Raw genomic sequence first — 45816 nt, 5'->3', positions numbered from 1 at the left:
GGAAAGGTTCGTGTTGCAGTTTGTCCTGAATGTGGGTATCTTGAATTTTATTTGGAAGACACTTTCAAGCTGAAGAATTAGACAACTTTCTGTTTGTAGGGATGACATGAAAAATGAAGTTTAAGGAATAGAGCTTTACCTTGTTTGCCTATACAAATTATAGGGCAATTCAAGGTTATCACAGGCTCGAAACCCTAGATTTTAAGGGAAAAGGTGCGTTCTACCATTCCCTTATGCAATAGGGGGTGAGTATGTTTTTCGTTGAACAACCGAGCCATACAGAGGCAGTGGCACTTATTGAAAAATTAATAGATGTATAAATTTTGGAGGTATGATTATGTCCGATATGTTAGATGTTATGAAATCAAGAAGAAGTATTAAGAAATATAAGTCCGCTCCTGTGGCTGACGAACTTCTTGACAAAATTGTTGAAGCCGGTCTTTATGCCGCAAACGGCAGAGGTAATCAAAATTCAATTATTATCAAAGTGACAGACAAAAAAGTTCGTGATGAATTGTCTGCTCTCAATTGCAAAATCGGAGGTTGGAAGCCTGATTTTGACCCGTTCTATAATGCTCCTGCCGTTCTTGTTGTACTTGATAAAAAAGACAGTTCAACCTGTGTTTATGACGGCAGTCTTGTAATGGGAAATATGATGCTTGAGGCTCACGCTTTGGGTCTTGGCAGTTGCTGGATTCACCGTGCCAAGGAAGAATTCGAAACCGAGCAAGGCAAACAACTCCTTCAAAAACTCGGCATCACGGAGGAATATGTCGGCGTCGGTCATTGCATAGTCGGTTATCCTGACGGCGAAGCACCAAAAACACCGGACAGAAAGCCTAATAGAGTTTACAGTATTTGAGGAATATAAATGAATAACTTGTTATTGAAAAACAAATTTATAAACGACCAAAGGAATTCTGCTCTTGAAATATTGCGTATTATATCAATGTTGATGATTGTTTTTCATCATTTTGCTTATCATGGCAATTTTCAATGGGAAACAAATTTTATAACTATTCCGCACTTATGGTATAATTTTATTGTTTTATGGGGAAAACTCGGTGTAAATCTTTTTGTTTTAATTTCTGGATATTTTTTAATTAATGATAAAGATTCTTCCATACATATTAAAAAAACTCTTAAGTTTTTAGGTCAAGTTGTTTTTTATTCGGTATTGATTTATTTTTTGTTTGTGATTTTTAAGGGGGAATCTCTTAATGTTGAATCCGTAATAAAAGCGTTTTTTCCAATTACATTTCAAAATTGGTGGTTTGCAAGTACATACTTTTTGTTGTTTTTAATTCATCCGTTTTTAAATATAGGACTTATTGCTCTTGATAAAAAATCATATCAAAAATTTATAATTCTGTTTGTTTTTATTTGGTCTGTTCTTTTAACTATTACATCTAAAACATATCAAGTTAATGATTTTGTTTGGTTTGTTTTATTATATGCCGTTGCCGGATATGCACGACTTTATGGTTTTAATAAAAAAATATTGAGTAAGCATTATTTTATACTTGCTTTTATAATTATGTTTATAACATATTTAGCAACGAATTATATAACTTTTTTAGGAACAAAAAATGTAATTGATAAAGGATATGAACTGTATTTTTCAGATATGCAGAAAACGACAACGCTTTTTTCAGCAGTATGTTTATTTATGGCTTTTGTAAAAATGAAACCGTTTTATAATAAAGAGGTAAATATTATTTCATCAGCTACATTTGGTGTGTATTTATTGCATGATAGTAATTACACAAGGACATTTTTATGGACTGATTTGTTTAAAAATAGTAACTATCAGGGAACAGTTATGCTCATTCCATATTCAATTTTTGTTGTTTTTTTTGTATATGTTGTTTGTGTTATTATTGATTTGATTAGACAATATACTGTTGAAAAAGTATATATGTTGTTTGTTAATAAAATTTCAAAACCAATTAAGTCAATCTTTAATAAGGTATTTGTTCTTATAGAAAACTTATTTTTTTAGCGTTAATGTAAAACTCCTTGATTTGTAAAATCGGGGAGTTTTTGTTGTATATGGCGGTTTCATATTGTATAATCAGATTGTAAAGAAAAATTTGCAATTTTACTTAGATTTTACAAACCTTGTGTTTTTGATTTTACTTTTACTTTGTAATATTAAGGTAAAGAAAGGCGGAATAATTATGATTTACTGTATAGAAGATGACAACGGCATCAGAGATTTGATTGTGTACACTCTTACCGCCTCGGGATTTGAAGCGAAAGGATTTGCAAATTCAACCGAATTTTGGTCTGCTGTTAAGGAAGGCACTCCGAATTTGATTTTGCTTGATATTATGCTTCCGAATGAGGACGGTATCAGTATTCTCAAAAAAATCCGTTCCGACAACAGAACGGCAGACATTCCGGTTATTATGGAAACGGCAAAGGAAACCGAGTACGACAAGGTCGTTGCCCTTGATTTGGGTGCTGACGATTATCTCACAAAACCTTTTGGTATGATGGAGATGGTGTCGAGAGTGAGGGCTGTTTTGCGTCGTACCTCAAAGGAAGATAAAAAGCAGGATTTGATACTTAACGATTTGAAAATCGACACAGCTAAACATATTGTTTATGCCAACGACGAGGAAATCAATTTGACCCTAAAGGAATATGACTTGCTCAAACTGTTTATGGAAAATATCGGCAGAGCATTTACTCGTGATCAACTTTTGAGCAGCGTTTGGGGCACGGAATATGTCGGCGAAACAAGAACGGTCGATGTGCATATCGGCACGCTTCGTACCAAACTCGGAAAATGCGGAGATTACATAAAAACCGTTCGTGGTGTCGGTTACAGAATGGAGGATAAATTATGACAAAAAAGATTTTTCGCTCTATTTGTTCTGTTGCGGTTTGTATCACTCTTGCGGTGCTTGCCATAATTTTGGGCGTGCTTTACAATTATTATTCCGATATTCAAAGGCAACGCCTCGACACGCAGGCAGAATATGTTGCAAGTGCGGTTGAACTTGACGGTATGAAATACCTCAAAAAAATTGATGACAAAACCTATCGTATGACTTGGATTGCAAAGGACGGCAAGGTGCTTTTTGATAACGAAGCAAACACCGATGAAATGGGTAATCACCTTGAGCGTTTGGAAGTAAAACAAGCTATATTGACAGGCAAGGGAAGTGCAGACAGATATTCTGAAACCCTTACGGAACATCTTTATTATACCGCCGTTCGCTTGGAGGACGGCAGCGTAATTCGACTTTCCGTCAACGAGCTTTCGTGGTGGGCGCTTCTGCTTGCAATGCTCCAACCGATTATAATCGTGTTCTTGGTTGCGGTGCTTGTTTCTCTCTATTTTGCATACAGACTTTCAAAGAAAATTGTTGAACCTCTAAATCAAATAGACCTTGACAAACCTGATGAAGCAAAGGTGTACGAAGAACTTGCTCCGCTTCTTCAAAAGGTTAAAGTTCAGAAAAAACAGATTAAAAATCAACAGCTTGAACTTGAAAAGAAACGAAACGAATTTGAAGCGGCGACCGAAAATATGTCCGAGGGAATTATTCTTCTTAATTCCGACGGCGTGATTATCAGCATAAACAAAACCGCTTCCCGACTTCTCGGCATAAGCAGTTATTGTGTCGGCAAAGATTTGCTCTTGTTCAGCAGCGGTGTTGAGGTTCAGGAACTTCTCCGCAAGGCTGAAAACGGTAAACACAGCGAAATTATCCTTGACATCGATGATGTGAGCTATCATTTCAGCGCAACTCCGATTATGTCGGGCGACAAGGTAACAGGTGTTGCACTTATTATCTTTGACTTTACCGAAATGGAAAAGGCAGAGGAGGTTCGCAGAGAGTTCACGGCAAATGTATCTCACGAGCTTCGCACTCCGCTTCAAACAATCGCAGGCAGTGCCGAACTTCTTTCAAACGGTATGGTTGCCGAAAAAGATGTTCCGCAGTTTTCGCAGAAGATTTACAAAGAAGCAAAGCGACTTATCACTCTTGTTGAGGATATTATCAAACTTTCTCATCTTGACGAAGAAAATTCGGACATTATTTCCGAAAAAGTCGACCTTTATGATGTGTCAAAAATGACAGTTACAAACCTTACTCCTGTTGCTGAAAAGGCAGGTGTTGACCTTGCTGTAAAGGGTGAACCGTCAATCATCACAGGCAAATCACAGCTTCTTACAAGTATCGTGTATAACCTTTGCGATAATGCTATCAAATACAATCGTCCGGGCGGCAGAGTTGAAGTTGAGGTCAAGAATTGCGTCGATTGTGTAAAACTTTCTGTAAGCGATACGGGAATCGGTATTCCTCTTGACCAGCAGTCAAGAATATTCGAAAGGTTTTATCGTGTTGATAAAAGCCGTTCAAAAGAGGTTGGCGGAACAGGTCTCGGCTTGTCAATAGTCAAGCACGCCGCCAAACTTCACAATGCCGAAATCGAACTTCGAAGCTTGGTAGGCAAAGGAACAACAATAATTCTCACTTTTCCAAAATAAATCTTAAAATGATATATCGTAGGGGCGAACTGTGTTCGCCTCTTTTACATTTTACATTGATTTTACATAACCTTGATAATAGATTTGATGTAAATTTGATATTCTCAAACCGTAAAATAATAATTTTAAAAATCAAGGAGCAATTATGAGTATATTTGACGCATTGAAAATGGTGGGTGGGCTTTGCCTTTTCCTCTTTGGTATGAACACAATGGGTGAAGCTCTTGAAAGAAGGGCAGGCAACAAATTGCGTGGTATTCTTGCAAAAATGACAACCAACAAGTTTGCGGGATTTCTCACGGGTTGTGCCGTAACTGCGGTTATTCAGAGTTCTTCGGCAACTACCGTTATGGTGGTAGGCTTTGTAAATTCGGGACTTATGAATCTCCGTCAGGCTATCAATGTAATTATGGGTGCAAATGTAGGAACAACAGTCACAAGCTGGATTTTGTCGTTGTCGGGTATCAGCAGTGAAAATGTGTGGGTGAGCCTCTTGAAGCCGTCATCATTCACTCCTGTTCTTGCACTTGTGGGCATAATTCTTTATATGTTCTCCAAGAAAAGCGAAAAGAAGGACAGCGGTATTGTTCTCCTCGGTTTTGCAACTCTTATGTTCGGTATGGAGGCAATGTCGGGTGCTGTAAGCGGTCTTTCTGAAGTTCCTGAATTTCAGCAAATGTTCGTTATGTTTAAGAATCCGTTTTTGGGCGTTTTGGTCGGTGCTGTTCTCACAGGTATAATTCAATCAAGTTCTGCATCGGTTGGCATTTTGCAGGCTCTTGCCGTTACAGGTCAGGTTTCCCTCGGTGCGGCAATTCCAATCATTATGGGACAAAATATCGGCACTTGCGTAACTGCTCTTATTTCATCGGTCGGTGCAAATAAGAACGCAAAACGTACCGCCTTTGTTCACCTTATGTTCAATGTCATCGGTTCAATATTTATGCTCGTGCTGTTCTCGGTTTGGAAGTATGGCTTTGAACCTGCGGTTCTCGACACTCCTGCATCTGCATTCAGCATTGCCGTGGTTCACACAATATTCAATGTTTTGTGTGTTGCACTTCTTATGCCAAATGCAAAACTTCTCGAAAAACTTGCACTCAAATTCATCAAGGACGATGAAGAACCTGAAGAGGTTGAAATTCTTGATTCTCGACTTCTTGCAACTCCGACTCTTGCACTCCAGCAGTGTTACAGTGTTGCAATAAAAATGGCAAATTGCTCCGAGCGTGCAATTGAAAAAAGTATAACTTGCATAACAAATTATACCGAGGCGGACGCTGAACGCATAAGAAAAGACGAGGCAAAGTGCGACAGATACGAAGACGAAATCGGAACTTATCTTGTAAATTTGAGCTCCCAAAAAATGGGCGATGAGGAAAGTGAGCAGGCGGCGGCACTCCTCAAAATGATAGGCGACCTTGAACGAATTTCCGACCATGCGGTTAATGTTCTCAATTCAACCGAGGAACTTCGTCAAAAAGGCTACACTCTCACAGAAGATGCTGTTAAGGAACTTGACATTCTCACAGGTGCAACAAAGGAAATTCTTGATATAACATTTAAGGCGTTAAAAAACACCGATACCGAGATTGCAAAGAGGGTTCAGCCTCTTGAACAGGTCATTGATATAATCAAGGAAAAAATGCGTACTCATCATATTCGCCGTATGCAACAAGGTTTGTGCACAATTGAGGCAGGCTTTGTGTGGTCTGATTTGCTCACGGATTTGGAGCGTGTGTCTGACCATTGCTCAAATATTGCAGGCTGTTTGATTGACGCTTCAATGCACAATCTCTCAATCCACGAAACACAGCGTATCGCCGAGGACTTGTCAGGTGACTATGGCAAATTGTTCAAGGATTACAGCAAAAAATACAGCTTCTCAAATATATAATAAATCTATTAAGGCTCCTCTTACTCGTAAGGGGAGCTGTCTGCATCTTGTATGCAGACTGAGGGAATAATAGAATTTAATGTTTTATTGTCCGTTTTTTGGTACTGCACATTTAAGAGCTGTTGACATAAATATCAAATCGGGAGTATTATTAGCATAAACAATAAACCAAGATGAATTTATATAAATATACCAAATGAGGAGAGTTGAAAATGTATTGTATTAATTGCGGAACAAAACTTCCTGACGGTGCAAAATTCTGTTTTGAGTGTGGTTCGCCTGTAAATGTTGCGCCTGTTGAAAATGGCGAAAATTATATTGACACATCGACTGTAGATGAAATTCAAAATGCAGAACAGGAAGATTGGATAACTCCTACTTTTGTTAATGACTTATCGACAAAGGGCAAGGGTAATCCTAAAATATATAGAAGTTTTAGATTTCAAGACCGCAGAAGTAACGACACTTTTTTGTTTGTGACACCTTTTGATATAAGACAGTCAATAGATGTGATTTACAGTGCTTTTAAGAGGTGCGGAGATGTAAAAAGCGTAAACCCTGAGCGTGGATATATTAAAGCACAATTGGTTGAATCGAGCCTCGGTAAGATTATTTTTGAAACATATATCACACCGATAGAAGACGGAAACGGGTGTAAGGTAAGAATCGTTATACAATCAATGTGGGGTTCAAGGCAACTTTTGCCTCCTAAAACTTCAGACAATGTATATGACAGATTTTTAAGAGAACTGTTTACAATAGAACCTAATGTTAATTTCGGCGTCAGCTTGGCAAACAAAGCACCTTATGTCATTGCAGTCAATCAAATCGGCAGTAATATCGAAATGCAAACCGATTCGATAATTGAGCAAATTCCTAATGTCGGAGGAATGATTATAGGTGACTTTCTTTTTGGCGAAGCAGGTGCCATTGTCGGCGGTATGTCGGGAACGAGAAGAAGCACAGGCGTTACAAGAGAGGTTTTCGTCCAAAACAGACTTGCAAGCGTTATATTCAATAACGGAAAAGTGTACGAGGGCGAAATAAGAGTCGGCACACCTCTTTATAACGAAGTTATGGCAAAAATTTAATTGTTATTATTGTTATTTTAATTCTTTTCGTAGGGGCGAACTTTGTTCGCCTCTTTTTATATACAAATATTTAACATTCCGTATTGCAATTAAACTTTTTATATGCTACAATGAAATTGCCAAACAAAGTTAATATATAATTTTTTTGAAAAAGTACGGATTTTTTATCTTTTGATAAAAATACATGCTCTTGTTTTTCGTGTTTTTTCAAAACTATGATTAACTTTGTTTGGCGACAGTTGGAGTTATGTGTTTTTTGTGCGTATGGCTTCGGCTGTACGCATTTTTTATTTTTGAGAGGAGAATTTTATGAACAACACAAAAGGTAAAATTTTAAAAGCTATTGGAGTATTAACAATTATATTTGGCTTTATTGCAAGCATTGGAGTTTGGATAGCTGTTGATAATGCAACTCAGGAATTTCGTGAAGTTGTTCGAGAATTTATTGGTTATTCCACTGCTGATGCAATTTATGGAGGTAGTGCTTTTACTGCTGCAATAGTAACTTTTATCAGTTCATTTATTTCAGGTATGTTATTTATTGGGTTCAGTGAGGTGATATTCTTACTCCAAGAAAATCTCAATGCCAACAAGGTTACATCTGTTCAAACTCGTGTTGAGAAAAACATTGAAACAGACGAATTGCCTGAAATATAAGGAGAAACAAAATGGCAAGATATGAAAAAGTTTTTACTTTAACGCCTATGCTTTATACCGAGGGCAGTCCGGTAATTATTGAAGCAGGTGCGTTGCAAAAGGATAATGTTAACGGTAATATTATTGCTCAGCTGAAATTTAAGAGTGTTTCTGTAAAGGTAATTAAAGCGTTGACGGTTAAAATTGTTGCGTTAGATGTTTCCGGCAATCCTATCGGTGAAGAAATTGAACATCAGTATTTGGATTTGACCGTACAAAGGAATGACAACTTTGGCTCTAAAGAAGCTATAATTTTATCGGATAATACTACAAGAGCGTTTAGTGTCTTTGTTACAAAGATTGTATTTGATGATAATACAAATATAGTTCTTGAAAACTCTGAATGGTCAGAACTTCCTCAACAGAATTCTATTGATTTAGATACAACAGAAATTGATTATTTCTATAAGAAATTTTCTGTTAAAAATCCGAAGCAAACATTTAGATATAAAGATTTGTGGCTTTGTTCTTGCGGAACGATAAATCACGATAGCGAAGAAAAGTGTTGCTGTTGCAATAATGCTTGTGATGAAATGCTGAACATTGATTTTGAAGAATTAAAATGTGAAGCACGTTATAATAATGCGTGTGACTTATTATCACAAAAAAGTATTTCATCGGTTAATTCTGCTATAAGTGAATTTAATAAAATATCAGGATATAAAGATGTTGAAGCAAAACTTTCCGAAGCTGAAAATGTTTTGAATGAGCTGAAGAAAAAACGAAAAAATATAATTATATCAATAGTTTTAATTGTGTGCGTTTGCATTTCGTTTGGTGTTATATTAAATATCCCAAGCGTTAAATATCATTTCGCTGTAAAAATGATGACTAATGGTGAATATAAAGAAGCTATTGATAAATTTGAGTCTTTAGGTGATTATAAAGATAGCGAAAACAAAGTTAATGAAGCATTTGAAAAATGTAAAATTCAAAAAATTAAAGAGGCAAATGTTGGCGATATAATAAATTACGGTTCATATGAGCAGGATAACAATATTTCAAATGGTGAAGAAGATATAGAATGGCGTGTTTTGTCAAAAGAAAATAACAGAGTTCTTATAATTAGTGATAAAGCACTTGATTGTCAACCGTATAATGATACATTTAGTGCTGTTACTTGGGAAACTTGTACGCTTCGTAAATGGCTGAATGATGATTTTTTAAATTCTGCATTTACCGATGTTGAAAAAGAGCATATTTCTACGTATAATACAGAATTATATAAAGAAACAGAAGAGCAAGTGTTTTTACTAAGTGATAGAGAAGCAAATGAATATTTTAATAATGACGAAGAAAGAAAATGTGTTCCGACTGATTATGCAATAGCAAAAGGGGTATCTACCTCTAATGAATATTTAAAAAATGATGCTGTTACTTGTTGGTGGTGGATGAGGTCATCGAAAATGTCCGTTTATACTATATCTGAAGTTAAAAGTGATGGTTATATTAATGATGATATTATTACCTCGGTTAATTGTAGAGGTTACGCAGTTAATTGCAAAAATTATGCTGTTCGTCCTGCGATGTGGATAACTGTAGAATAAATCTTATAAAACCTAATCAATATCTAAACTTTGTAAATTTACGAATTTTAGATATTGATTTTTATTTATAATATGGTAAAATGTATAAAGGGTATTATGTGATACTGTGTTCAGTTTTGCTGATACAACAAAAATGAGCCAACTTCCCCTCATTTCAATGGAAGTGTTATGTTTTTAAATGAGAGGTAAAAAAATGACTAATAAAGATTATGATGTAATTATTATCGGTGCAGGTCCGGGCGGTATCTTTTCCGCATATGAGCTTATCAACAAGCATAGTGATTTAAAGATTGCCGTGTTTGAAGCAGGTAACGAGCTTGCAAAGAGAAAATGCCCGATTGACGGCGACAAGGTTAAGTCTTGTATTCAATGCAAGACCTGTGCTATTATGAGCGGTTTTGGCGGTGCGGGTGCATTTTCCGACGGTAAGTATAATATAACAAATGATTTCGGCGGCACACTTTATGAGTATATCGGCAAGAAAAAAGCCATCGAACTTATGAAATATGTTGACCAAATCAATGTTGAACACGGCGGTCAAAACTGCAAACTTTATTCAACCGCAGGTTCGCATTTCAAAAAACTTTGTATCCAAAATCAGCTTAACCTTCTTGATGCTTCCGTTAGACATTTGGGCACAGACATTAACTATGTTGTTCTTGAAAATATCTATAATGAACTCAAGGACAAGGTTGAATGGCATTTCAACACTCACATTGATTCTGTTGAAAAACTTGCAGACGGATTTAAGGTTGAATGTAAAAAAGGCGAGTTCACTTGCAAGGATTGTATCATTTCAGTTGGCAGAAGCGGCAGCAAATGGATGGAGGGTGTATGCGATCACCTCGGCATTGTCACTCATTCAAACCGTGTTGACATCGGCGTTCGTGTTGAACTTCCTGCTGTTGTTTTCTCACATCTTACCGATGAGCTTTACGAGAGCAAAATTGTTTACAGAACAAAGAATTATGAGGATGCTGTCCGTACTTTCTGTATGAATCCAAAGGGCAGTGTCGTAAATGAAAATACAAACGGCATTATCACCGTTAACGGTCACAGCTACGAAGACCCTGAAAAGCAAACCGAAAATACAAACTTTGCACTTTTGGTTTCAAAGCATTTTTCAGAGCCGTTCAAGGACAGTAACGGCTATGGCGAAAGCATTGCACGCCTTTCAAATATGCTCGGTGGCGGTGTAATCGTTCAGCGTTTCGGCGACCTTGTATCAGGCAGAAGAAGTAATCCGAAGCGTATTGAGGAGGGTATGGTTGAGCCTACTTTGGCAGCCACTCCTGGTGACCTTTCGCTTGTTCTTCCAAAGAGAATTTTGGACGGAATTATCGAGATGATTTATGCACTCGACAAGATTGCTCCGGGTACTGCAAATCCGGATACACTTCTTTACGGTGTTGAAGTTAAGTTCTACAATATGGAAGTTGAGCTTGACGAAAATCTCGAAACCGTTCATAAGGGACTTTATGTTATCGGCGACGGTTCAGGTGTAACTCATTCACTTTCTCACGCTTCGGCAAGCGGTGTTTATGTTGCACAAAGAATCATTGACGAAATAAAAAATAAATAATTTTATCAAAGGGGTAATTAAAATGAAATTAAAACAGGGTATTGTATTAGGTAATATTGACGGTCAGGATTTTGCTATCGCAACAGGCAAACTTTCAAACGAACTTTCAGGTATTATCAACAATAACGAAACTGCAAACTACATCTTCACTCTTCTTCAAAAAGAGCAAACCGTTGACAGCATTGTTTCAGCAATGTCTGCAAGATACGACGCTCCAAAGGAAGAAATCGAAAATGATGTAAAAGAATTTATTACAACTCTCGACGGTTTCGGAGTTTTGGAGAAGTAAGAATGATAAAAGTTGGTGATAATGAAATAGATTGTCTTTTAAGGCTTCTTGTTTGCTCATTGAAAAACGAAAAATTTGTTCTACCTGATAATGTAAATATACAGAAATTGCTTGCACTTGCAGTTAAACAGCAAGTTTATACAACTGTCTTACCATGTCTTGAATCCTCAAATTCTTTGACAGAAGAAGAAAGCCAAAAATGGAAGAATTTTAAATTTTCTGAAATTCAAAAAAATCTTGTAGTTTCTAAAGAACGAGAGGCAGTGTGCAAAGATTTTGATGAGGCCGGCATAAAATATATGTTTTTGAAAGGACTTGTCATCCGCGATTATTATCCTCAAACGCTTATGCGTCAAATGAGTGATAATGATATTCTGTATGATGTTAGCAAAAGAACAGAACTTATAGATATAATGAAAAAGAACGGCTTTTATTTGATGTGTTCTCAAGATGTTTCTGATGATTTTTCAAAACCACCGTTTACTCTTATTGAAATGCACAAGGTGCTTTTTTATGATATTAAGAATTTTGATATAAATCTTGATTTATGGAAACGTGCTGTAAAACATGATGACGGTACAATGCGTTATGATATTTCGCCTGAGGATAATTACATTTATGCCCTTGCGCATATGTATAAGCATTATGTATATTACAACGGATGTGGAATTAGATTTGTCGCTGATATGTATTTGTTGCATTACAGTGAAGATAATCTTGATTTTGATTATATAATTCCTCAACTTAAAAAATTTAAGTTGTATGATTTTTATAAAAGTGTAATGAGTCTTGCAGAAGCAATTTTCAATGATGCAGATTATAATGACGTTGAACTTAAACTTTTGGACGAAATTTTTTCAGGCGGTGTTTACGGAAATACTTCATCATTAGATGAGGCTATTGAAGCAAATGGAGGTAAGCTTAAGTTTTTATTTGCTAAAATTTTTCCTTCAAAAAAAATTATGTTCAATACCTATGATTATTTAAAAGAAAAACCGTATTTGCTTTTTCCGACTTATATAAAGCATTTCTTTATCAGATATAAATATAAAGGTGATAGTGCTAAAAAATTATTAAAAAAAGTAATTAAAAAATAAAAAAATTAACGGAGGACAACTTTTTGTCGGTTAATAAAAATAACATTAGAAACTTTTCAATTATAGCCCATATCGACCATGGTAAGTCAACTCTTGCAGACAGATTGCTTGAACTTACAAGCTCCGTGCAAAAGCGTGATATGCAGGAACAGATTTTGGACGATATGGACCTTGAGCGTGAACGCGGCATCACAATCAAGGCTCACGCAGTAAAACTGAATTATACAGCCAAAGACGGTCAGGAATACATCTTTAACCTTATTGACACACCCGGACATGTCGATTTCAACTATGAGGTTTCACGTTCTCTTGCTGCTTGCGAGGGCGCTATTCTCATCGTTGACGCTTCGCAGGGCGTAGAAGCACAGACCCTTGCAAACACCTATTTGGCTCTTGACCACGATTTGGATATTTTGCCTGTAATCAACAAGATTGACCTGCCTGCTGCCGACCCTGAAAGAGTGGCACAAGAGGTTGAAGAAATTGTGGGTATTCCTTGTATGGATGCTCCCCGTATTTCTGCCAAAACAGGTGAAAATGTTGAGGAAGTCCTTGAATATATCGTAAAAGAGATTGCTCCACCGCAGGGGGACGATAATAAGCCTCTTAAGGCGCTTATTTTCGACTCTGTTTATGATAGTTATCGTGGCGTAATCGTTTATGTAAGAATCAAAGAGGGCAAAATCAAAGCAGGCGACACAATGCGTATTATGTCAACCGGTGCAGAATTTACCGTTGTTGAGGTTGGCTATATGCGTGCAACCTCTATGGAAAAGGCAGATGAACTCACAGCAGGCGAGGTTGGATACATCACAGCTTCAATCAAAACTGTCGGTGATGCTCATGTCGGTGACACAGTCACAACTGCCGATAATCCAGCCGAGGAGGCTTTGCCGGGCTATCGTCATGTGAACCCAATGGTGTATTGCGGTCTTTATCCTGCCGACGGTGCCGATTATGAGGCACTTCGTGACGCACTTGAAAAATTGCAACTCAATGACGCTTCTCTTTCATATGAACCTGAAACTTCGGGTGCTCTCGGCTTCGGCTTTAGATGCGGTTTCTTGGGACTTTTGCATCTCGAAATCATTCAGGAACGCCTTGACCGAGAATATAATCTTGATCTTATCGCAACCGTTCCGTCAGTTGTTTACAAGATTTTTCTTACAGACGGCACAATGGTTGAGATTGATAACCCGACAAATTATCCCGATCCTGCATATATTGATTATTGCGAAGAACCGTTTGCCGATGCGCATATTTATGTTCCGAGCGATTTTGTGGGCACTGTTATGGATATGTGTCAGGATAAGCGTGGAATATTCAAGAATATGAACTATATCACTCCCGACAGAGTCGATATTCATTATGAACTTCCGCTTAATGAAATTATTTACGATTTCTTCGATGCACTCAAATCAAGAACAAGAGGTTATGCTTCGTTCGACTATGAGATGAAGGATTACAGAAAGTCCGATCTTGTTAAGGTTGATGTAATGCTCAACGGTGATATTATTGATGCACTTTCGTTCATCATTCACCGAGAAAAAGCATATTCCCGTGCAAGAAGAATTGCTGAACAACTCAAAAAATACATTCCTCGTCATTTGTTTGAAGTTCCTATTCAGGTTGCAATCGGTGGTAAGGTTATCGCAAGAGAAACTGTTAAGGCGCTCCGCAAGGATGTACTTGCAAAGTGCTACGGCGGTGATGTAACCCGTAAAAAGAAGCTTCTTGAAAAGCAAAAAGAGGGTAAAAAGCGTATGCGCCAGTTCGGCTCTGTTGAAGTTCCGCAGGAAGCCTTTATGGCAGTGCTTCGCCTGTCCTCCGATGATGACGATTAAAATATGATATAAATAATTAATCCCTAAAGCGTTGTTGCTTTAGGGATTGTTCTTTAGTATTCAACTTTTAAGTTTTCTTCGGCTTCTGCCACTTTGAGCATAATTGCGCATTCAATTCTTTTTCTGTGGAGTTCACAGCCGAATTCGTAAACGCCGTTTACACTGCCTGTGGTGTGGTATGCGTTTGCGGCACATCCGCCCGAGCAGTACAGCTTTGCAAAACAGTCCTTACACTCTTTGTGAGAATAGACATTACATTCTTGGAATTGCTCAAGTACATCCGGATTTGTAACTCCGTCATAAATGTTGCCGAGCTTGAACTTGTCGTCACCGACAAATTGGTGGCAAGGGAAGAGGTCACCGCTCGGAGTAACCGCCATATATTCCGTGCCCACTCCGCAACCGCTTACTCTCTTGACGATGCAAGGTCCGTGGTTGAGGTCAATCATGTAATGATAAAATGTAAAGCCGTTTCCGCTTCTGTATCGTTTGAGCATTTCGTTTGCAAGAATTTGGTATTGTCCTTTGAGAATAGGCAAGTCGCTTTCCCTGAGTGCCCACGGCTCTTTAGGGTCGCACACAACAGGCTCAACCGATAATTCCTTAAATCCGAGGTCTGCCATATGCAGCAAATCGTTTGAAAAGTCGGTGTTGAAGTGAGTGTATGTGCCTCTCATATAATAGTTCTTTTGCTTTCTGCTGTCGGCAAATTTCTTGAACTTGTCGATGATTAAATCATAACTGCCTTTGCCGTTTGGAGTTTTGCGGAGGTTGTCGTGAACATTCTTTCTGCCGTCAAGCGAAAGCACAACATTGCTCATTTCCTTGTTGCAAAAGTCGATAACTTCATCGTCAACAAGCACACCGTTTGTTGTAAGAGTAAAGCGGAAATTCTTGTCAAATTTCTTTTCCTGCTCTCTGCCGTATTTGACAAGCTCTTTGCACACATCCCAGTTGAGAAGCGGTTCTCCGCCGAAAAAGTCAACTTCAAGATTCTTTCTTGTGCCACTTTGTTCAATCAAAAAGTCGAGTGCTCTTTTGCCGACTTCAAGGCTCATCAAGCCTTTGTCAGCACCACCGTATTCGCCTTTGCCCGCAAAACAGTATTCGCAGTTGAGGTTGCATCCGTGTGCAACATGAAGGCAAATGGCTTTGATTACACCTTGACGCTTTTTGAATTCCTTTGCGGTTGCTTCAAAAGTGTCCTCCGCAAAAAGTCTGCCGTCTGCAATAAGGCTCTCAATATCCTCAAAACATTCTTCGATATCTTCGGCAGTTACATCGGCTCTGTCGGAATATTTGTTAAGAATGTATGCCTTGATTTCGTCTTTTGTATTTTCTTTGTATCGAGTGATAATATCATATGCAACCTCGTCAACGCTGTGAACACAGCCGCTGTTTTGGTCAAGAATGATATTGTATCCGTTCATTTTGTATGCGTGTATCATAATCTTTTCCTATCAAAATTGTACTTATAACATAGAAAAACGGTAGCCTCAAATCAGCTACCGTAAGTCCGTTGTAATTACTTCTTAAGTTGCTCGCACTGTTGGTTTGCTACTGAGCAAGAAGTTTTTGATGCTGATTGGCAAGATGTCTGGCATTCACCGCAGCCGCCCTTCTTAGCTGATTCGCAAAGATTTCTTGAGCTTAAAGTATTAATTCTCTTCATAAGAACACCTCATAAAAATTTATTACAGGCTTATTATAGATTATAAACTCGCTTTTGTCAATATTTTATTGGGAAGTTCGCCGCTGTCGGATATAATATTCACTCCGTTAGCCATTGCGTTTTTGATGTAATCCATCGATTTAGCCGTGATAATTTCGTTTGGAGCAATTATCGGAATGTCGGGCGGATAGGCATAAACAAATTCGTTCGACACTCTGCCAACGGATTTGTCAATGTCGCAAAGCTCTGCATTTTCATCGATTGATAAAACGATTTTGTCCTTTTCAACAGGTGGCTTTCTTATCGGCTTAGCAGGTGAGTATTCAAGTTTGGCATCGGTTTCAAAAACAGCTTTTTTGAGCAGAGCCAATCCCTCATCTGTGTCGCCGATGGTTGCCATAAGCAAAATGTAATTTTGCGATACCGCCTCAGGCTCAATTTTGTATTTGTTTCTGAAAATCTCTGCAAGTTCGCTTCCTGTGATATTTGTGCTTGCACAGGATAAAACTATTTTTGAAATGTCGTCATTGTATTGAATTTTCAAATTGTCTGTTTCAACAAGCCTCAAATCGCAAAGCTTTTCGTAGAATTTGCCAAACTCGTTTCGGTGATTTATCACATAATCACAGCAGATGTCAATGCTGTTCATTAGCAAATAGCTTGGCGATGTCGTTTGAAAAATGTCCATATATCGCTTGACTTTGTCGGCGAATTTCTTGTTAAAAATATTCACAACCGCTGTTTGAGTGAGTGACGGCAAAGTTTTGTGAAGTGAAGAAATAATAATGTCACCGCTCGGATATTCGGGAAAATACGGCGTTCCGAGATGTGCACCGTGTGCCGAATCAACAATCAACGGAATGTTGCAGTCAATTTTCGATATAAATCCCTCGTATGTAGGCGAAGTTATAATGACCGCTTTTGCCTCGGAATGACGGTTTATCGCAGAACTTACAGCGTCCTGTTCAAGCTTTGTGTAGTAACCGTTTGTAAGGTCGTATTGTGGCTCAACAAATATGATTTTCAGTTTCAACAGCATACAAGCATTGTATACGCTTTTGTGGCAGTTCCGTGCAACAATCACGGTGTCACCCTCGTTGCACACAGCAAAAATCGATGCAAGTATACCACTGCTTGAACCGTTAACACTTATGAACGAACGCTTGCTTTTGTATATGCTTTTGAGTTTGTCCTCGGTGTTTTTTATTACTCCGCTTGGGGAATGTAGATTGTCAAAGCCGTCAATTTCGGTTATGTCTATCTCACTTCCCAAAATGCCGAATTTGCCGTTTCGTTTGTGCCCCGGCATATGAAACGGATATGTGTCAATGTCTTTTAGTTTATCGTGTAAGTTCAACCTTTTCTCTCCTTAAATTCAAAATGCCAAGCAGTAAATATCCTGCAAATATCGGCAATGCTTCTATAAGTCCTGTTTCTTTGAATATCAATAGGCATATCAAATCTGCTATTAAGATTATTGCCGTTGTGTATGTAAAAATTTTGAATATTCTGCCTTTTTTGTAGTTTAGCAAAAACAAAAGGAATATCGTTATTCCCGTTACTGCCGAGAATGTCAGCGAACCGCCGCAATGTAGAAAATACTGCACCTTGTTCTCAAAATCAAAATCGTTGGTAAGCGTCAAAATCATTCCGATTCCCGATATTGCAAGCAGCGGAATATATGCTTTTGTTTTTAGGTATTTTTGGTATGCCAATGTGATTGCCAAAGCAAGTGCAACAAATGTCAAAATGCCCCAAATTGCGAATAAACCGTGGTGTTCCAACCCGATTTTTGACAGCGCACCCGAGTTTTTGTATGGCGTTCCGAAGTGCATATACCAAATTGTGTACGCTGTTGCAATTGCCGACAGCACACAGCTGATTGTTCTTTTCATTTTATCACCTGTAATATTATACCATATAAATTATAATTATTAAAGATTATATTTGCAATAGCATTTAGTCTATTGTATAATTAGATTGTAGTATATCAATGTGAGGTAAAAAGATGAAATTTATTTCTTGGAATGTCAACGGACTTCGTGCCTGTGTCACAAAAGGCTTTAAAGATTTTTTCAACGATATTGATGCGGATATTTTTTGTGTGCAGGAAACCAAACTTCAGGAGGGTCAGATTGATTTCGCTCCGGAGGGCTATCACGCATATTGGAACTATGCCGAGAAAAAAGGCTATTCTGGCACAGCGATTTTTACAAAGAAAGAACCTATCAGCGTAACCTACGGTCTTGGAATTGACGAACACGACAAAGAAGGCAGACTCATCACTCTTGAATTTGACGACTTCTATTTTGCAACGGTATATGTTCCGAATTCAAAGCAGGAACTTCTCCGCCTTGATTACCGTATGGTATGGGAGGACGATTTCAGGGAGTATATGCTCAAACTTAACGAGAAAAAACCTGTTGTGTTCTGTGGCGACCTAAATGTTGCTCATAAAGAAATTGACCTTAAAAATCCAAAGACGAACCACAAAAACGCAGGCTTTACCGATGAGGAAAGAAGCAAGATGACTGCACTTCTTGACAGCGGTTTTACAGATACATTCAGGTATTTTTATCCTGACCGAGAGGGCATTTATTCTTGGTGGTCATACAGATTTAAGGCTAGAGAAAAGAATGCGGGATGGAGAATTGACTATTTCATCACCTCAAATTCTCTTGACGACAGATTGCAGGATGCAAAAATTCACACCGAAGTTATGGGCAGCGACCATTGCCCTGTTGAACTTGATATTGATTTATGATAAAGATAATTTTGTGGGATATTGACGCCACACTTCTTGATTTCTTAAAAAGTGAAAATATGGCACTCAAAAAGGCGTTTGCTCACTTTGGTTTGGGTGAATGTTCCGACAGCACGGTTGCCGAATATTCCGCAATCAATCAAAGCTATTGGAACAGGCTTGAAACAGGCGAACTCACCAAAGACCGGGTGCTTGTTGGCAGGTTTGAGGAATTTTTGAAAGTAAAAGGTTTTTGTGATGTTGATGCAAATGAGTTTTGCGAATTCTATGAATCGTCTTTGCCAGATTGCGTCGAATTTATCGGCAATGCAGAGAAAACAATAAAAACACTTTCAAATTCCTATTATCAATATGCTGTCACCAACGGTGCGAAAAATGTTCAAACAAAAAAACTTGCCGTGTCGGGAATCAACAATATATTTAACGGCGCATTTATTTCCGATGATGTCGGCTATGCAAAACCGTCAAAGGAGTTCTTCAATTTTGTTCTGGAGAATATTCCGAAAGTTTGCAATGATGAAATCCTGATTGTCGGCGATTCGCTCACTTCCGACATCAAGGGTGGCAACAATATGGGGTTCAAAACCTGTTGGTTCAATCCTCACAATTTGCCGTTGAGCAAAGAATACAGAGTTGATTATAAAATTGGTAATATCGACAGCATCTTTGATGTGTTGAAACAAGAAAACAGTTAACCGATGATTTTGTGATAAACAAAAGGGGTGTTTTTTATGTCAGATAAATCTAAAAAAGTCGGCGCTTTGTCAGCAAGAACTTGGACTTCGATTTTGCTTTTTGGTTTAATAGGTCAAATTGCGTGGGTTGTTGAAAATATGTATTTTTCACGCTTTATGCAAAACGAAATAACAAAAGCACCTTATGCCACAACTTTGCTTGTTGCCTTTTCGGCTATATTTGCAACATTGGCAACGCTTATCGGCGGTGCTCTGTCTGACAGAACAGGCAAGAGAAAGGTGTTCATCTGTTGGGGCTATGTTGTTTGGGGCTTCACAATTGCCGCATTTTCGCTTGTGCCGATGCAACCGTCACCGGATAAGGTTTTGCCTATGGTTATTCTTGTTGTCGCAATGGACTGCATTATGTCGGTTATCGGTTCAATCAGCAACGATGCCTCATATAACACTTGGATAACGGATGTAACAAATACCGCAAACCGTGCAAGAGTTGATACAATCCTTGCAGTTATTCCTCTTTTTGCTATGGCGATAGTTTTCGGAGGATTTGACAGTATGACAAATTCTTCCGCAACGGTTGAATCTTGGCAAAAATTCTTTATCATTATGGGTATTATGCCAACCGTCGGCGGTGTAATCGGTTTGTTCCTTATGAAAGATAAGGAGGGTATCAAACCGAACAAATCAAATTCTTTCTTCAACGATTTTACATACTCCCTGAAGCCGTCAACAATCAAGCAAAACAAAATGCTTTATGTTTGTCTTTCGGGATATATGATTGCTTCTATCGGTTATCAAGTGTATATCAACTATCTTTTCAACATTGTTGAGGGTACGCTAAAAATAAAAAATTACATCATTCCTGTTGGCATTATTATGGTTCTTGCCGCTGTCGGTTCGGTCCTTATCGGCGTTGCTATGGACAAAAAGGGCAAGCAGAATTTTTACTATCCGACAATCATTGCAGGTGTTATAGGCTGTATAATTATTTGGAGCAGTAAGTTCTTCGTTGATAAAAACGAAACTGCCGAGATTATAATTCTTATTGTCGGCGGAACACTTACTATCGGTGTGAACCTTGTTATGGCAGGACTTTTCACCGCTTCATACAGAGATTATATTCCTGACGGAAAAGAGGGTCTTTTCCAAGGTTGCCGAATTGTTATGTATGTTTTAGTGCCTATGATTATAGGCCCTGTTGTTGCACAAGTCATCATCAATATGGCAAACAGAGGGGTTGCAAGTGAGGATATCGTTTATCCTATGGAACTTTTCCTCGGCTGTGCGGTTGTTCTCTTGTTTTGCTTTATTCCGTCACGTATTGTGCGTGTTGAGGGAGCAAAGCACCACGAGGAACTTATGAAAGAATTACAAAACGAAGTTAAGGATTAATTATGCTTGAAATAAATACAGATTACGGCTATTTTTTGCATCTTGCAAAATGCACTTTGAACGATTTACAACCAAAAGAAAAACCGCCTGAGGTTATATTTGAAAATGTTTTTCAAATCGCACGCAGACATTCGCTGTCTAACCTCTTGTGGTACAGCATAGAAAAACTAAATCACAAGCCGTCACCCGAATTGATGACACAGTGGTTTTCCGATTACGGTCTGCTTCTTCGTCAAACCGCCTATCAAGAGTTGGAAGCAGAGAGGCTTACTCATATTTTTACTTCCCGTGGCTTTGATGTTATGCCTCTCAAGGGCAGTCAAATTCGCTGTTATTATCCGCAACCCGATATGCGTACAATGGGCGATATCGATTTTATGGTTAAAACGGACGGCTCAAAGGTTCAGCGTGATGTTGTCAAGCAGATTATGCTTGATAACGGTTATGTGCCGGATGTCCTTGATGACGGTCAGGTTGATGCATACAAAAGAAATGATAATAAGGATATTTATATAGAAGTGCATTTTGAGTTTATGCACAAAAAACATCCTCATTATGATGATTTTGTCGTTGATTGGAACTCTCTTTTACCAACAGAAACAGACGGACTTTACAAAATGTCGTTGTTTGATTTGTACTATTTTAATATCGGTCATTTTGTAAAGAATATGTTTTCAAAGGGCATCGGCGTAAAAAATATTGTTGACATTTATGTGCTGTGGCATCAACTTTCAAAAGATGAACAGTTCAAAATGAATTCCAGACTTCTCGCCGCAGGACTTAATGAGTTCAATGTCTGCCTTGTGAAAATAGCGGATGTTTGGTTTGGCAACAAAGAGGATGACGGCACAACCCAAACTGTTCAAGATTATATCCTTTGCAATAACGAATATGGTTTCCGCCGTAACAACGATGTCCTTAATATGATGAAAAATGAAGCGAATTACGGTCACGCAGATAAGAAAAAATATCTTAGGGACAGAATTTTTCCGTCTGCTTCCGAACTTTATGGTCGTTTCGGCATAAAAAAGAAATTGCCTTTCTTGCTTCCTTTCCTTTGGCTTGCAAGAGTTGTGCTCCTTCTCTTCGCTCCAAAAAAGAAGATAGAAAAAATCAAGAATGAAGTTGAAGTTATCAACGATATTTCTCAGGAAGAAATTGACCTTGGCAAAAAGGTTTTTGAGGAAATCGGACTTGATTATAAAAAATATTGAGTATTAGGAAATAAATATGCTAAATCAATTTTCAAGAACAGAACTTTTGCTCGGCGCTGACGGAGTGGAAAAACTGAAAAAATCAAGAGTTGCCGTTTTCGGCGTAGGCGGTGTCGGAGGATATACCGTTGAGGCGCTTGTAAGAAGCGGAGTCGGTACAATCGACATTATTGATGATGATGACGTGGCGCTTACAAATATCAATCGCCAAATCATCGCAACTCACGATACTGTCGGAATGGCAAAGGTTGATGTTGCCGAAAAGCGTATAAAATCAATCAATCCCGATTGTGTCGTAAACAAATATAAATGCTTTTATCTTCCCGAAACGGCGGATAAGTTTGACTTTTCACAATACGATTATGTTGTTGATGCAATAGACACCGTTAAAGGAAAAATAGAACTTGTTATGCAGGCGAGAAAAAGCGGAACACCGATTATTTCATCGATGGGTGCAGGCAACAAACTTGACCCGACGGCATTTGAAGTTGCCGATATAAGCAAAACATCCGTTTGTCCGCTTGCAAAAGTGATGAGAACGGAACTTCGCAAAAGAGGCGTCAATCATCTAAAAGTCGTTTATTCAAAAGAGCCTGTAATCAAGCCTTTTGAAAATGCAGATGTCCTTGAAGAATTTGGGAATTCATCACGTCGTTCGCTTCCTGGTTCGGTTTCGTTCGTTCCGTCGGTTGTCGGACTTATAATCGGTGGCGAGGTAATAAAAGATTTAATAAAATAGATACATTTAACATCTTGTAATTTGCTCACTTTATGATAAAATAAACTTGTAATTATATTGATAAAAAATGCGGCTAAGAGGTGTAAAAAGCTATGATACGTAAAACAAAGATAATTTGCACAATCGGTCCTGCAACCGATGACAAAAAGGTGCTTCGCAAAATGATGCAAAGCGGAATGAATGTTGCCCGCTTTAATTTCAGCCACGGCGAGTATGACGAGCACGAAAGAAGATTTAAAGAAGTTGCAGAAGCTCGTAAGGAAGTCGGACTTCCTATTGCAACTTTGCTTGATACAAAAGGTCCTGAAATCAGACTCGGAAAATTTGAAAATCCTGAGGGCGTAGAAATAAAGACAGGCGACAAATTTATGCTTACAACCGAGGAATGTGTCGGCACAAACGAAAAAAGTTATATCAATTATGACGGACTTCCAAACGATGTTCATCCCGGCACAACCATTCTTATCAATGACGGTCTTATGTCAATGACCGTAAACAAGGTTGTCGGCAAAGAAATCTATTGCACGGTTGTTGACGGTGGAATTATCACCGACCATAAGGGAGTCAATGTTCCCGATGTAAAGCTTAATATGCCTTATCTCTCACAAAAGGATATGGACGATTTGAGTTTCGGCAAGAAAATGGACTTCGATTTCATTGCGGCTTCGTTTTGCAGAAGTGCAACGGATGTCACAATTATGCGTAACTATCTTGAAGCAATCGGTTGGAAAACACCAAAGATTATTGCAAAAATAGAGAACCGTCAGGGTCTTGAGAATATTGATGAAATCATTGATGTGGCAGACGGTATAATGGTTGCTCGTGGCGACCTCGGCGTAGAAGTTCCTTTTGAGCAGATTCCGTCTATCCAAAAGAAAATCATCGAAAAAGTATATGAAGCAGGCAAGATTGTTGTCACAGCCACTCAAATGCTTGAGTCTATGATAGAAAATCCACGACCTACAAGAGCAGAAATCACCGATGTTGCCAATGCTATTTATGACGGAACATCTGCAATTATGCTTTCGGGCGAGTCGGCAGTAGGCAAGCATCCTGTTGAAGCAGTTGAGATTATGAACAAAATTGCTCTTACAACCGAGGCGGATATTGATTATAAACACCGCTTTAATCAGCGTCCGTCAAACGAGGATGTCACAACCGCAATTTCTCACGCAACCGTTACAACCGCACACGACCTTAACGCTGTTGCGATTGTTACCGTTACAAAGAGCGGCACAACCGCCCGTATGATTTCACGCTTCAGACCGTATACACAAATTGTCGGTGCAACAACCGATCCGAGAGTGTATCGTCAGCTTGTTCTTTCGTGGGGTGTTATGCCTGTTATGTGCGAACTGAAAAACAATACCGATGAACTTTTCAACCACGCTGTTGAGGTTTCAAAGAATGCAGGTGTTCTTAAGCAGGGCGACCTTGCGGTAATTACAGCAGGTATTCCGCTCGGCATTTCGGGTACAACAAATATGCTCAAGGTTCACGAGGTCTAATAAGAAATAATATATAATTTAATAAAAATAATTTTTCTAAAAGGGGATTTAATATGGAAAGATTAAAGTATTTTGTAAACAATGAGTTCAAGGAATCAGGCGCAGAGATTTGGTACGATTTGCATAATCCGTCAACGGGCGAGGTTACAGGTCAAGCTCCTTGCTGTACCAATGACGAGGTGCTTGAAGCGATTGAAGCCGCAAAGGCTGCTTTTCCTGCTTGGAAAAACACTCCTGCCCGCAAAAGAGCCGCTGTGCTTTATAGGGTTCGTGAACTTCTCAACGAGCATCTTGATGAGCTTACAATGCTTGTTTGTGAAGAAAACGGCAAAACTTGGGCAGAGGCAGCAGGCGATGTCGGCAAGGCTATTGAGGGCACGGAACTTGCAACTCAGGCTCCGTCACTTATGATGGGCGAAAGCCTTATGGACGCTTCAACAGGCTTTGACACAGTCAAGTATCGTGAAGCTATCGGCGTTTTTGCAGGTATAGTTCCTGTTAATTTTCCGGCTATGATTCCGTTCGGTTGGATGGTCCCCGTGTGCGTTGCTTGCGGTAACACAATAGTTCTCAAGGCGGCTTCTCTCACTCCGAGAACAGCTATGCGTATTGCAGAACTTTATGTAGAAGCAGGTATACCAAAGGGCGTTGTTAATATTGTTACTTGCTCACGAAAAGAAGTTAACACTATTCTTGACCATCCCGACGTAAAGGGTGTAACTTTTGTCGGTTCAACTCCTGTCGGATTAAAGGTGTATGAAAGAGCAGCTGCTTCGGGTAAGAGATGTCAGGCTCTTTGTCAGGCAAAGAATCACGCTCTTATTCTTGAAGATTGCGCTCTCGAAAGAACTGTTGCAGGCGTAATCAACTCTGCTTTTGGTTGTGGCGGTCAAAGATGTATGGCTCTTTCTTGCTGTGTTGTTCAAGAGAGCATTGCAGACAAATTTGTTGCAGAACTCAAAAAGCAAGTTGCATCCGTAAACTGCGGTCTTGCTTGGGATAAAAATACACGCCTCGGTCCTATTACATACGAAAAGCACTATAAAGAAGTGCTTGCAGATATTGAAAAAGGTATCAACGAGGGTGCAACTCTTGTTGTTGACGGCAGAAGCCCTGAACTTCCTGTCGAATGTAAAAACGGCTATTTTGTAGGTCCGACTGTTTTTGACAATGTAGGCGAAGATATGTCAATCGGTCGTGAAGAAGTTTTCGGTCCTGTTCTTTGCATCAAGAGAGTAAAGACTTTTGAAGAAGGTCTTGAACTTATGAACAACAATCCGTATGCAAACGGTTCTGTTATCTATACTCAAAGCGGTTATTATGCTCGTCAGTTTGCAAGATACACAGACGGCGGTCAGGTTGGTATCAATGTCGGTATCCCTGTTCCTGTCGGCTTCATTCCGTTCAGCGGTCACAAGCAATCATTCTTCGGCGACCTTCATTGCCTTGGCAAAGATGCTTATCGTTTCTTTACAGAAAGCAAATCTGTAACTCAACATTGGTTTGATGAGGAAGAAATGAAAGCAAAAGAAGTAGACACTTGGGACGGTTTGCTTTAATCACATCCGACTAATAATTAACCCCTATGATGAATTATATCTCACCATAGGGGTTGTTTTAATCTTCAAGCATTGTCGTGTTGCGGAATAAAAGACTTATGCACCACACAGCCGAAAGGCAAACGAGCGTGTACACGATTCGTGACATAATAGCGCCTTGACCGCCGAATATCCACGCAACGAGGTCGAATTTAAAAATGCCGATTAAACCCCAATTTATTCCGCCGATGATTGTTAAAATCAAAGCGATTCTATCCAATATCTTCATAAAAAACAACTCCTTTTGGTTTTAGTATTGACCAAAAGGAGCTTTGTTATTCTATGTTGATTTTGTTAAATTGTTGTTGCCAAAAATTCGATTTCTCCGCTGATTTCAAATTTTTCGTGATTTGCAGGAACGAGAAAACTGTCGCCTTTTTTAGCTTTTCTGCCGTCGATTTTTCCGTTGCCCTCAATCACCAAAATGTGCATAAATGAATTGCCGTCGGTTTCAAATTCTGCTTTATTTTTTATTTCAAATCGCTCAACATTGAACAATTTGCATTTTGTGATGAGTTGTTCGTCATATCCGCTTTTGTGCTCGGTTTCTCCCATAGGTTTGATGTCGTGGGTTGGAGGAACGGTTTTTGAAACGTCAACCGCCTTTTTGATGTGCAACTCTCTCGGCTTGCCGTCAGCGCCGACTCTGCCGTAATCATAAACTCTGTATGTGCAGTTCGAATTTTGCTGAATTTCCGCTATCATTGCACCTTTTCCAATTGCGTGCACAGTTCCTGCTTCAATGAAAAATGTGTCGCCTTTTTTGACATTTACAACATTCAGTTTGTCGAGGAGTGTGTTGTCCTCAATAGCTTTTTGAAATTCGTCTTTTGTGATTTCATTCTTGAAGCCGTATATAAGCGTTGCTCCGTCCGTTGCGTCAAGAACATACCACATTTCTGTTTTGCCGAATTCGTTTTCGATCTCTCTTGCGTATTTGTCGTCAGGATGCACCTGAATAGAAAGATTGTCGTATGCGTCAATCAACTTTATAAGAATAGGAAAATATGGATATTTTTCCGCATTTTTGCCAAGAACCTCAACAAGTCCAACCTCGTCAAGAACGCTTTGAAGTTCTTTGCCGTCATATTTTCCGCCGTCTATCGTGTTCATTCCGTCTTTGTGGCAGGCAAGCATCCAACCTTCGGCTGTTTTGTCAAACCCTGTTTCAAATCCGTAATCATCACGCAGTCTGTTTCCGCCCCAAATATAGTCTTTAAATATTGGTTTCAACTTTAATATTTCCATAGTGATTACCTCTTTATTATGATATAAATAAATAATATCAAAATTAGGCTTCACATTCAAGCAGTTTTGTTGTAAAATAATAAATATATTTTTTATGTCGGAGTTATTATGGCAGTTTTAGATGTTCAAAACTTAACATTATCATTTGGTGAAAAAACTCTTTTCAGCAATGTTTCTTTTGATATTAAAGAAAAAGAAAAGGTCGGTCTTATCGGCTGTAACGGTGCAGGCAAAACTTCTCTTTTCAAGATTATAACAGGGGAGTACACCCCTGATGACGGTGCGTGCTTCATCTCGAAAAATTCTCGCCTCGGATATATGGAACAGCATACTTGCAGCGAAAACAAAACTGTTTGGGATGAACTTGTTTCCGTTTTTGACGATTTGATTGTCGTTGAAAAAAGACTTGAAGAAATTACCGAACTTCTCACAAAAGGTGAGGGAAATCAAGCCGAACTGATTGAAGAACAGGACAGACTTAATACGATTTTCACTCGTGACGGAGGACTTACATACAAAAGTATGACTCGCTCCGCACTTATCGGTCTTGGCTTTGGCGAGGACGATTTTGTTATGCCTACCGCCAAACTTTCAGGTGGTCAACGCTCAAAACTCATTCTTGCAAAGCTTCTTTTGTCGAAAGCAGATTTTTTGCTTCTTGACGAGCCGACAAACCACCTCGACATCAAAGCTGTTGAATGGCTTGAGGGATTTTTAAAGGACTTCAACGGTGCGTGTCTTATCGTGTCGCACGACAGATATTTCCTTGACAAAATCACTACCAAAACGGTTGAAATAGAAAATAAAAAATGTCGTTCGTATATCGGCAATTATTCGGAATTTCTTGTTAAAAAGGCTGCCGAACAAAAGGCTGTTGAGGAAAAGTACGAAAATGATATGAAAGAAATTGCCCGACTTGAGGGCATCATCGAGCAACAAAGACAGTGGAACAGAGAAAAAAATATCAAAACCGCCGAAAGCAAAGAAAAAGTTGTTGAGCGAATCAAGGCACAGCTTGTTGTTCCCGACAGCAAAGTTGCTCGAATTCGCTTTGATTTTACACCTAAATGTGTCAGCGGTGACGATGTTCTTTCGGTCAGTAATCTCAAAAAATCGTTTGGCGACAAAACCATTTTTTCAAACACTTCCTTTGAGGTAAAAAAAGGTGACAGAGTGTTCCTCCTCGGTGATAACGGTTGCGGAAAAACAACTCTCTTGAAAGTTTTGATGAAAGACTATGCTCCCGATGATGGCACATTCAAGTTTGGCTCAAATGTCATTACCGGTTATTTCGACCAGGTTCAGGCAAAACTTGATTTGACAAAAACAGCAATAGAAGAAGTTTGGTCGTCATTCCCGTCTATGACCGAAACTTCCGTTAGGTCGGCACTTGCGGCTTTTCTGTTCAAAGGTGATGAGGTTTACAAAAATCTTTCTGATTGTTCGGGCGGTGAAAGAGCACGAATTGCACTTCTCAAATTGATGCTTGGCAAGTTCAACTTCCTGCTCCTTGATGAGCCGACAAACCATCTTGATGCTTTTTCAAGAGAAGAACTTGAAAACACGCTTCTTGATTATTCGGGCACAATGCTCATCGTGTCGCACGACAGATATTTTATCAACAAGCTTTCTTCACGTATTCTCGAACTCACTCCGACAGGGGTAAACGAGTATCTCGGCAATTACGATGAATATATTGAACGCAAAAATAGAACCGCATCTCAAGAAGTCGTTGAGAAAAAAGAAACCGTAAAAAAGGTGAACGACTATCTTCTTAAAAAAGAGCGTCGCTCACAGATGCTGAAAATGAAAAATCGTCTTGCAAAGGTCGAGGAAGAAATTGAAACGACCGAACTTGAAATAGATGATATTAATTCAAAACTCACCACTTCCGATTACGAGGAACTTATGGAGCTTACGGCAAAACTCGACCGCAAGACTCAATACAGGGATATTCTCTACACCGAGTGGGAGGAATTATCTGAAAGATTGACAGAAGCAGAGGAATAATTTATAATCATTTTATGAGAAAAATTATATTTATCGGCGGTGGTGCGGCAGGCTTGATTGCCTCGGCAACAGCCGCAGGCCGTGGCGAGGATGTCACGGTTATAGAAAAAAATTCACGCCCGGCACGCAAGGTTATGATAACGGGCAAGGGCAGATGCAATGTGACAAATGCTTGTTTTGATTTGGATGATTTAATCAACAGCGTTGTCACTAACAAAAGGTTTATGTATTCGGCGTTTTCGTCATTTATGCCGTATGACACCATTGCGTTGATTGAGGAAATGGGAGTGCCCACAAAAATTGAAAGAGGTAATCGCGTTTTCCCCGAATCCGATAAGGCGGTTGACATTGTTGACGCTCTTGTAAAAAATGCAAAGCAAAACGGAGTTAAGTTTGTTGAGGGCACGGTCACTTCGTTTAATACAGAAAACAATGTCATCAAGTCGGTTAATCTTGCCGACGGAACTGTTGTTTACGGTGATGCGTTTGCAATTTGCACAGGCGGTTTGAGCTATCAGTCAACAGGCTCAACAGGTGACGGATACAAACTTGCCGAAAGTGTCGGACACACCGTTACGGATATTGAGCCTGCACTCATATCTCTTGTTGCGTCAAACGGTTTTGTGCCAAAACTTCAAGGCTTGTCGCTTCGCAATATTTCAATCAAATTGCTTGACGGCGAAAAGGAAATATATTCTGATTTCGGTGAAATGCTGTTCACTCATTACGGTGTCAGCGGACCGGTGATTTTATCCGCTTCGTCACATATGACTCACCCAAAAGAGCATAATTACAAAATCGTTATTGATTTGAAGCCGGCACTTGACGAGCAAACTCTTGACAAACGAATTCAGCGAGATTTTGCAGAAAACACAAACAAGGATTTCATCAATTCTTTGTCAAAATTGTTGCCGAACAAGCTTATTCCCGTTGTCGTAAAACTGTCGGGAATCGAACCGTCGGAAAAGGTAAATCAAATCACAAAAGTTCAGCGTCAAAATCTTGTCAGCTTGCTGAAAAACTTTACTGTTAACATTAGCGATTTCAGACCGATTAACGAGGCGATTATCACTTCGGGCGGAGTTGATGTAAAGGAAATCAATCCAAAAACTATGGGTTCAAAGATTGTTGATAATCTCTATTTTGCGGGAGAAGTTATTGATGTTGACGCTTATACGGGCGGATTCAATTTGCAGGTCGCTTTTTCAACAGGCTATCTGTGCGGAATGAATATTTAGTATAATAATGTTTTTATATAAGAGAGGTATTGTATGATTAATGTTGCTATTGACGGACCTGCCGGAGCAGGCAAGAGCACAATTGCAAAAGCTGCCGCCAAGGAACTCGGCTTTATTTATGTAGACACGGGTGCTCTTTATCGTGCCGTTGCATACAACGCAGTAAAAAACGGCGTTATTGATGACAAACAGGGAATTATATCTATGCTTGATGACACCAAGGTTGAACTGAAATATGTCGATGGCGTTCAGTCTGTTTATCTTAACGGCGAGGATGTGTCCGATTTTATCCGTACACCTGAAATTTCTATGGGAGCAAGCAAGGTTTCTGCAATACCGCAGGTCAGAGCGTTTTTGCTTAATCTTCAACGAGAAATTGCAAAAACCAACAATGTCATTATGGACGGCAGAGATATTGCAACCGTTGTTCTTCCCGATGCAGAAGTAAAGATTTTTCTTTTCGCTTCTCCTGAATGCAGAGCAGAAAGAAGATATAAAGAGCTTGTGGAAAAGGGCGAAAATGTCAGCTTTGACGATGTCCTTAAGGATGTCAATCAGCGTGACTATCAGGACTCTCACAGAGAGATTGCACCGCTTAAACCGAGTGAAGAATCAATTATGGCAGACACTTCCGAACTCACTTTGCAGGAGTCAATTGATTTAATAGTAAATACAATTAAGGAGAGAATTCAGTGAAAGAATTTGATTACTCAACCGTAAAAGACTATAAACTATATAATTTTGTAAAAAATGTGTTCAAGCCTTTTATCAAGATGGTATTTCACACCGAATACAAGGGACTTGAAAATATCCCTCCAAAGGGAACAAAGTATATTTTGGCAATCAATCACACCCACGCACTCGACCCCGTGTTTGTTGGCGCACCGAAAGAAGTGCCGACACTTCACTTTATGGGCAAGGCGGAACTTTTTGAAAATCCGCTTTTGGCTTGGTTTATGACTCATATGCAGACTTTTCCTGTTCACAGAGGCAAGGGCGACACTTCTGCTATTGAATACGGCGAAAAGATTGTTCAAGAGGGTCATGTAATGGCTATTTGTCCGGAGGGCAAGAGAATCAGAGGCAAGGGTGGCAGACCGCAAAGAGCAAAGGCGGGCGTTGCCATTATCGCAAAGGCTACCAATGCAGGCGTTCTTCCTGTTGCTATTTGCTGCGATGGCGAAATCAAGGCAGGCAAAAAAGTTACTGTTTCTTACGGCAAACTCATCACTCCTGAAGATATGAACTTTAACAAGGAAGATTTTGGCAGAAGTGATATTTCAAACGCTGCCAATATGGTTATGGATAAGATAACAGAGCTTTGGGAGGCTGAACAAAAGTGAGTAAGCAAATAATTCTTGCAAAAACAGCGGGCTTTTGTTTTGGAGTTGACAGGGCGGTTAATCTTGTGTATGAACTTGTCGGTGAGGGCAGAAAGGTTTGCACTCTCGGCCCAATTATTCACAATGCACAGCTTGTTGCCGATTTGGAGAGCAAAGGTGTAAAAATTATTGATGATATTTCACAAGCACCGCAGGGATATACCGTTGTTGTTCGCACCCACGGTGTAGAAAAAAGTGTTCTTGACGAACTCGAAAGCAAGGGGGTTGATTGTGTTAACGCAACCTGTCCGTTTGTAACTAAAATTCATAACATCGTCAAAAAACAGGATGAAAATACTGTTGTTTTGATTGCAGGAGATAAGAATCATCCCGAAGTTTTGGGCATAAAATCCTATTGCAAAAGTGATTCTTATGTTTTCAAGAATGAGGAAGAACTCACGGAAATTATACAAAAACACGAAATTGCACAAAAAAATGATGTGATTTGTGTCGCTCAAACAACTTTTTCGCTAAATGAGCAAAAAAAATGCAAAAAAATATTCAAAAAACTATGTACAAACTGTAAAATATTTGATACAATATGTAATGCAACGTCCGATAGGCAAAATGAGGCGGAGGAACTTTCTAAAATTTCCGATGCTATGATTGTTGTCGGAGGGCGTCATTCATCAAACACTTGCAAATTGCGAGATACAGGCGAGGCGAATTGTCCCACTTTTCTTATAGAAACTGCGGATGAGCTTGCTTCACTTGATTTGAGCAAGTACAATGTGATTGGTGTAACTGCGGGGGCTTCGACACCCTCGGTAATAATCAAGGAGGTACTCAAATCCATGTCCGAAGAAATTAAAGAAAAGGAAGTTGAAACAACTTCAGCCGTAACTGAAGAAGTTGTGGAGACAGCAGAAAACGCTGATAAGGCTACAAAGCCTGCTGTCAAAGCATCTGCTGATGGTGAGGCATCCTTTGAAGAATTACTTAATGAATCTTTTAAGGAAAACGAAAACAGCAAGGTAGTTACAGGTACAGTAGTAAGAATTACTCCTACTGAAGTATTTGTAGATGTTCCCGGCAGAAAGCAAACAGGCGTTGTTGCATTTGACGATTTGTCATCAGACAATATCTCAAAGTGCGAAGATGTAGTTGCAGTCGGCGACGAAATCCAGCTTGTTATTATGAAAACAGATGACCAAGACGGTGTTCTTAAGCTCTCAAAGCGTTTGTTTGACGCTGTAAAGGGTTGGGACGAAATCGTTGCCGCTAAGGAAAACGATGAAATTCTCGAAGGTCAGGTTACCGCTGTAATCCGTGGCGGTGTTCTTGTATCAGCAAAGGGTACAAGAGTATTTGTTCCTGCATCACTCACAGGTGTTCCTCGCAATCAGGAACTCTCTGTTCTCAAGGATGCAACAGTTAAGTTCAAGATTATCGACATTAACCCTGCTCGCAGAAGAGCAGTTGGCTCAATCAAGGTTGTTGCCGATGCTGAAAGAAAAGAAAAGCAAGAAGCACTTTGGGCAACTCTCAAGGAGGGCGACAAGGTTAAGGGTACTGTTAAGTCACTCACATCATACGGTGCGTTTGTTGATCTCGGCGGTATCGACGGTATGGTACATATTTCAGAGCTTTCATGGTCAAGAATTAAGCACCCATCAGAGGTTGTTAATGTTGGCGATGTAGTTGAAGTTACTATCAAGTCACTTGATGAAGAAACAAAGAAGATTTCTCTTGGTTTCAAGAACATTGAGGACAATCCATGGGAAATCCTCAAGAGAGATTATCCTGTTGGCTCAGTTGTTGATGCAAAGATTGTTTCATTTGCAACATTCGGTGCATTTGCAAACATTCTTCCGACAGTTGATGGTTTGATTCACATCAGCCAAATATCTTGGGATAGAATTAAGACTCCTCAGGATGTTCTTAAGATTGGCGATGTTGTTAAGGCAAAGATTATTGAAATCGATTTCGATAAGAAGAGAGTTTCTCTTTCAATGAAAGAACTCCTCGACAAGCCTGAAACAGCAGAGGATGATTCGGCAGAAGCTGAAGAATCAGCTGAAGAAGCAACAGAAGAATAATTAACAAAGACCGTTTCGCAAGAAACGGTCTTTTTCGACACGCAGGAGGCTGTTGAGAAAGTTTCTGAATTTCGTTTTCTTGCGAGTGGGAGCTGTACATAGGTACCGCCCCCGAGCAAAAAACGGAAAACGCCATAAATGCTGTAAGATCATTACTTACAGCATTTTTAAACCCCACCGTCAACACTTTGTGTTGCCACCTCCCCTTTTGCTAAAAGAGGAGGCATAATTCGGTTGATTATATTTGGCGTGTTTCAGAGACTTTATCGACAGTCTGAACGCTGTAAGTTTTACCTTACAGCGTTGTTTTTATCTTATTTTAATTATTTCATTAAATACAGCAGTCATTTTTTTGCTTATCTGCAAATCAATGTGTAACGAACCGAAGAACCAATGATTGTATTCAACATTTTTCATCAGTTCTTGCAGATAGGTGTTAATCGGTGTTTGCTTCATTGCAGAATTTGTGTGAAGTCTGATGAAATCTTTTGCCATGGCAGGTGCTTCGTGGGTGATAACATAATCAACCTGAAAATCGGCATCTTTAAGATTATCTGCACCGTTTTTCATTTCCTCGGCATTCGGCATTTCATCTTTCCACCAACTTCTGCCCTCTTGCCTCATATCAATGTCGTCGCTTTCGCCGCCACCCATACAAAAGAAAGTTTTGCCACAGAATGTAAAAATCTCACCTCGCATAAGATGAAAAATGTTTGGACTGATTTTGTGTGCCGTTCCGCCCTTAAATCTGTATGGTCTGTATGCGTTTAGCATATCAAAATTTTCGTGTGCACCGTCAACAAAGCAGATGGTGTATTTTTTCTTTGAAAGGGTTTCAATAGCCTTTTTTTCTTTTTCGCTTCCGTCCCACAAAAAGCCGAAGTCACCGCAAATAATAAGAATGTCATCATCATTCAGCTTTTTTAGCTTTGGGTTTTTGAATAGGCTCAAGTCACCGTGGGTGTCGCCTGTGATATATACCATTTAAGTTTACCTCAAATTAAATTTTAGTCTTTTATTATCGTTTAAGATATGTTATTATATTTATAATATAATTTATTTAGTGAGGTGTCAAGTGTATGAAAAAACTAATTTCGGTTTTTATGAGCATTGTTATAATTTCGCTCACCGCTTTTTGCGTTCCCTTCACCGCAAAAGCAGCAACTTATACTCCAAATGTAAAAATTTATGCAGATGCATATATGCTTATCAGTCTTGATGACGATTCTTATCCCGTTGTTGCAGAAAAAAATGCCGACAAAAGAAAATATCCTGCTTCTCTTACAAAAATTGTCACAACTATGGTAACTTTAAATAAAGTTAAGGATTTGTCACAAAAAACAACCGTTTCAAAAAGTGCAATAGAGGCGCTTTATGGCACGGGTGCACAGGTTGCAGGGCTGAAAATCGGTCAAACCGTCACAATTGAGGAACTTTTGTATCTCACTATGGTGCACTCTGCTTGTGATGCTTGCCAGGTTCTTGCCGAGTTTGTCAGCGGAAGTGTTCCCGCATTTGTCGAAGAGATGAACAGTTGGGTTAAATCTCTCGGTTGCAAGGACACCAATTTTGTCAATCCTGACGGTTTACACGACCCAAATCATTACACAACTCCGTCCGATATGGCAAAGATTACTCTTGCCGCTATGAAAAATGAAGTTTTCAATAAAATTTCAAGTACCCAGCAATATAAGTTCGGCAAGTTGAATTTTATTCATACCAACTATATGCTCGACAAATTTCATGTCACATATTATTATCAGTACGCTCAAGGCATCAAAACAGGCTCAACAGAGCAGGCAGGCTATTGTGTAATCACAAAGGCTTCAAAAGGCGGTTATAACTATCTTGCAATCGTTATGGACAGTCCGATTGAAGTGCTTGACGGCATCAAAACAAAATGCTCTTTCATTGATGCAAAATCTCTTTTTGATTGGGCGTTTGATTCCCTCAAATATACCACGGTTGTGCGTAAAAACGATATAGCATATGAGCTTCCCGTAAATAACGGCAAGGATGCCGACACGGTTCAGCTTGTTGTCAAGGATGATATAACCACTCTTGTTCCGAGCACACTTGACCCTTCAAACGTGATTATTGAACCTGTCGACCCGCCCGAAAGTCTTGATGCTCCTGTGACAAAGGGCGATTTTGTATGCAAGGCAAATGTTATCTTTGGCGAAAAAACTATTGTTACGGTTGATTTGGTTGCCGCAAAAACTGTTGAACTTTCAACATTTTTGAAAATTCTTAATGCACTAAAAAAATTCTTTACAAACAAGATTGTTCTTGCAGTGCTTGGCGTGATTGTTTTGCTTGCAATTTTGTATATCGTCACCTTTGTAAGACGGCTGCGTCGAGATAAAGAACGTGTTGCAAAGCGTCGCAGAGAGCAGGAGGAATTGGACAAACAACTTTATGGTGAAGATGATTATCTTCCGCCACCTCGTCCGAGAAGATAAAATAAAAGCGTTGTAATGTTCCGTTAATTGGCATATTACAACGCTGTTTTTTATTTTTTGTTCTTAGTTCTTGGTTCTCAATTCTTCTATCAAGTTGTTGATTATTTCTTTGTCGCTGTCGTTGAGCATACGGTATTTTGCAAGCAATACTTTTTCCTGCTTTGTCAAATCGCTGATAAAGGCGTTTCCACTTGGCTTGTCAAACAATGAATCGCCTACCATAAGCGTATTGTAATCGGTATAAAAATCATCAACCCTTTTGCCGTAAATTGACGCAAGCTTTGATAGTTGGATGGCGTTTGGCAACGAGTCACCGCTTTCCCATTTTGTGTAGGTCGTTCGGTTTGTTCCCATCAGCAGTGCCACCTGTGTTTGTGTAAAATTGCTCGATTCTCTAAATCGTCTGATGTTTACTTTTAGATTTTCTTTTGTATAAAAGTCTTCGTTACCAAAAGACATAGGTGCTCACCGCCTTTCTTTTTTAGATTATATCATACTTGTTCGACAAAATGCAACAAATATCTTTTTATTGTTCGTTAATAACGAAACTTGTACTTTTATTTTAAATATTTTTATGATAGAGTAATAATATAAGAGGTGATTTATTTGAAAAACGGTCAATACAGCGTTAAAGACTATATTAACTCTTTTAATGTAAAAAAGAAAACTGCATTTTCTATATCTGTTATATTTTTGGTCTTTTATTTGTTGTCGATAATTACATATTTAATAGAGCGTGCCAACATATCGTTGCTTATTGGCGACAATATAATTTCCACTTTTTCAAGTATGTTAACGATTTCGTTTTCACTTTCAAAAATTCTTGATGTTTATTTGTTCTTGTTTCCGATAGCATTTATAATAATCAATTTTATTATGTTGTGTAAAAATAAATATAACAAAACAATTATTGTTATAGATTACCTTTTTCAAATAATAAACCCTGTTACAATAGGCTTTTTTACCTCGGCATTTTTATTGTTAGTGAATAAAAAATATCCGATATAAAAAATAATAGGACGAGAAAAAATATTTTAATAAACATTTGACTGTAAAAAGGAGAAAAATATGAAACAGCATAACAGAAAAAAGATACAAAAAATTATACTTACGGCGTTGTTATTTATAATTGTATGTTCTATGATATTTTTAGTTTGTTTAATACATAATGCCTCTGCATATGTTGAAAAGAAATACAATAAGGATTTTAAAATTATCAGCATTAAGCTACCCTACTATAAAGACGATTCCGATTTCTTCGATTGGCCTCTATTATACAGACCCGGTGAATTTGTTCCGTTTGCCGTTAATTTTAAGGATACAGAAAAAGATTTTTCGGTCATATATAACAAGGGCGAATTTTATGATGATTACCAGTTGGAAGAAATTAACCGATATATGAAAGAGTATTTAATAAATGTTACGGGTAATTCCGATATTACGGATGTACTTGTTTTACACACTCCGTACAGTTCAGGCTATTACGAATATGATGTGCTTACAAATATTCTAAAGAAAGACAATACAAAATGGACAAGTGAAAATATTGAGGAACTTATCCAAGAAATATTTGCTTCTTATAACGGAATTATTTCTGTATATTTACGCTCCGATTTTGAAGATTTATCGTCATTATTAAAAGAAACGGAAACAATCACAGCAAAAATAGAATCCGAATTTGGAAAATATTATTTTCTTCCGGGGCAAAATCCTATAAATGTTTGTTTTGTGAATTATGATTTGCCGACAAAAAGGATTGACGACGGTGAAAGATTTGATTATTTTGGATTTGAAGAAGATCAAAATGATATTAATTATAATGAAATAATTGACGAAGAAGTTGCAATTGAAGATTTAAAAACTAAAAAAACAATTTTATGGTAAAAAGATAAATTAAAGGATAAAAATGCTGCCTTGCGTTAATAATATTCTTGTACATAAAAACTAAAGGATGATTATGTGCAGTATTATAACAAGGTAGAAATATGCGGAATAAACACAAATGAGTTAAAACTTTTAAAAGAACCCGAAAAAATCGAACTCCTCAAAAAAGCTCAATCGGGTGACCAAAAAGCAAGGGACGAACTGATTAACGGCAATCTGCGTCTTGTTCTTTCCGTTGTTCAACGCTTTGCCAACAGAGGCGAGGGAATGGACGATTTGTTTCAGGTCGGTGTCATTGGCTTGATTAAAGCGATTGATAATTTCAATACCGACCTTAACGTAAGATTCTCAACCTATGCAGTACCTATGATAATCGGGGAAATACGCCGCTTTTTGCGTGACAATAACCCAATTCGTGTAAGCCGTTCACTTCGTGACACGGCATATAAGGCAATGCAGGTCAAGGAAATGCTGACCAATAAATATAACAAAGAATCGACTGTTGATGAAATTGCCAAAGAACTTAATATGAAAAAGGCTGATGTTGTGATTGCGCTTGAGGCCATTGTTGACCCTGTGAGCCTCTATGAGCCTGTTTATAATGACGGCGGAGACACGATATTCGTTATGGACCAAATCGGTGATAACAGCACCGATGCCGATTGGGTGGATGAAATCTTAATGAGGGATAGGCTCAAAAATCTTGATGACAGGGAACACCGCATTTTGTATATGCGTTTTATGCAGGGCAAAACACAAATGGAAACCGCAGAGGAAATCGGAATTTCTCAAGCGCAGGTGTCACGGCTTGAAAAGAATGCACTTAAAAGAATAAAGAGCGAATAAATAAAAACGAGAAGCATTTTGTCTCTCGTCTTATTCTGTCGATAAAGCTCCTGAAACACGTCAAATATAATTCAACCGAATTATGCCTCCCATTTTTTAAAAGGTGATTCCCCCGTTAATCGGGGGAAATGTCTGCAACGCAGACAAAAGGGGGCGTCTACGCAGTAAAGGTGGCAACACGAAGTGTTGACGGTGGGGTTTAAAAAATGCTGTAAGTGTCGAACTTACAGCATTTTTGGCGTTTTTCGTTTTTTGCTCAGTCGAGGTACCATCGTACATCTTCCTTCGCAAAAAAACGAAATTCAGAAGCTTTCTCAACAGCTTATTAACTTATTCTTTTACTCCGCTTAATTGTTTCCAGTGGATTTTGCAGTATTCCTTGCCGTCAATCGGCGGATAATCTTCGTCATCAACTTTCGCTTCGTTCATACAATCGTATTCACCGACATATGCACATCTGTGAGCGCTTTCGCCGCCCTCTGTCATTGCAGGAATGTAGCTCAAACAGAAAATGCCGACAACAACCGCAACGATTGCAACAGGTGCAACTTTTGGATTGACTTTCTTGAACAACGGTGTAACATCGATTTTATCAAGGAACTTGCTCTTTTCAACAAGTTTGCAAGCCAGAGTTGCAAGCAAATAACCCATGCAACCTGCAAATGTGCCAACGATAAATCCTGCCAAAACATCACTTGCATAGTGAACCATCAAATAAACACGGCTTCCCATTGTGCAAAGTGCGATAACAGGGAATACCCAGTAGAACTTTTTGTTGTCTTTTTTGAAGCAAAGGCACATTGACATTGCAATTTCAAATGCAGCGGTTGTGTGACCCGATGGGAACGAATAGTCGCTTTCGCTGAGCATTCCTGCACCCTTGTACCAAGCAAAATACTCTGCAACACCTTGAAGTGTGTTGTACGGTCTGATTCTCAAGAACATCGGCTTAACAACAACATTTGTTATGAGTGTTCCGATAACAATCGAGAAAATCAAAGCTGCGCCGTATTTTCTTGTTTTCTTAAACAGACAAAGCACCAAGCCAAACGCTGCCATAGGAATTACAAACATCTCGTCACCGAATGAGGTGAAAATCTTTGCAACGGCGGTCAAAAATCCGCATTGCATATGACCAAAAAAGCTGAATACCCATAGGTCAAAGTTGTAAAAGATGCTGTCAACTCTTTCGCCAAGTGTGACAGCGGCGAGTAAAAAAGTGTTCATTTCTATTTCCCCTTTAGTAATTTATAGTAATACTATACCAAATTTTTACTCCTATTTCAATAACAAACTTGTCATAATTATTTCTTTGTGATACTATAAAAATGTAACAAAATGAGAGGTTGTGAAAATATGTATATATTAACAGCTGATGAAATCAGAGCGGTTGAAACCGACTGCTTTAAATATTATTCAACCGAAGCCGAATTAATGCTCAAAGCAGGTACTGCCTGTGCCGAAAGTATTATTGAAAAATACGGCGACAGCCTTGTTAACAGTTCGGTTGCCGTCTTGTGCGGAAACGGCAAAAATGCAGGCGACGGCTTTGTTATTGCAAGGCTTCTTTATGCCTACGGTGCAAATGCAAAAATCGTTCTTTGCGATAAAGAACCTGAAATTGCCGAGCCTCTCAAATATTATAACGAGGCTGTAATGTCGGGAGTTCCCGTGGAATTTTTTAATGACAGCGTTCTTTCAGCCGATTATATCGTTGATTGTATTTTCGGAATCGGTTTTCACGGTGAGGCTCGCAGTCCGTTTGACAAGGTGTTCGAAACGGTTGGCAACAGTTCCGCTATTGTTATTTCTGTTGATACTCCGAGCGGTACAAATGCAACCGACGGCTCGGCTTGCAAAAATGCTGTCAAAGCAGATTTTACTGTCGCAATTTCCACTTTGAAGTTCTGTCATGTTCTTCCGCCGTCAAATGCTCTTTGCGGAGAAATAAAAGTTGTTAATATCGGTATTCCCGATGATTGCTATGTTGATGACTACGCAACCGCAATAATGATTGATGATGTGAAAAAAATTATTCCGCCGCTTGAATATAATTCAAACAAAGGTTCAAACGGTCATCTTCTTTGCCTTTGCGGTTCGTACAAAATGCCGGGAGCAGGTGTTATTTGCTGCGAATCCGCAATAAGAAGCGGTGTCGGACTTGTAAAGTTGACCGTTCCGAAATCCGCTTATCCTATTGTTGCGTTGCATCTTGTTCAACCTATTTTCAATCCCGTTGAGGAGTCAAACGGAATGTACAGCGAAAAAGCCCTTGATGAAATATCGAATGATGTGAAGTGGGCAAGTGCGATTGTTCTCGGTTGCGGTATGGGTGTCAGCGCCGATACAAGAAAAATCACCGAATTTGTGCTTAAAAATTCAAAAGTGCCGGTTATTCTTGATGCTGACGGTATAAATTGCATAACTTTGAGCATAGATATATTAAAGGATGTTAAAGTACCTGTTGTTCTTACGCCGCATCCCGGTGAGATGTCAAGGCTCGTGTCAAAATCGGTGGAGGAAGTGCAGTCAAATCGTGTTGAAATTGCAAAGGATTTTGCAAAGAAATACGGTGTTTTGATTGCATTAAAGGGTGCAAATACCGTAGTTACGGACGGAGAAACGGTGTTTGTTAATATGAGCGGCAATCCTGCAATGGCTATGGGTGGAACGGGTGATATGCTCAGCGGTATTATCGGCTCGTTTGTTGCGCAAGGAATAAATCCGTATGACGCAACAAAGGCAGGTGTGTTTATTCACGGCTTGTCGGGTGATAATGCCTCAAAAGCCATCAGCCAAAGAGGAATTACCGTTTTTGATATGATAGACCGACTCGGTGCTTTAATGTCCGAATTTTGATATTCGGGTTGATTTTATGAAAAAATTAATATCATTTTCGATGTGCCTTGTGTTTCTGCTTTTATGTGGTTGCACAACTGTCAAAAGTACCGTTGAACTAAAGCCGAAATATTTTCAAACCGCAACGGTCAAAACGGGTGATTATTCCTATTCCGCCAATGTAAAGTTTGACGGCGAGAGCGTGTACATAACCCCGACTTCGACAAATGCAAGCGGAACGACGATTTCCTGCAACGGCAAAGAGGTCGCTTTTTCAAGGCGAGATATGCTCACAAAGGCTGATAAATCAAAGGTTTCCGCCTATAATCCCGCCGTGCTGTTTTATGACGTAATCACAACTGTTTCAAATTGCAAAAAGGTTGATAATGCTTATGTTTTTGACGGCAAAACTTCGGTCGGCAATTTCACTTTGACAGTCAATCAATCATCGGAACTTGTCAGCTTGAATATCCCCGATGCCGATTTCAGCATTGAATTTGATATTAACAGCAAAAAAAGTTAATAAATATATTATATAAATAGCAAAAAAGGGTTGATTTTTTCAGCCCTTTTTGTTATAATGCTAACGCATTCGTAAAAAAGAAAGCGAATTCGCACACAATGAGGTTGAGCCAAAGGTTACAAAATCGGCTCTTGCCATACTTCGTTGTGGAGGATTAACCTTAAAGGAGGAAATGAAAATGGCAAATGTAGTTTCTATGAAACAGCTTTTAGAAGCAGGTGTACACTTTGGTCACCAAACAAGAAGATGGAACCCTAAAATGGCTGAATACATCTTCACAGAGAGAAATGGTATTTATATCATCGATCTTCAAAAGACAGTAAAGAAGTTGGACGAGGCTTATATGTTCGTTCGTGATCTCGCAGCAGAAGGCGGAAGCATCATCTTTGTCGGTACAAAGAAGCAGGCTCAGGAGAGCGTTAAGGAAGAGGCTATCCGTTGCTCAATGCCATATGTAAATGCAAGATGGCTTGGCGGTATGCTCACAAACTTCAAGACAATCCGTGGTCGTGTTGCTCGTCTTGCTCAACTCAAGAAGATGCAAGAGGACGGCACATTCGATCTTCTTCCAAAGAAGGAAGTTGCAGGTCTTGAACTTGAAATCGAAAAGCTTGAGAAGTACCTCGGCGGTATCACAGAAATGAAGAAGATTCCTGATGCAATGTTCATCGTTGACCCACGCAAGGAAAGAATCGCTGTATCAGAAGCAACAAAGCTCGGTCTTCCAATCGTTGCTATCGTTGACACAAACTGCGACCCTGATGAAATCGACTATGTAATTCCTGGTAACGATGACGCTATCCGTGCAGTAAAGCTTATTGCAGGTGCTATGGCTAACGCTGTTATCGAGGGTAGAGATGGCGCTGATGCAGTTGCTCCTGAAGAAGCTCCTGCAACAGAAGAAGCAGCTGAATAATTAATTATAACTTAATTTTACTTTATTATATTGGAGGATATTATTATGGCATTTACAGCACAAGATGTAAAGGCTCTTCGTGAGAAGACCGGCGTTGGTATGATGGAGTGCAAAAAGGCTCTTGTTGAAGCTGACGGCGATATGGATAAGGCTATCGACTTCCTTCGTGAAAGAGGTCTTGCAGCTGCACAGAAGAAGGCATCAAGAATTGCCGCTGAAGGCGTTGTTCTTCCTTACTATGATGCTCAGGCAAAGAAGGGTGTTGTTCTTGAAGTTAACTCAGAAACAGACTTCGTTGCAAAGAATGAAAAGTTTATGTCTTTCGTAGAAGGCGTTGCAAAGACAATCCTTGCAACAAATCCTGCCGATGTTGAAGCTCTTAAGGAAGAGAAGTTCGACGGCACAGACAGAACTGTTACAGAAACACTTAACGACCTCGTTCTTGCAATCGGTGAGAATATGAAAGTTCGCCGTTTCGAAAGAATGGACGGTATCGTTTCAACATACATCCATGCCGGCGGTAGCGTTGGTGTTATGGTTGGCTTTGATGTTGCTGACGAGTCAAAGGCTGCTGATCCTGAATTCGTAGCTATGGGCAAGAATGTTGCTATGCAAATCGCAGCTATGAATCCTGAGTATTTGAGCAGCGACGACATCTCTGCCGAAGAATCAGAAAAGATGCACTCAATCACAGTTGACAGTGCTCTCAACAAGCCTGATTCACTTCCTATTCCGATCCTCGGCAAGCTTATCGACGAAGCTATCAACGACAAGAAGTGGACTGATGAAGATATCACAATTTATCAGGGCCTTGACAATAAGCAAAGAAAGAACTTCACAAACTTCATTTCTAAGGAAGCTCTTGAAATTCTTGCAGGCATCGCAGTTTCACACAAGGACGAAATTGTTGATAACAAGATTTTCACAGGCCTTGTAAAGGGCAGACTCCAGAAGCAAATCAAGGAAATTTGCCTTCTTGAGCAAGACTTCGTTCGTTCAGATCTCTTCCAGGGTTCAGTTGCAGGTTACATTGAAAGCGTTGCAAAGACTCTCGGCACAGAAATCAAGGCAACAAACTTCATCCGTATGATGAAGGGCGACGGCCTCGAAAAGAGAGAAGAAAACTTCGCAGAAGAAATTGCAAAGCAAATCAACGGCTAATTAAACATTTAAGAGCATCTCAATCGAGATGCTCTTTTTTGCAAATATTTTATAACAGAGGTGTTTTATGAAAAGCTATTCAACCATTCTTTTTGACCTTGACGGAACGCTCACCGATTCATCTCAGGGAATTATTAATTCTATCATTTATGCGCTTGAAAAGTATGATATTGACGATTATGAAATGTCACTTTTGAGAAAGTTTTTAGGTCCTCCGCTTCACGAATCATTTGAAAAATATTTTGGCTTTGATAAGGAAAAATCTTTGCAAGCAGTAAAACTTTACCGTGAATATTTCAGCACAAAAGGTTTGTTTGAAAACGAGGTTTACAGCGGCATAACCGACTTGCTTCAAAATCTTAAAGAAAACGGAAAAACTCTTATTGTTGCTACCTCTAAACCTCAACCGTTTACTGACAGAATAATGGAGCATTTTGACCTCACAAAATATTTTGATTTCATCGCAGGTTCGAATATGGATACTACTCGGTCAAAAAAGGCAGAAGTAATTGAATATGCGCTTAATGAATGTAATATCAAGGACAAATCCAAAGTTGTAATGATTGGCGACAGAGCAGAAGATATGATTGGCGCTCAATCAGTAGGTATTGATTCAATCGGAGTAGAATATGGATATGGCACCTTTGATGAACTTAAAAATGCCGATGCAACATATATTGTAAAAACGGTTGACGAGTTAAAAAATTTACTAAGCTGATTAAACCGTAAATTAAATAAAAAATCGCTTGAAACTCCCTGCTTTTGGGGCTTTCAGGCGATTTTTTTGTGCTTTGTTTTTTAGAAAAATGTTTACAAATCAGAAAATATTATAAAAACAACTTAAGATATTAATCGTTTTTCGGTATACTTATAATTAATTAATTTTATTATCTGTCGTATTTGGTGCATATTTTTGTTGTAAAACAATCAAAATTGTGATATAATTTGCATAAGATTTATAATATTTAATTTTGCGGTTTACAAAAATGAATGGAGGAGCTTTTATGAAAAAAGTAATCAGTATGCTGTTGAGCGTTTGGCTTGTTTTATCTGTCAGCATGCCACCGAGTTTTGTCAATGCGTTGGAAAGCATCACTATTTATTATAATGATGCGGAGCTGAAAGAAACTTTGCACA

General features: G+C 39.0%; 42 protein-coding genes (1 of these 42 only partly in view). 33 read left to right on the top strand and 9 right to left on the bottom strand.

Going from position 1 to position 45816, the window contains the following annotated elements; translation table 11 throughout:
* Positions 1-337: 337 nt before the first annotated feature.
* From Q0E03_RS03645 to lepA, 12 genes are all read left to right on the top strand, one after another.
* Positions 338-862: a nitroreductase gene (locus Q0E03_RS03645; RefSeq protein ID WP_297129633.1), complete on the top strand. Its 525-nt coding sequence runs from the start codon at positions 338-340 to the stop codon at positions 860-862.
* 9 nt (positions 863-871) lie between these two features.
* Entirely contained in the window at positions 872-2002 is a 1131-nt protein-coding gene (locus Q0E03_RS03640; protein ID WP_297129630.1) for an acyltransferase family protein, read from the top strand.
* Positions 2003-2180: 178 nt separating this feature from the next.
* Complete coding sequence (locus Q0E03_RS03635) at positions 2181-2855, top strand: winged helix-turn-helix domain-containing protein (protein WP_297129629.1); 675 nt, start codon at positions 2181-2183, stop codon at positions 2853-2855.
* The gene (locus Q0E03_RS03630; RefSeq protein WP_297129627.1) at positions 2852-4507 is read left to right on the top strand and encodes an ATP-binding protein; all 1656 of its coding nucleotides are present in this window, start codon (positions 2852-2854) and stop codon (positions 4505-4507) included. The genes Q0E03_RS03635 and Q0E03_RS03630 overlap by 4 nt, the downstream gene beginning before the upstream one ends.
* Positions 4508-4652: 145 nt before the next feature.
* A complete protein-coding gene (locus Q0E03_RS03625; RefSeq protein ID WP_297129625.1) occupies positions 4653-6404 on the top strand; it encodes a Na/Pi cotransporter family protein in 1752 nt (583 codons plus the stop codon).
* A gap of 212 nt (positions 6405-6616) precedes the next feature.
* Positions 6617-7495, top strand: a complete 879-nt coding sequence (locus tag Q0E03_RS03620; protein ID WP_297129623.1) for a zinc ribbon domain-containing protein — start codon at positions 6617-6619, stop codon at positions 7493-7495.
* A 309-nt stretch (positions 7496-7804) separates the two neighbouring features.
* The gene (locus Q0E03_RS03615) at positions 7805-8152 is read left to right on the top strand and encodes a hypothetical protein (protein ID WP_297129621.1); all 348 of its coding nucleotides are present in this window, start codon (positions 7805-7807) and stop codon (positions 8150-8152) included.
* Positions 8153-8163: 11 nt separating this feature from the next.
* A complete protein-coding gene (locus tag Q0E03_RS03610) occupies positions 8164-9738 on the top strand; it encodes a DUF6273 domain-containing protein (protein WP_297129619.1) in 1575 nt (524 codons plus the stop codon).
* Positions 9739-9931: 193 nt separating this feature from the next.
* On the top strand, positions 9932-11320 hold the full coding sequence (locus Q0E03_RS03605) for an NAD(P)/FAD-dependent oxidoreductase (RefSeq protein WP_297129618.1): 1389 nt from the start codon (positions 9932-9934) through the stop codon (positions 11318-11320).
* Between the two features lie 22 nt (positions 11321-11342).
* Complete coding sequence (locus Q0E03_RS03600) at positions 11343-11609, top strand: PqqD family protein (RefSeq protein WP_294835715.1); 267 nt, start codon at positions 11343-11345, stop codon at positions 11607-11609.
* A 2-nt stretch (positions 11610-11611) separates the two neighbouring features.
* On the top strand, positions 11612-12706 hold the full coding sequence (locus Q0E03_RS03595; RefSeq protein WP_297129615.1) for a nucleotidyltransferase family protein: 1095 nt from the start codon (positions 11612-11614) through the stop codon (positions 12704-12706).
* 23 nt (positions 12707-12729) lie between these two features.
* Positions 12730-14550, top strand: coding sequence for a translation elongation factor 4 (gene lepA, locus Q0E03_RS03590; RefSeq protein WP_297129613.1), 1821 nt, complete (start codon positions 12730-12732; stop codon positions 14548-14550).
* A 53-nt stretch (positions 14551-14603) separates the two neighbouring features.
* Here lepA and scfB read toward each other — a convergent pair whose 3' ends face one another.
* The 4 genes from scfB to Q0E03_RS03570 form a co-directional block, all read right to left on the bottom strand.
* Positions 14604-15998 carry a thioether cross-link-forming SCIFF peptide maturase gene (gene scfB / locus Q0E03_RS03585; RefSeq protein WP_297129612.1) on the bottom strand — a complete coding sequence of 465 codons (1395 nt, stop codon included), beginning with the start codon at positions 15996-15998 and terminating at the stop codon, positions 14604-14606.
* A gap of 77 nt (positions 15999-16075) precedes the next feature.
* Positions 16076-16222, bottom strand: coding sequence for a six-cysteine ranthipeptide SCIFF (gene scfA / locus Q0E03_RS03580; RefSeq protein ID WP_078768064.1), 147 nt, complete (start codon positions 16220-16222; stop codon positions 16076-16078).
* 40 nt (positions 16223-16262) lie between these two features.
* Positions 16263-17579, bottom strand: coding sequence for an aminotransferase class I/II-fold pyridoxal phosphate-dependent enzyme (locus Q0E03_RS03575; RefSeq protein WP_297129610.1), 1317 nt, complete (start codon positions 17577-17579; stop codon positions 16263-16265).
* Positions 17563-18117, bottom strand: a complete 555-nt coding sequence (locus Q0E03_RS03570; RefSeq protein WP_297129609.1) for a hypothetical protein — start codon at positions 18115-18117, stop codon at positions 17563-17565. The genes Q0E03_RS03575 and Q0E03_RS03570 overlap by 17 nt, the downstream gene beginning before the upstream one ends.
* A 113-nt stretch (positions 18118-18230) precedes the next feature.
* Here Q0E03_RS03570 and Q0E03_RS03565 point away from each other — a divergent pair, with 113 nt between their 5' ends.
* The 7 genes from Q0E03_RS03565 (at position 18231) to Q0E03_RS03535 (ending at position 26093) form a co-directional block, all read left to right on the top strand.
* A complete protein-coding gene (locus Q0E03_RS03565; protein WP_297129607.1) occupies positions 18231-18986 on the top strand; it encodes an exodeoxyribonuclease III in 756 nt (251 codons plus the stop codon).
* Positions 18983-19681, top strand: coding sequence for a YjjG family noncanonical pyrimidine nucleotidase (locus Q0E03_RS03560; protein ID WP_297129605.1), 699 nt, complete (start codon positions 18983-18985; stop codon positions 19679-19681). The genes Q0E03_RS03565 and Q0E03_RS03560 overlap by 4 nt, the downstream gene beginning before the upstream one ends.
* Positions 19682-19717: 36 nt before the next feature.
* Positions 19718-21073: an MFS transporter gene (locus Q0E03_RS03555; protein WP_297129603.1), complete on the top strand. Its 1356-nt coding sequence runs from the start codon at positions 19718-19720 to the stop codon at positions 21071-21073.
* A gap of 2 nt (positions 21074-21075) precedes the next feature.
* Positions 21076-22287 (top strand): nucleotidyltransferase family protein, encoded by a 1212-nt coding sequence (locus Q0E03_RS03550; RefSeq protein WP_297129601.1) that lies wholly within the window; start codon positions 21076-21078, stop codon positions 22285-22287.
* A 16-nt stretch (positions 22288-22303) separates the two neighbouring features.
* A complete protein-coding gene (locus Q0E03_RS03545) occupies positions 22304-23026 on the top strand; it encodes a tRNA threonylcarbamoyladenosine dehydratase (protein WP_297129599.1) in 723 nt (240 codons plus the stop codon).
* 92 nt (positions 23027-23118) lie between these two features.
* Complete coding sequence (gene pyk, locus Q0E03_RS03540; protein WP_297129597.1) at positions 23119-24534, top strand: pyruvate kinase; 1416 nt, start codon at positions 23119-23121, stop codon at positions 24532-24534.
* Positions 24535-24587: 53 nt separating this feature from the next.
* Positions 24588-26093, top strand: a complete 1506-nt coding sequence (locus Q0E03_RS03535; protein WP_297129595.1) for a CoA-acylating methylmalonate-semialdehyde dehydrogenase — start codon at positions 24588-24590, stop codon at positions 26091-26093.
* A 58-nt stretch (positions 26094-26151) separates the two neighbouring features.
* Here the strand turns inward: Q0E03_RS03535 and Q0E03_RS03530 are convergent, their stop codons facing one another.
* Positions 26152-26355, bottom strand: a complete 204-nt coding sequence (locus Q0E03_RS03530) for a DUF378 domain-containing protein (RefSeq protein ID WP_288527889.1) — start codon at positions 26353-26355, stop codon at positions 26152-26154.
* Positions 26356-26426: 71 nt separating this feature from the next.
* A complete protein-coding gene (locus tag Q0E03_RS03525) occupies positions 26427-27380 on the bottom strand; it encodes a type I phosphomannose isomerase catalytic subunit (RefSeq protein WP_297129592.1) in 954 nt (317 codons plus the stop codon).
* Positions 27381-27488: 108 nt separating this feature from the next.
* Here Q0E03_RS03525 and Q0E03_RS03520 point away from each other — a divergent pair, with 108 nt between their 5' ends.
* From Q0E03_RS03520 to Q0E03_RS03500, 5 genes are read left to right on the top strand one after another with little or no spacing between them, the layout of a single operon-like run.
* Positions 27489-29390, top strand: a complete 1902-nt coding sequence (locus Q0E03_RS03520) for an ABC-F family ATP-binding cassette domain-containing protein (RefSeq protein ID WP_297129590.1) — start codon at positions 27489-27491, stop codon at positions 29388-29390.
* Positions 29391-29404: 14 nt separating this feature from the next.
* The gene (locus tag Q0E03_RS03515) at positions 29405-30628 is read left to right on the top strand and encodes an NAD(P)/FAD-dependent oxidoreductase (RefSeq protein ID WP_297129588.1); all 1224 of its coding nucleotides are present in this window, start codon (positions 29405-29407) and stop codon (positions 30626-30628) included.
* A gap of 33 nt (positions 30629-30661) precedes the next feature.
* A complete protein-coding gene (cmk, locus tag Q0E03_RS03510) occupies positions 30662-31324 on the top strand; it encodes a (d)CMP kinase (protein WP_297129586.1) in 663 nt (220 codons plus the stop codon).
* A complete protein-coding gene (locus tag Q0E03_RS03505; protein ID WP_297129584.1) occupies positions 31321-31971 on the top strand; it encodes a 1-acyl-sn-glycerol-3-phosphate acyltransferase in 651 nt (216 codons plus the stop codon). The genes cmk and Q0E03_RS03505 overlap by 4 nt, the downstream gene beginning before the upstream one ends.
* On the top strand, positions 31968-34049 hold the full coding sequence (locus Q0E03_RS03500) for a bifunctional 4-hydroxy-3-methylbut-2-enyl diphosphate reductase/30S ribosomal protein S1 (protein WP_297129581.1): 2082 nt from the start codon (positions 31968-31970) through the stop codon (positions 34047-34049). Before Q0E03_RS03505 ends, Q0E03_RS03500 begins: the two co-directional genes overlap by 4 nt.
* Before the next feature lie 309 nt (positions 34050-34358).
* Here the strand turns inward: Q0E03_RS03500 and Q0E03_RS03495 are convergent, their stop codons facing one another.
* Positions 34359-35033, bottom strand: coding sequence for a metallophosphoesterase (locus Q0E03_RS03495; RefSeq protein WP_297129579.1), 675 nt, complete (start codon positions 35031-35033; stop codon positions 34359-34361).
* 95 nt (positions 35034-35128) lie between these two features.
* Between Q0E03_RS03495 and Q0E03_RS03490 the strand changes: the two genes are divergently transcribed.
* Complete coding sequence (locus Q0E03_RS03490) at positions 35129-36511, top strand: D-alanyl-D-alanine carboxypeptidase family protein (protein WP_297129577.1); 1383 nt, start codon at positions 35129-35131, stop codon at positions 36509-36511.
* 63 nt (positions 36512-36574) lie between these two features.
* On the opposite strand, the gene Q0E03_RS03485 is transcribed toward Q0E03_RS03490, so the two are convergent.
* The gene (locus Q0E03_RS03485) at positions 36575-36970 is read right to left on the bottom strand and encodes a helix-turn-helix transcriptional regulator (protein ID WP_297129575.1); all 396 of its coding nucleotides are present in this window, start codon (positions 36968-36970) and stop codon (positions 36575-36577) included.
* A gap of 681 nt (positions 36971-37651) precedes the next feature.
* Between Q0E03_RS03485 and Q0E03_RS03480 the strand changes: the two genes are divergently transcribed.
* Positions 37652-38395: a hypothetical protein gene (locus Q0E03_RS03480; protein ID WP_297129573.1), complete on the top strand. Its 744-nt coding sequence runs from the start codon at positions 37652-37654 to the stop codon at positions 38393-38395.
* Between the two features lie 75 nt (positions 38396-38470).
* Positions 38471-39241: an RNA polymerase sporulation sigma factor SigG gene (gene sigG / locus Q0E03_RS03475; RefSeq protein ID WP_297129570.1), complete on the top strand. Its 771-nt coding sequence runs from the start codon at positions 38471-38473 to the stop codon at positions 39239-39241.
* Between the two features lie 330 nt (positions 39242-39571).
* Here the strand turns inward: sigG and Q0E03_RS03470 are convergent, their stop codons facing one another.
* Positions 39572-40468 carry a phosphatase PAP2 family protein gene (locus tag Q0E03_RS03470; RefSeq protein ID WP_297129568.1) on the bottom strand — a complete coding sequence of 299 codons (897 nt, stop codon included), beginning with the start codon at positions 40466-40468 and terminating at the stop codon, positions 39572-39574.
* A 129-nt stretch (positions 40469-40597) separates the two neighbouring features.
* On the opposite strand from Q0E03_RS03470, the gene Q0E03_RS03465 reads away from it, so the two are divergent.
* The 6 genes from Q0E03_RS03465 to Q0E03_RS03440 form a co-directional block, all read left to right on the top strand.
* Complete coding sequence (locus Q0E03_RS03465; protein ID WP_297129566.1) at positions 40598-42100, top strand: NAD(P)H-hydrate dehydratase; 1503 nt, start codon at positions 40598-40600, stop codon at positions 42098-42100.
* Between the two features lie 16 nt (positions 42101-42116).
* Entirely contained in the window at positions 42117-42602 is a 486-nt protein-coding gene (locus Q0E03_RS03460; RefSeq protein WP_297129564.1) for a hypothetical protein, read from the top strand.
* A 178-nt stretch (positions 42603-42780) separates the two neighbouring features.
* Positions 42781-43518: a 30S ribosomal protein S2 gene (gene rpsB / locus Q0E03_RS03455; RefSeq protein WP_294835650.1), complete on the top strand. Its 738-nt coding sequence runs from the start codon at positions 42781-42783 to the stop codon at positions 43516-43518.
* Positions 43519-43563: 45 nt separating this feature from the next.
* Positions 43564-44679, top strand: a complete 1116-nt coding sequence (gene tsf / locus Q0E03_RS03450; RefSeq protein ID WP_297129561.1) for a translation elongation factor Ts — start codon at positions 43564-43566, stop codon at positions 44677-44679.
* 67 nt (positions 44680-44746) lie between these two features.
* Positions 44747-45397, top strand: a complete 651-nt coding sequence (locus tag Q0E03_RS03445; RefSeq protein WP_297129559.1) for an HAD family hydrolase — start codon at positions 44747-44749, stop codon at positions 45395-45397.
* Between the two features lie 286 nt (positions 45398-45683).
* A protein-coding gene (locus Q0E03_RS03440) for an Ig-like domain-containing protein (protein ID WP_297129557.1) crosses the window boundary here: on the top strand, positions 45684-45816 show its start. Its footprint extends 4790 nt past the window's final position; only the first 133 of its 4923 coding nucleotides appear in the window; it begins with the start codon at positions 45684-45686; the stop codon falls past the right edge of the window.

The organism is uncultured Eubacterium sp., from assembly GCF_934525195.1.
Classification (GTDB): domain Bacteria; phylum Bacillota; class Clostridia; order Oscillospirales; family Acutalibacteraceae; genus Eubacterium_R.
This window is presented reverse-complemented; position numbering and strand designations above follow the sequence as displayed.

Coding starts and splice junctions, on each gene's coding strand:
- Q0E03_RS03645 (WP_297129633.1), top strand. CDS start 338: ATGTCCGATATGTTAGATGTTATGAAATCAAGAAGAAGTATTAAGAAA.
- Q0E03_RS03640 (WP_297129630.1), top strand. CDS start 872: ATGAATAACTTGTTATTGAAAAACAAATTTATAAACGACCAAAGGAAT.
- Q0E03_RS03635 (WP_297129629.1), top strand. CDS start 2,181: ATGATTTACTGTATAGAAGATGACAACGGCATCAGAGATTTGATTGTG.
- Q0E03_RS03630 (WP_297129627.1), top strand. CDS start 2,852: ATGACAAAAAAGATTTTTCGCTCTATTTGTTCTGTTGCGGTTTGTATC.
- Q0E03_RS03625 (WP_297129625.1), top strand. CDS start 4,653: ATGAGTATATTTGACGCATTGAAAATGGTGGGTGGGCTTTGCCTTTTC.
- Q0E03_RS03620 (WP_297129623.1), top strand. CDS start 6,617: ATGTATTGTATTAATTGCGGAACAAAACTTCCTGACGGTGCAAAATTC.
- Q0E03_RS03615 (WP_297129621.1), top strand. CDS start 7,805: ATGAACAACACAAAAGGTAAAATTTTAAAAGCTATTGGAGTATTAACA.
- Q0E03_RS03610 (WP_297129619.1), top strand. CDS start 8,164: ATGGCAAGATATGAAAAAGTTTTTACTTTAACGCCTATGCTTTATACC.
- Q0E03_RS03605 (WP_297129618.1), top strand. CDS start 9,932: ATGACTAATAAAGATTATGATGTAATTATTATCGGTGCAGGTCCGGGC.
- Q0E03_RS03600 (WP_294835715.1), top strand. CDS start 11,343: ATGAAATTAAAACAGGGTATTGTATTAGGTAATATTGACGGTCAGGAT.
- Q0E03_RS03595 (WP_297129615.1), top strand. CDS start 11,612: ATGATAAAAGTTGGTGATAATGAAATAGATTGTCTTTTAAGGCTTCTT.
- scfB (WP_297129612.1), bottom strand. CDS start 15,998: ATGATACACGCATACAAAATGAACGGATACAATATCATTCTTGACCAA.
- scfA (WP_078768064.1), bottom strand. CDS start 16,222: ATGAAGAGAATTAATACTTTAAGCTCAAGAAATCTTTGCGAATCAGCT.
- Q0E03_RS03570 (WP_297129609.1), bottom strand. CDS start 18,117: ATGAAAAGAACAATCAGCTGTGTGCTGTCGGCAATTGCAACAGCGTAC.
- Q0E03_RS03565 (WP_297129607.1), top strand. CDS start 18,231: ATGAAATTTATTTCTTGGAATGTCAACGGACTTCGTGCCTGTGTCACA.
- Q0E03_RS03560 (WP_297129605.1), top strand. CDS start 18,983: ATGATAAAGATAATTTTGTGGGATATTGACGCCACACTTCTTGATTTC.
- Q0E03_RS03555 (WP_297129603.1), top strand. CDS start 19,718: ATGTCAGATAAATCTAAAAAAGTCGGCGCTTTGTCAGCAAGAACTTGG.
- Q0E03_RS03550 (WP_297129601.1), top strand. CDS start 21,076: ATGCTTGAAATAAATACAGATTACGGCTATTTTTTGCATCTTGCAAAA.
- Q0E03_RS03545 (WP_297129599.1), top strand. CDS start 22,304: ATGCTAAATCAATTTTCAAGAACAGAACTTTTGCTCGGCGCTGACGGA.
- pyk (WP_297129597.1), top strand. CDS start 23,119: ATGATACGTAAAACAAAGATAATTTGCACAATCGGTCCTGCAACCGAT.
- Q0E03_RS03535 (WP_297129595.1), top strand. CDS start 24,588: ATGGAAAGATTAAAGTATTTTGTAAACAATGAGTTCAAGGAATCAGGC.
- Q0E03_RS03525 (WP_297129592.1), bottom strand. CDS start 27,380: ATGGAAATATTAAAGTTGAAACCAATATTTAAAGACTATATTTGGGGC.
- Q0E03_RS03520 (WP_297129590.1), top strand. CDS start 27,489: ATGGCAGTTTTAGATGTTCAAAACTTAACATTATCATTTGGTGAAAAA.
- Q0E03_RS03515 (WP_297129588.1), top strand. CDS start 29,405: ATGAGAAAAATTATATTTATCGGCGGTGGTGCGGCAGGCTTGATTGCC.
- cmk (WP_297129586.1), top strand. CDS start 30,662: ATGATTAATGTTGCTATTGACGGACCTGCCGGAGCAGGCAAGAGCACA.
- Q0E03_RS03495 (WP_297129579.1), bottom strand. CDS start 35,033: ATGGTATATATCACAGGCGACACCCACGGTGACTTGAGCCTATTCAAA.
- Q0E03_RS03490 (WP_297129577.1), top strand. CDS start 35,129: ATGAAAAAACTAATTTCGGTTTTTATGAGCATTGTTATAATTTCGCTC.
- Q0E03_RS03485 (WP_297129575.1), bottom strand. CDS start 36,970: ATGTCTTTTGGTAACGAAGACTTTTATACAAAAGAAAATCTAAAAGTA.
- Q0E03_RS03480 (WP_297129573.1), top strand. CDS start 37,652: ATGATATTTTTAGTTTGTTTAATACATAATGCCTCTGCATATGTTGAA.
- Q0E03_RS03470 (WP_297129568.1), bottom strand. CDS start 40,468: ATGAACACTTTTTTACTCGCCGCTGTCACACTTGGCGAAAGAGTTGAC.
- Q0E03_RS03465 (WP_297129566.1), top strand. CDS start 40,598: ATGTATATATTAACAGCTGATGAAATCAGAGCGGTTGAAACCGACTGC.
- Q0E03_RS03460 (WP_297129564.1), top strand. CDS start 42,117: ATGAAAAAATTAATATCATTTTCGATGTGCCTTGTGTTTCTGCTTTTA.
- rpsB (WP_294835650.1), top strand. CDS start 42,781: ATGGCAAATGTAGTTTCTATGAAACAGCTTTTAGAAGCAGGTGTACAC.
- tsf (WP_297129561.1), top strand. CDS start 43,564: ATGGCATTTACAGCACAAGATGTAAAGGCTCTTCGTGAGAAGACCGGC.
- Q0E03_RS03445 (WP_297129559.1), top strand. CDS start 44,747: ATGAAAAGCTATTCAACCATTCTTTTTGACCTTGACGGAACGCTCACC.